This is a genomic window from Nocardioides szechwanensis (genome assembly GCF_900103935.1).
GTDB classification, from domain to species: Bacteria; Actinomycetota; Actinomycetes; order Propionibacteriales; family Nocardioidaceae; genus Nocardioides; species Nocardioides szechwanensis.
This window is the reverse complement of the sequence record NZ_FNIC01000011.1, coordinates 1-57,412: the sequence shown is the minus strand read 5'-3', so window position 1 is coordinate 57,412 and position 57,412 is coordinate 1. Positions and strand designations below refer to the sequence as shown.

The window sequence follows — 57,412 nt, the reverse complement described above, 5'->3', positions numbered from 1 at the left end:
AGCGGCGTCCATGGCGGCGTTGCCCCCGCCGTAGACCGCGACCCGGCGGCCCAGCATCGGTGCCTCACCCTCCTCGAGGCCGCGCAGCATCGTGACCGCGTCGAGCACGTGGGACACCGACCCGGCGGGCAGGTAGGCGCGCTTGCCGACCTGGGCGCCGACCGCCAGGAAGGTGGCGTCGTAGCCACCGTCCCGGATGGTCTCGTCGAGGTCGGTCACGGTGGCCCCGAGGTGGAAGTGCACGCCCAGGTCGCGGATCCGCTGCACTTCCGCGTCCAGCACGTCTCGCGGCAGGCGGTAGGCCGGGATCCCGAACCGCATCATGCCGCCGGTCAGCGGCGCCGAGTCCACCACTGTCACGTCGTGGCCCAGCATCGCCAGGTGGTACGCCGCCGAGAGGCCGGCCGGCCCGGCTCCGACGACCAGCACCCGCTTGCCGGTGGGAGGCGCCTCGACGCTGACCGTCCACCCCTGGCGGATCGCCTCGTCGCCCAGGAACCGCTCGACCGAGTTGATGCCCACCGCCTCGTCGACGATCTCGCGGTTGCAGGCGGTCTCGCACGGGTGGTAGCAGACCCGGCCCATGATCGCCGGGAACGGGTTGTCCGCCATGATCGTGCGCCACGCCCGCTCGTAGCCGCGACCGTCCGCGCCGGGGCCCTCCTCGGCGGCGTAGAGCCAGCCCTGGATGTTCTCTCCCGCGGGGCACGCCTGGTTGCAGGGTGGCTGCCGCTCGACGTAGACGGCACGCTCGGTGCGCCACGAGCCGGTCTTGTTGGCGCGGCTGGTGCCGACGTCGAGGGTGATGGCGAAGGGCTTGTCCATGTCAGGCTCCCTACTACTTCTCTGAGCTGTCGGCGAGCAGCCCGTAGCGGGCGATGGACCGGTCCGCCCCGGCCTGGATCCGGGCCACGACATCAGGGCGCGGGTGCGCGCCGAAGAGGTGGGAGTAGCGGCGCTGCGGGCGCAGGTAGTCCTCGACGGGGACCCGGCGCCGGATCGGCGTCACCGCGGTGACCTCACCGCCCTCGGACTCGAACACCGGGAAGATGCCCGAGCGCTGGGCCAGCCGGGCGAGCAGGATCGTGTCCTTCGATGCGCTCCCCCAACCCAGCGGGCACGGCACCAGGACGTGCAGGTAGCGGGCGCCGTGGAAGGTCATCGCCTTCTCCACCTTGCGCTCGAGGTCGTGCAGGTCGGCGACGGTGGCGGTGGCGACGTACGGGATCTCGTGGGCCATCGCGATCCGCGGCATGTTCTTGCCCTGCCCGAACGCGTTGCCCGGCTCGGGCCCGATCGCCTTGGTGTTGGCGGTGCGGGCGCCACCGGGGGTGGCCCCGGAGCGCTGCACCCCGGTGTTCATGTAGCCCTCGTTGTCGTAGCAGACGAACAGCACGTCGTCGTTGCGCTCGAACATCCCCGACAGCGCCCCGAAGCCGATGTCGACGGTGCCGCCGTCACCGGCCTGGCCGACCACCCGCGTGTGCCCTCGCCCCGTGGCGCGCAGCGCGGCCGCGACGCCGCTCGCGACCGCCGGCGCGTTGCCGAAGAGCGAGTGCAGCCACGGCAGCTGCCAGGACGACTCGGGGTACGGCGTCGAGAACACCTCGAGGCAGCCGGTGGCATTGACCGCGACCAGGTCGCCGCCGGTGGCACGCATGGCGGCGTCGAGCACGTAGCGCGCGCCCAGCACCTCCCCACAGCCCTGGCAGGCGCGGTGGCCCGACGTGATCGAGTTGGAGCGGTCCGGGTGGGCCTGCACGGTGCGGTCCTCCAACGGCAGCAGCCGGTTGCCGGCGGCGAAGGTGCCGACCTGGTAGAGCTTGAGATCGACGGTCGTCATCTCAGCTCTCCTCCCCGACGGGAGCTTCCGGCCCCGGGGGTACGGCGCCCACGCCGACCAGCGCGCGGAGCATGTGCTCGGCGTGCGGCCCGGTGCCGCCCAGCCGCGTCCGGGCCAGCTCGCGCTCGACCAGCTCGACGTCGAGGTCGAGGAAGTGCAGGGACCGGCTGTCCATCCGGTCCTCGAGCACGTCGCGGAACAGCCCCCGCAGCGACGCCCGGGTGATCGGGCGGCCCCCGAGGCCGGCCACGACGTCGTACACGGTGGCGGGGAGGCCCGACAGCGCCAGCCGGACGTTCTGCCCGACGATGCCGCCGGCGCCCACGGCGAACGCCTTCTCCACCACGATCACGCGGGAGGCGCCCGCCAGCGCGGCGCGCACCTCGTCGAGCGGCCACGGGCGGAAGCAGGTGATCCCGAGCGCGCCGATCCGCACGCCGTCCTCACGCAGCTCGTCGACGACCTCCTCGACCGACCCGAGGGCCGAGCCGAGGGTGACCACGACGGTCTCCGCGTCGTCGGTGCGGTAGGGCGCGACCAGGCCGCCGCCGGGGCGGCCGAACATCTCCTCGAAGTCCGCGGCCAGCCGCGGGATCTCGTCGAGAGCCTGCACCTGCTTGGCGTGCATGAGGTACTTCACCTCGGTGAACGCCTCGGGCCCGACCATCGCGCCGATCGACACCGGCTCCTTGGGGTCGAGCAGCTGCTGCGGCACGAACCGCGGCAGGAACGCGTCGACCTGCTCCTGCTCGGGCAGCTCGACCTCCTCCACGGCGTGCGTGAGCACGAAGCCGTCCATGCACACCATCACCGGCACCGAGAGCCGCTCCGCCAGCGCGAAGGCCTGCACGTGCAGGTCGACCGCGGCCTGGTTGGACTCGGCGTACAGCTGGATCCAGCCGGAGTCGCGCATCGACATCGAGTCGGAGTGGTCGTTCCAGATGTTGATCGGCGCCCCGATCGCCCGGTTGGCCACCGTCATCACGATCGGGAGCCCGAGGCCGGAGGCGTTGAAGAGCGCCTCGGCCATGAACAGCAGGCCCTGGCTGGACGTGGCCGTGTAGGTACGCACGCCCGCGGCGGACGCGCCGATGCAGGCCGACATCGCGCCGAACTCCGACTCGGCCATGAGGTACTCGCAGTCGATGAGCTCGCCTCCGCGCACGAGGTCTGAGAGCCCCTCGACGATGTGGGTCTGCGGCGAGATGGGGTAGGCGGCGATCACGCTCGGGCGGCACCGAGCCACGGCCTGCGCGACCGCGACGGACCCCTCGATCTGGCTAAGCCTCTGACCGGGCATCGACCTGCTCCTTCTGCTCCTGGACGCGCTGGTACGCCGCCCGCGCGGCCGCGACGTTGTCCTCGCCGATTCGCCCCTCGAAGCGCTGGCGGATGGCGTCGGCGACCGCGTCGATCGAGACCGCGCCGGTGAGCGCGGCGAACCCGCCCAGCAGGGCGGTGTTGGGCAGCGGCCGCCCGATCGTCTCCCGGGCGATCGCGGTGGCCGGCACCGTCAGCGCGTGGCCGGGGCGCAGGCCCGCGACCAGGTCGGTCATCCCGAGCTCGGCGAACGACCGCCCGGTGTTGACCAGGACGAAGGAGTCGGGTCCCAGACCCTCGAAGACCCGGACCTGGTGGAGCATGGTCGGGTCCTGCACGATCACCGCGTCGGGCTCGGCGATCGGCTCGTGGATGCGGATGGGGCGCCGGTCGAGACGGCAGAACGCCACCACCGGCGCACCGGTTCGCTCCGAGCCGAACGTCGGGAACGCCTGGGCGTGCCAGCCCTCGTCGAACGCGGCCACGGACAGCATCTCCGCGGCGGTCACGGTGCCCTGGCCACCGCGGCCGTGGATCCTGATCTCGAACACGACCTACGCCGACCCGGCGACGGCCCGGGCCTTGCTGGCCCGGCCGACCCGCTTCTGGGGCACGACCAGCCGCGCGAGCTCGGCCAGCTCGGCCTCGAACAGCCGCACCAGCCGCTCCGGCTCGGCGATCCGGTCGACATCGACCTTGAAGCCCACGTGCAGGTTGCCGTCGTAGGTGAACAGCGACGTCTCCAGCGTCTGGTTGCCCGAGCCCGGGGCCCAGCCGAGCAGCGCGCGGACCCGGCTGCCCGCGACGTAGACCGTCGAGCGCGGGCCGGGCACGTTGGTGGTCACGCCGGTCGCCTTGCCGGCGAAGAAGTTGACCAGGAACCGTTCGATCTCGGGACCGGTGCGGCCGATGCCCTGGATCATCCCGAACGTCAGCCACGCCTCGGGCGAGTGCTTGATCGCCTCCATCCGGCGGTGCGTCTCGGCGAGCCGGGCGAACGGTGTGGTGAGCTCCGACGGCAGCGACAGCAGGACCAGCGCGAACTGGTTGCCGAGCACCCGCGGCAGTGGCTGGTCGGGAGGCCTGACGTTGACCGGGACCATCGTGGGTACGTCGGTCGGGTCCCCGCCCTGCTCGGCCACGTAGCCCGCGAGCGCACCCGCGAGCGCCGCGACCAGGACGTCGTTGACGGTGGTGCCGGTCGCCTTGCCCACGGCGACGATGTCGGCCAGCGGCGTGGGCTCGCCCCAGAGGACCCGCTTGCGCACGCCGGGCACCCCGCTGAGGGGACCGTGCGGGCTCTTGGCGAGCATCAGCTTGGCGGCCACACCGGTCGCCTGGCGGGTGGCGGAGAACGCGTCGACCGCGTACGCCGGTGTGAGCAGGTGGGGCAGCTCGAGCAGGGCGTGGCCCAGCGTGTGTCCCAGCGCGGAGACCGCGCCGGCGGCGTCGACCGCCAGCGCGAACGCCCCGCGTTCCCGGTCGGCGTGCTCGGGGGGTTCGGCGAGGTCCGCGCCCGGGCTGTCGTCGACCAGGGACAGCAACACCTGGGTGAGCGCGATGCCGTCGGCCAGGGCGTGGTGCAGGCGCGTGTAGACCGCGGAGCCGCCCTCGTAGCCGTCGATCAGGTGCACCTGCCACAGCGGCCGGTCGCGGCGCAACGGGCGGCTGACGAACGAGCTGATGTAGTCCTGGAGCGCCACGTCGTCACCCGGGTTCTTCAGGGTGGCGTAGCGGACGTGACGACCCAGGTCGAAGTCCTCGTCGTCGTGCCAGCGCGGCGTCGCGAAGGGCATCCCGGACCACACCGGGCGCTGCCGGAACACCGGGAAGGGGTCGACGACCCGGCGCTCGAAGACGGCCAGGAACCGCTCCCAGTCGACGGGACCGTCGAAGGTCATCAGGCTCTCGATGACCATCAGGTTGTTGTCCCGGTCCATGTTGAGCCAGATGGTGTCGACCGGGTCGATGGTGCGGTGGCTCATCGGGTGCTCCTCAGGGACGTCGGGTAACTGCCGCCGTGCTGCCACCGTCGCCCCGTGCCGACGGCTGCGCACAGGGGCGGGGGTCCCGGAACGACGGGCCCAATGGCCGTAGGCGGTCCCCGGACGCACGACCAGACTCGGCAGCATCACCCCCGCTGTCCGGGAGGACCCGATGGCCCAGATGGAACGCCTGACCCCGCTGTCCGCTGCTTTCCTCGAGGCCGAGAACGTCGACCCCCTGGCCTCACTGGCGATCGGCTCGCTGGCGGTCTTCGAGGGCCCGGCCCCGGACTTCTACGACTTCGTCAAGACCATCGAGGGCCGGCTCCCGCTCATCCCGCGCTACCGCCAGCGGCTGCGCAACGTGCCCTTCGACCTGGCCCCGCCGGCGTGGGTCGACGACCCGGAGTTCGACGTCCGCAACCAGGTACGCCGGGTCGCGCTGCCGGCGCCCGGCGGGCGCGCCGAGATCGGCGAGCTGATGAGCCGCGAGATGGCCGTGCCCATGGACCGCAGCAACCCCCTGTGGGAGTACCTCTTCGTCGAAGGCCTCGAGGGCGGGCAGTGGGCGCTGCTCTCCAAGGTCCACCACAGCATGGTCGACGGGGTCTCGGGCACCGACATCTACCGCCTGGTCCTCGACGCCGGCCCGGAGCCGAGCCCGTCCGTGCCCGACACCTGGGTCCCCGAGGCACCGGTCTCGGAGGTCGAGTTCACGATGGCCGCCCTGCGCGACCTGGCCGCCTCCCCCGGGCACCTCGCCGGTGCGGCGGTGCGCGGCCTGCGCCGGCCCTGGGCCGCGGCGGCGGCGGGCCTGCGGTCCGCCCGCGGCGTCGTCGAGATCGCCGGGGCACTGCTTCCCACGACCCGCAGCACCCTGACCGGGCCCCTCGACGGCTCCCGGCGCTACTCCTGGACGACCGCCGACCTGACCCGGATCCTGGCGGCGCGCACGGCGCTCGGGGTCACCGTCAACGACCTCGCGCTGACCGCGGTGTCCGGGGGCTTCCGCCGGCTCCTCGAGTCGCGCGGTGAGGTGCCGCACGCCCACACCCTGCGCACGCTGGTGCCGGTCTCGACCCGCCGCCCGGGCACCGAGGCCGTGCCCGGCAACGAGGTGTCGCTGCTGCTGCCCTACCTCCCGGTCGACCTCGAGGACCCCCTCGAGCGGCTGGCCGCGGTCCGCGAGCGGGTGCAGACCCTGCGCGCCCACCACGAGGACGAGGCCGGCGGCCAGCTCACGCTGCTCTCCCAGCTGGCGCCGTTCCCGACCGTCTCAGCCGGGATCCGGCTCGGCATGCGCTTCCCACAGCGCCAGATCACCACCGTCGCGACCAACGTGCCCGGGCCCCGGCAGCCGCTGTGGTGCCTGGGCCGGCGCGCGGTCGAGATGCTCCCCTACGTCCCGATCGCCGACCGGGTCCGGATCGGGATCGTGATCTTCTCCTACTGCGACACCCTCACCTTCGGGCTGACCGGCGACTTCGAGACGGTCCCCGACCTGGACCTGCTGACCGACGGCATCGCCGCGTCACTCGAGGAGCTGCTGGTCGCCGCACGGTAGCGTCTGCCCCATGGCAGATCGTCCCGGGAACGGAGGTCCCGAGGACGGGACCAACTACGGCTGGCTCTACGGCGCCAAGGGTGGCCAGGAGCCGCCACCCGACGCGACCCGCGCCATCCCGAAGCAGTCCCGGCCGGATCAGCCCAGCCCCGACCAGCCCCGCCACGACGAGACCAGGGTCATGCCCACCCAGCAGCCACCCGCCGGCAGCGCACCCCGCGCCCCGGCCCCGGCACCGACACCTGCCCCGGGCGGTCCCCCCGCCCGCGCCTCGTCCGGCGGCTCGAGCCGCTTCCGCCGGCCGCGTTTCTGGTTCCGGATGGTGCTGCTCCTGCTCGTGCTGTGGCTCGTCTACACGATCGCGGTGCCGTTCTTCGCGTGGCAGAAGACCGACAAGGTCGAGTTCGCCCCCGACGGTGACCGACCGGGCGACCAGCCCGGCACGACGTACCTCCTGGTAGGCAGCGACTCCCGCAAGGGCCTCAGCGCCGAGGAGCGCAAGAAGTTCAACACCGGCAACCCCAGCAGCGAGCTCACCGACACGATCATGCTGCTGCACACCGGCGACGGGCCCGACGTGCTGCTCTCGATCCCGCGCGACTCGATCGTCGACATGCCCGGCCACGGCCAGAGCAAGATCAACTCGGCCTACGCCCGCGGCGGCGCCAAGCTGCTCGTGCGCACCATCGAGAACGAGACCGGCATCCGCATCGACGAGTACGTCGAGATCGGCCTGGGCGGCGTCGCCGGTGTCGTCGACTCCGTGGGCGGCATCGAGGTCTGCCCGAAGGAGGCGATCAAGGACAAGCTCGCCGGCCTGGACATCAAGAAGGGCTGCCAGGAGGTCGACGGCGAGGTCGCGCTGGCCTACTCCCGCTCGCGCAAGCAGTCGGCGCTGGGCGACCTCGACCGGGTGCAGCGCCAGCGTGAGGTCGTGGCCGCGATCGGCGACAAGGTGCTCTCGCCCTGGTCGGTGCTCAACCCGGTCCGCTGGTGGCGCCTCAACAACTCGGTGCCCGGCTTCTTCGGCTTCGGCGAGGAGACCAGCACCCTCGACGCCGGCCGCTGGGCCCTGGCGATGACCAAGGTCGGCGGCAAGGACGGGCTCACCTGCACGATGCCGGTCACCGACGGCTCCGCCGAGACGTGGGACCGCGACCGGGCCGAGCCGATCTTCAAGGCGTTCATCGAGGACCGCACCGACGACATCAAGCCGGCGCAGTGCACGCCCAGTGGTCTCCCCAACCAACGATGAGCGGCTACGAGACCCTGACCTGGGACGTCGACAGCGACGGGGTCGCCACCCTGACGCTCAACCGCCCCGACGCCCTCAACGCCTTCGACCTCACGATGGCGCGCGAGCTCGAGCAGGTGTTCCTCACCGACGCCCGCGACGACGCCGTCCGCGCCGTGGTGGTGACCGGTGCCGGCCGGGCGTTCTGCGCGGGCATGGACCTCTCGGCCGAGGGCAACGTGTTCGGCCTGGACGAGTCGGTGACCCCGACCCCGGAGGACCTGCGCGCCCACCTCACGGAGCCGCCGTACCACGACGGGATCCGCGACACCGGAGGCCGCGTCACGCTCGCGATCCACGCCCTGCCCAAGCCCGTGATCGCCGCGATCAACGGGCCAGCCGTGGGCATCGGCGCGACCATGACCCTGGCCATGGACCTGCGCCTGGCCTCGACGAAGGCCCGGATCGGGTTCGTGTTCGGCCGTCTCGGCGTCGTGCCGGAAGCCTGCTCGTCGTGGTTCCTGCCGCGCATCGTCGGCATCCAGCAGGCGCTCGAGTGGGTCTACTCCGCCGACATCCTCACCGCCGACCAGGCCCTCGCCGGCCGGCTGCTGCGCAGCGTCCACGAGCCCGACTACCTGGTGCCCGCGGCGCAGGAGCTCGCGCGCTCGTTCGTGGTCGACCGCTCCCCCGTGGCGCTGGCGCTGGCCAAGCAGCTGCTCTACCGCAACGGCGCCGCCGCCGACCCGCTCGAGGCGCACCTGTCGGACTCGCTGGCGATGTTCTACACCTCGATCGGCGACGGCGTGGAGGGCGTGGCGGCGTTCCGCGAGAAGCGCGCGCCACGTTTCGCCGGCCGCGCGAGCGACCTGCCGCGGATCTTCTAGCGGGGACGCGCCAGCGGACCCGCTGATGGTGGTCGAGCGAGCCGCGCGGGTGAGGCACGAACCCGCGACCGGCGTGTCGAGACCCGGCCCACGACGCGGCGGCAACCGGTCAAGCGGCCAGGCTGCGGCGCAGCTTGGCCAGGATGCCCGTGAGCAGCCGCGACACCTGCTCCTGGGTGACGCCGACCTCGGCCCCGATCTGGGCCTGGGTGCGGTTCTCGAAGAAGCGCAGCTCGATGATCCGGCGGTCACGCGGGCTCAGCGCGCCCATCAGCGGCTGGAGCGCCAGCCGCGCCTCGGCACTGGCGAAGGCGGGGTCGAGGTCGCCGAGCTTCTCGGCGGGTGCCTCCGGGTCGCCCTCGGGACGCGGGGCGTCCAGGGAGTCGGGGGCGAAGCAGCCGATGGCGTTGATCGAGTCGATGACCAGCGCCAGCGGGATGTCGAGGTGTACGGCGATCTCGGAGGGCCGCGGGGCGCGGCCGAGGCGCTGGTAGAGGTCGGCCTCGGCGTTGCTCACCCGGGTCTGGACCTCCTGCACCGACCGCGGCGGGCGCACCGTCCAGCCGGCGTCGCGGAAGTAGCGGCGGATCTCGCCGCGCAGGGTCGGGACGGCGTAGCTCAGGAAGTCGTCACCCAGCGTGGGGTCGAAGCCGCGCACGGCCTTGATCAGCCCGAGGTAGGCGACCTGGTCGATGTCCTCGTCGGCGATGCCGCGGCCGTGGTAGCGACGCGCCACGTCGAGGGCGACCTCCATGTTGATCCGGATGACGTCGTTCTCGTAGCGCGCCCGGGTGTCGCCCACGCTGGCGCGCGCACGCGACAGCAGGCGCGCGGTCTCGATCCGGCGGCGCGACTCGCTCAGCGCCGGGGCAGCACCATGGGCAGACGACTGGGCATACGAAACCGGGCTCGGCTCCATCCCCAACACCTCCCCCAGTGCATGACCCAGTGCGATGACCCTGTGACGGCCTCCCAGACCGTCACACCGATGGTCGCACGAGGGGGCGGGGGCCACCCACGAAACGCGGAGAAGTGGTCTGGACCTCTGCACCCGGAGCCGTGCTCCCGGAATGGGTCAAAATGCGATTGGTCGAGGCCGCCGAAGTGGGGGGATATCGGCGGCCTCGACCAAGTCACCCGTACCCGGGCACCCCGGGCGTATACGCGGCGGCCGAAACCTTTACCTTTCCGGGCCCGTCAGGACTCGGACTCGAGCGCCTCGGTGAGCAGGGCGACCAGGGCCTCCAGCTGGACGTCGGAGGACGACGAGATCTCCTCGTCGGAGCCGTCCAGCGCCCGGGCCGCGAGCCCGGCCTTGCTGTCGATGAGCTCGGCGATCTTGGTGTCGATCGTCTGGGCGGCGATGATCCGCCACGCCGTGACCGGCTCCTCCTGGCCGATCCGGTGCACCCGGTCGATCGCCTGCGTCTGCTCCGCGTCGGTCCACGAGAGCTCCGCGAGCACGACGTTGGAGGCGACCTGGAGGTTGAGCCCCACCCCGGCGGCCATCAGCGAGCACACCGCGATCGAGACCTCGGGGTCGTTGACGAACGCGTCGATGTTCTTCTGGCGCTTCGTCGACGTCTGGTCGCCGCGGATCGAGGCGTAGCCGATGCCGCGCTTGGCGAACGTCTCCTCCGCGAGGTCCATGACGTCGACGTGCTTGGCGAAGAACACCACCTTGCCGACGTTGCGCGCGAGCTGGGCGGCGTAGTCGGCGGCGAGGCCGGCCTTGGCCTGGCCGATCCGGCGCACCATCCCGAAGACGTTCTCGCCGGTCTTGGCGGAGTCGGAGTCGGCCAGCTCCCAGCCGGCCACCCGCCGTACGAGCTCGTGGTCGATGCCCTCGACGGTGACGCCGGAGGTACGGGTCTCGAGCGCTGTGCGGTAGCGGGTGACGAGCCGCTCGGCGAGCTCACGCTCGGCCTGGCGGATCGAGCTGCCGACCATGTCGTCGAGCTCGACCGGGAGGTCGGCGATCCGGCGGGCGGGGATGTCGGCCGCGACGTCGATCTTGCGGCGGCGCACGATGCCGAGCTCGATCACGCTGGCCCGGGCCGCGGGGTAGAAGCCGGGGTCGACCGGGGTCAGGCCGGTCTCCTCGAGCGCCTCCATCAGCAGCGGGCCGGGCAACTTGTCGTCGATCCAGCCGAGGAACTGCCAGATGGCGCGGAAGTCGTCGATGTCGTTGATCAGCGGGGTGCCGGTGAGCGCCATCAGCAGCGGCCGGACGGTGCGCGCGCGCAGCCGGTCGGCGAGCTGGAGGACGTGCTGGGAGCGCTGCGACTTCTTGTTCTTGATGAAGTGGGCCTCGTCGACGACCATGCCGCGGAAGCCCAGGTCGCCCAGCCAGCCGACGTGGCGGTCGAGGACCTCGTAGTTGACCACGACGATGTCGGCGAAGGCGTCGATCTCGTGCCCGTCACCGTGGATGACCGTCACCGGGCGCTGGGGGGTCCACAGGTGGGCCTCACGGGCCCAGTTGGTCTTGACGACGTTGGGTACGACGACCAGCAGCGGGAACGCGCCGGCCGCCTCGGCGGCGAGCAGTGCCTGGGCGGTCTTGCCGAGGCCGGGCTCGTCGGCGAGCAGGAAGGTGCGGTGGCCGTCCTCGGCCGCGGCCACGACCTGCGCCTGGTGGGGCATCAGCTCGAGCCCGGGCGGGAGCCCGAGCAGGGTGTCGGGCTCCGGGAGCGCCATGCAGGACGAGGCCCCGCCGTACTCGAAGGCACGGAAGAGCGGTTCCAGGAGCTCCCAGGTGGCGAGCCGGCGCGGGTGGGCCCGCGGCTGCGGGGCGGAGAAGTCGGGGGTGAGGAACGGGTTGGCGAGCTGGCGGGAGACGACCGACTGAGGGACGACCCGGCGCGTGGCCACCGGTGTGGCCGCGGCCTCGGCGGGAGCGGGCTCCTCTTCCTCCTCGACCTCGAGGCCGGCGGCCTCGGTGAGCTCGCGCTTGAGCATCTGGGCGGCGTCGGAGACGTCGGCGTCCTCGGCGAGCAGGGAGAGCAGGGAGGTGTCGCGCGCCGCGGACTTGGCCAGGATCGTGGCGACCCCGTCGAGCCGCTTCATCTGCTCGGCGCGGCGGGCCTCGGTGATCTCGGCGTCGGACCTGACCCGGGAGCGCTCCTCGCGCACGAGCAGCGCGATCACCTGGAACTTGGTGCGCCCGGGGCGGCTCACGGCTCCGCGCTGGACCTCGTGCTCGACCTCGCGCACCGCGCGGGCGAGCACCGGGATGATGCCCTCGTTGTCGAGCTTGCGGCCACGCCGCTGGTTGCGCGGGGCGGTGCGCGTGGCGCCGGCACGGCGCTGGCCTCGTCGGGCCACAGACTCCTCCTTCGGGTGCCGCTCGGTTCCGCCGGGGCGGACGGGCGACACCGCACACTGTCCCGGGGCCGGGGCCGCCGGGACGTCGAGCGGAACGGACCAGGTGTCCATCCCGCGACGCAGCACTCGGTCCCGCGTGTCTTGGTCGACGTGACCGGGACCGGACGCACCTGGCCGACAGCTGTCGAGGGCCGGTGCTGGGGCAAGCGTAGCGCGCCCGGCAGGAATGGCGGGAGGCGACGCCGGGTTATGTCGTCATGACCAGCTGGCAGGACCCCGAGGCCGTGCGCTTCATGCTCGACGACTGCGAGACCTGGGCGGTGGTCGGGCTGTCGGGCGACCCCAGCCGGACGGCGTACTCCATCGCCGAGCTGCTGCAGAGCCGCGGCAAGCGGATCGTGCCGATCCATCCCGCGGCGGCCGGGGAGGGCGGGCTCACCGTGCTCGGTGAGACCGGCTACGCGACCTTGGCCGACGTGCCGTTCCCGATCGACGTGGTCGACGTCTTCCGCCGCTCCGAGTCGGCCGGCGAGTTCGCCGACCAGGCCGTCGCGGTCGGCGCCAAGGCCGTGTGGCTCCAGCTCGGCGTGGTCGACGAGGCCGCCCTCGAGCGCACGACCGCGGCCGGCGTCCCGATGGTGATGGACACCTGCCCCGCGATCGAGTGGCGCAAGCGTCCGAGCGTCTGAGAGGCCTCCTACTCAGGGACCGGTGAGCGGCACTTGAGGCGGACGCGGCGGGGGTGGTCTGCTCCCTAGCGTCGTCAGCATGACGATCCTTCTCAGTGACCCGCGGGTGTCCGCGGTCCCCGTGCGCGACCTGGGCGAGCCCCTGGTGCGGCTCGACGCCGAGCTGTCCCCCAGCCGCCAGCTGGTCCGCAGCGGTCTCGCGGAGCGGCTGGTCGCGGCGGACGCCGCGCTGCCGCCCGGCATCGGCCTGCTGGTGGTCGAGGGTCACCGCCCGTTGGCCGTCCAGCGCGCCATCGTGGCGTCGTACACCGCCGTGGTGCGCGCCGCCCACCCCGGCGCCTCCGAGCCCGAGGTGCACCGCCTCACCAGCAGGTACGTCGCACCCGTCGCCGTCGCGCCGCACGTCGCGGGCGCGGCGGTCGACCTGACGCTGGTGGACGCCTGCGGTGACGAGCTCGACCTGGGCACCGCGATCGACGACACCCCCGAACAGAGCGACGGCCGCTGCTACTTCGCCGCCGACGGGATCGGCGCCGACGCCCGCGCCCACCGTCGGCTGCTCGCGACGGTGCTCGGCGAGGTCGGGCTGGTGAACTACCCGACCGAGTGGTGGCACTGGAGCTTCGGCGACCGCTACTGGGCGCTGGCCACCGGGGCGGCCCACGCGCTCTACGGTCCGGTCGACGTCGAGGTCGCGGCATGAATGCCCTGATGGCCGTGCACCCGGGGCCGGTGCGTCGCCGCGGGCCGAGCCTGACCGTGGACCTCGACGCGGTGGCGGCCAACACCAAGCTGTTCGCGGCCCGCACCGAGGGCGCCCTGATGGCGGTGGTGAAGGCCGACGGCTTCGGCCACGGTGCCGTCGGCGTCGCCCGCACGGCGCTGTCCAACGGGGCGTCGTGGCTCGGCGTGACCAGCATCGACGAGGCACTTCCGCTGCGCGACGCGGGGCTGCGGGCGCCGGTGCTCAGCTGGCTGAACCCGCTCGACGCCGACTTCGCGACCGCGATCGGCTCGCGGGTCGACCTCGCCGTGCCCAGCCGCGAGCACCTCGACGCGATCTGCCGGGCCGGCATCGGCGCGCGCATCCACCTCCAGCTCGACACCGGCATGGCCCGCGACGGCGCCGCGCCGTCCGCGTGGGCGGCACTGTGCCGCGCCGCCCGGCACGCCGAGCGCCTCGGAAGCGTCTCGGTGGTCGGCGTGATGGGCCACCTCGGCTGTGCCGACGAACCGGCGGACCCGGACAACGCGGCCGGGCGCACCCGGTTCGCGTGGGGCATCGAGGTCGCCCGCGCCAGCGGCCTGCGCCCGCCGCTGCGCCACCTCGCGGCCACCGCGGCCACGCTCACCGACCCGCTGAGCCACCACACGATGAGCCGGGTCGGGGCCGGTCTGGTCGGCATCGACCCCTCGCACACGACCGTCCTCTCCCCCGCGATGACCCTCACCGCGCCCGTGGTGGGCGTGCGCCGGGTGCGCGCGGGCACGCCGGTGGGCTACGGCCACGCCTGGAGCGCTCCCCGCGCGACCAACCTGGCGCTGCTGCCGCTGGGCTACGCCGACGGGCTGCCGCGGGCCAGCTACGGACGGGCCGAGGTGTCGCTGCGCGGCGTCCGGCACCAGGTCGTCGGCCGGATCTCGATGGACCAGGTCGTCGTCGACGTGGGCGAGGCGACCGTCGCCGTCGGCGAGACCGCCACCGTGTTCGGACCCGGCCACGCCGGCGAGCCGACGGTGGCCGAGTGGGCGTCGTGGGCCGACACGATCGAGCACGAGATCGTCACAGGCATCGGCAGCCGGGTGGCGCGATGATCCGGGTGGCCGTCATCGGCGGCGGCCAGAGCTGCGAGCACGAGGTGTCGCTGGCCTCGGCGGCCTCCGTGGCCGCGGCGCTCGACCGGACGTCGTACGACGTGGTGCGGCTGACCATCGACCCGCACGGCACCTGGCTCGACAGCGGCAACCGCCCGATCGGGCTGGCCGGCGCCGCGCACGTGCTGCGCAGCTGCGAGGTCGTGCTCCCGGTCGTGCACGGCCCGCGGGGCGAGGACGGCACGCTCGCCGCGCTGTGCGAGCTCGCCGGTCTGCCCTACGTCGGCTCCGGCGTCGGCGCGGGCGCGATCGCCATGGACAAGTGGGTGACCAAGCTGGTCGCCGAGGCCGTCGGCCTCGCGACCGCCCCGGGCGTCGTGCTGACGGCGGCGACGGCACCGACATACGCCTGGAGCCACCCGGTGGTGGTCAAGCCGGTCGCGGCGGGCTCCAGCCACGGCGTCACCCTGGTCGACCGGCCGGAGCTGCTGGACCAGGCGCTCGACGCGGCGCTCGCACTCGACCACCGGGTGCTCGTCGAGGACGTGATGACCGGGCGCGAGGTCGACATCGCCGTGCTGGCGCGACCCGACGGCTCGCGGCTGGTCTCGCCGGCGCTGGAGATCGTGGCCGAGGGGCTCTTCGACCACGACACCAAGTACGGCGGCCACGCCGACTTCCGGGTGCCCGCCTCGCTGACCGACGCGGAGGCGAAGGGGATCGAGGATGCCGCCGTGGCGGTGTTCGACGCCCTTGGCTGCCGGGGCGTCGCCCGGGTCGACTTCTTCCTGACCGCGGCCGGACCGGTGCTCAACGAGGTCAACACCATGCCGGGCTTCACTGCGGAGTCGCAGGTGCCCAAGATGTACGCCGCCGGCGGGCTGTCCTACCCCGACCTGCTGGACCTCCTGGTCCGCGACGCGCTGGCGGCGCCGGCACCGTGCGGATAGCCGGGCTCGACCTCCTGCGCGGCGTCGCGATCGGGCTGGTGATGCTGCGGCACGCGTTCCCCTCGCTGTTCGCGGGCGCCGGGGTGGTCGGGGTCGTGATGTTCTTCGCGCTGTCGGGGTTCCTGATCACCGGCGTGCTGCTCGGCGAGCTCGAGCGGGAGCACCGGGTCGACCTGGGCCGCTTCTACCGGCGGCGGGCCCGTCGCCTCGTGCCGGCGTTGCTGCTCCTCGTCGCCGGGGTCGTCGCCGTGACGCTGCTGCTCGACCCGCTGGGCGACCGCGACCAGCTGGGCAAGACCGTGCTCGTCGCCCTGACCTGGACCGGCAACCTGCCGTTCGGGCACGCCAGCGACGCGACGTTCCACCTGTGGACGCTGGCCACGGAGGAGCAGTTCTACCTGGTGTGGCCCGCGGTCCTGGCGCTCGCGTTCGCCCGTCGCCGGGTCGGCGTCGCGCTGGCGGTGACCGCCGCCGCGTGCCTGCTCGCCTGCGTGCTGACGCTGCTGTGGCTCGCTGAGTCGCCCGACCTCGCCTACGCGCTGCCGACCTCGTGGGCGGTGTGCTTCGTGATCGGCGCGGCCACGCGGGTCTACGCCGACCGGCTGGTGCTGCCCGGCTGGTCGGTACCCGTGGCGCTGGCCGGGCTGGCCCTGCTGAGCGTGGTTCCATTGCGGGGTCATGCGCTCACCTACCTGGCGGGAGGCCCGGCCATCGCTGTCCTGACCGCGGTCCTGCTCGTCTCCTGGCGCACCTGGACGACCGTGTCGGGCCCAGCCCTGACCGCGCTGGTGTGGCTCGGGACGGTCTCCTACGCGGCCTACCTCTGGAACTACCCACTCACGCTCTGGCTGCGCCCGCACCTCGACCTGGCCGGCCCGGTCGCCGCGGTGCTGACTCTCGCGATGGCGGCGGTCAGCTGGTACGCCGTCGAGCGGCCGTGGCAGGAGCGGCGCCTCCCGGCCGTGGTGGCGGCGACGTGACCGACGTACGACGCTGGCTGCCGGACGCCGCCCTGGGGCTGGTCGTCGGCGCCCTCGGGCTGTTCGAGATCAACGGCATGACCGTCTACAGCGACCTCGTGGCGATGGCCCTGTTCCTCGTCGTCGTCGGCACCGGCGCCGCCGTGGGGCTGAGCCGGGCGCAGCCCGGGCTCGCCCTCGGGCTGGTGTGGGTCATCTGCGCGACCCAGGTCCTGGCGGGCGCGCCGATCCTGCTGGTCCAGGTCACGATCGCGGTCGTCGCCTTCGGTACGGCGCGGTGGGGCAGCACCGCGACGGTGATCGCGAGCGCCCTCTCGATCCCCGCTGCGGCGCTGCTGACCGCGCTGCTGGTGGTCAGCGAGGACTACCTGTCCGGCATCGACGACGGCAGCCTGCGCGAGCTCATCCGCGCGGCCTACAACGTCAGCGACTCCTGGGAGGTCGGCGCGGTCGTGATCGGGGTGGCCGTGCTCGGCGCCCCGTGGCTGGCCGGGCTGGCGCTGCGCTTCATGGCCCGCGCCCAGGCCTCCGAGGAGTCCCAGGTCGCCGCCGAGCAGGAGGCGGCGAGGGCCATGCACGAGTCCGAGCAGGCCCGCGAGATCGCCCGGCTCCGCGAGGAGCAGGCCCGCCTCGCCCGCGACGTGCACGACGTCGTCGGGCACTCCCTCGCGGTGATCCTGGCCCAGGCCGAGTCGGCGCAGTACCTCACGGACGTCGACACCCAGAAGCTCAAGGTGACGATGGAGAACATCGCCACCTCCGCGCGCTCGTCGCTCCAGGACGTACGGCAGGTGCTCACCCCGGCCGCCTCCCCCGAGGCGCCGCGCAGCGCAGCGCTCGAGGACCTGATCGCCGGGGTCCGCGCCAGCGGGCACGAGGTCGTCTCCACCGAGGTCGGCACGCCGCAGCCGCTGCCGCCCGAGCTCGAGGTCGTGGCCTTCCGGGTGCTCCAGGAGATGCTGACCAACGCGATCAAGCACGGGCAGCGCGACGAACCGGTGTTCGTCGAGCGGCACTGGCCCGACGGCAGCTGGGTCGGCGAGCTGCGCATCGAGGTGCGCAACGTCGTGCGCACCGGCGTCGAGGACACCCCGCCGGGCCAGGGTCTCGACGGCATGCGACGCCGCCTCGAGGCGGTCGGCGGACGGCTCGACGTACGACGTCGGGAGGCGCCGGGCGGACCGACCTTCACCGTCACCGCGTGGGTGCCCGTGCGTACGGTGAGCCGGTGACGATCCGAGTCCTGCTGGTCGACGACCAGGACCTCTTCCGTGAGGGCGTCGGCGTGATCGTCGACGCCCAGGACGGCATGGAGGTGGTCGGCTCCGCCGGCGACGGCCTCGAGGCGGTACGGCTGGTCGAGGAGCTCGAGCCCGACGTCGTGCTCATGGACATCCGGATGCCCGAGATGGACGGCGTCGAGGCGACGCGGCAGATCTTCCTGCCCGAGCGGGTCGCCCGCCGGACTCGTCCGGTGCGCGTGGTCGTGCTGACCACCTTCAACCTCGACGACCGCGCCGCGACCGCGATCCGCTACGGCGCCAGCGGCTTCCTGCTCAAGGACACCACTCCCCTGCTGCTGCGCGACGCCATCCGCACCGTCCACGCCGGCAACGCCGTGCTCGCGCCCGGCGACCTGTCCGCGCTGCTCGAGGGACAGTTCCGGGCGCAGAGCCCCACGCCGCCGGCGTACCTCACCCTCACCGACAAGGAGCGCGAGGTCTTCTCGGCCGTCTCACGCGGCCTGTCCAACACCGAGATCGCGGCGCTCGTCTTCGCCGGCGAGTCGACCGTCAAGACCCACGTCGGCGCCATCCTGCGCAAGCTCGGCCTGCGCGACCGCGTGCAGATCGTGGTGTTCGCGCACGAGCACGGCCTCACTGGCTGACCCCTCGCGTCGTTGCACGGGTCGTGTGCCCCGGGGTGCGGCGTGGCGCTCGCTGAGACACACGACCCACCCAGCGAGCGCGAGTGAGTCGGACCTAGAAGCCCATCTTGCGGGCGCCGCCGCCGCGCACGACTTCGCCCTTGGCCTGGGCGGCGGTCTTGAGCTCGGCCTGGAAGTCGACCATCTTGCGCTGCAGGTCGGCGTCGCCGGTGGCGAGGATGCGTACGGCGAGGAGCGCGGCGTTGCGGGCGTTGCCGATGGCGACGGCAGCCACGGGCACACCGGCGGGCATCTGGACGATCGAGAGCAGGGAATCCATGCCGTCGAGGTACTTCAGCGGGACCGGTACGCCGATCACCGGCAGCGGGGTGACCGAGGCGAGCATCCCGGGCAGGTGGGCGGCTCCGCCCGCGCCGGCGATGATCACCGACAGACCGCGGCCGGCGGCCTCCTTGCCGTAGGCCAGCATCTCTTCGGGCATCCGGTGCGCGGAGACGACGTCGGCCTCGTAGGCCACTCCGAACTCCGCGAGGGCGTCCGCGGCCTCCTTCATCACCGGCCAGTCGGAGTCCGACCCCATCACGATGCCGACGCGCACGTGCTCAGTCATGTCACTCACTCGCTACTCGCTCTCATTGCCGAGATCCCCCCGGAACCACGCAGCAGCATGCCGCGCGCGCTCCAGGCAGTCCTCGAGGTCGTCGCCGTAGGCGTTGACGTGGCCGACCTTGCGGCCGGGGCGCAGCTCCTTGCCGTACAGGTGCACCCGCAGTGCGGGGTCCCGGGCGAGCGCGTGCGGGAAGCCGTCGTACAGCCGGCCCACCTGGTCGTCGGGGCCACCGAGGATGTTGACCATCACGGTCCACCGCGCCCGCGGCGCCGGGGAGCCCAGCGGCAGGTCCATAACCGCGCGCAGGTGGTTCTCGAACTGCGAGGTCACGGCACCGTCCTGGGTCCAGTGGCCGGTGTTGTGCGGGCGCATCGCGAGCTCGTTGACGAGCACCCGCCCGTCGGAGGTCTCGAAAAGCTCGACGGCGAGGATGCCGACCACGCCCAGCTCGCCGGCCACACGCAGTGCGATCTGCTGGGCCTCGCCGGCCAGCTCCGGGGACAGGTCGGGCGCCGGGGCGACCACCTCGGCGCAGATCCCGTCGACCTGGGTCGAGGCGACCACGGCGTACGCCGCAGCCTGGCCGCTCGGCGAGCGCGCGACGAGGGCCGAGAGCTCGCGCCGGAAGTCGACCCGTTCCTCGGCCAGCAGGCCGACCCCGCTCGCGGCCGCCGCGGCGAACGGCTCCGCGCAGTCGTCGGGCGTGCCGACGAACCACACGCCCTTGCCGTCATAACCGCCGCGGGTGGTCTTCAGGACGCACGGGAGCCCGAACGCCTCGACGTCCGCCACCGAGCCGACCAGGGCGTTGCGCGGGCACGGGACGCCGAGCTCGGCCAGCCGCGCCCGCATCACTCCCTTGTCCTGGGCGTGCACCAGCGCCTCCGGCCCGGGGCGTACGGCGATGCCGGCGTCCTCGAGCGCGTGGAGGTGGTCGGTCGGCACGTGCTCGTGGTCGAAGGTGACCGCGGCACAGCCGTCGGTGACCTTCAGCAGGGTGTCGAGGTCGGTGTAGTCGCCGACGACGTGGTCGGGGATCACCTGGGCCGCGGACACGCCGTCGGCCTCGGCCAGCAGGCGGAGCGGCAGCCCCAGCGCGATCGCTGGTTGCGCCATCATCCGGGCGAGCTGGCCGCCACCGATGACCGCGAGAGTCGGAGCCATTGCCACGCGGCAACCCTAGTGCCTGCTAGCTGACGCCCTCACCGACGGGAGTGTGGGTCTCGAAACGCAGGCCCTTGCCGCGGATCGTGGTGATCAGGCTCGGGTGCCGGGTGTCGTCGCCGAGCTTGCGGCGGACCCAGCCCAGGTGCACGTCGATGGTCTTGGAGGAGGTCCAGAAGGTGGTGTGCCACACGTCGCGCATCAGCTCGTCACGCGTGACGATGTCCCCGGCCCGTGCGATCAGCGCATGGACCAGGTCGAACTCCTTGCGCGACAGGACGACCTCGTCGCCCCCCCGCCACGTGCGCCGGCTCACGGGGTCCAGCCGCACGTCCTGCACCTCGAACACTCCTACAAGGTAGGTACGAACCGCTCCCCGAGTGAGGGAAACCCGGACAAAGCCTCCGCACCGGGCTAGTCCGGGGCGTCAGTTGCGTCGTACGGCGACCGGCTCGACGAGGCCGAAGCCCCGCACCGGCCGTGCAGGCAGGCGCCGCGTCTCGAACTGGTCCACGGGCAGCAGCGCCGCGGTCGCCGCGTCGATGATGATCCGGTTGCGCCGGGCCACGGCGGTGAGCCGGGCCGCCAGGTTGACCGGCGGGCCGAAGACGTCGCCGAGCCGCATGACCACCGAGCCGCTGGCCAGGCCGAGCCGGACATCGGGCATCCGGGCGTCGCGGCCGACCACGTTGATGATGCCCTCGGCGGTGTCGTAGGCGCTGATCGCGTCGGGGCTCACGAACAGCACCGAGTCGCCGAGGCTCTTGATGACCCGGCCGCGGTGGGTGGCGATGACGTCGGCGCAGCGGGACTCGAAGAGCTCGACGAGGTCGCCGACCTTGTCCCGCGAGATCTCGTTGGACAGCGCCGTGAAACCGACGATGTCGGCGAAGCCGACGGTGACCTCGGTGGTGTGCAGGTCCTCCTCGTTGGCACCCAACGTCTCCATCCGGACCACAGCCGCGGCGAGGTGCCGGCGCCATACATAGAGGAGCAGCGCCTCGAACGGGTCCATCAGGTCCTCGATCAGGCGCAGCGCCGAGCCGACGCGGGTGCCCGTGGCTTCCTCACTGGCCTCGAGCTCCTCGACCCGGTGGACCAGGGCACCGACCTCCCAGTCGGCGAGTCGGGCCATGGTCTGCCCGACCGCCCGGGTCAGGTTGACGGCGGTGTCGAAGTCGAACAAACCGGCGTCGACCGTGCCGACGAGCCGCGCGACCGCGTCGATGTCGGAGCGGGTGAACGCCCGCTCCACGCCGTGCTCGGGGAACCCCAGGGCGCGCCAGAGCCGGCGGGTCTCGTCGATCGTGACCCCGGCCTCCGCCGCCACCTCGGCAGCGTTGAACGCGAGCTCCTCACCGAGGATCGCCCGCGCGAGGGAGTCGTCGTCAGCTTCCGTCATGAGTGTCCGACTTCTGTCCGACCGGTCGTGCTCGAGGGGTCGGGACGAGCGTCAGTGGCCCTCTTCGAGGCTGGCGGCACCGCCGTGGAGCTCGTGCAGCAGCTCGTTGAGCTTGCGCTGGGTCTCCTCGACGCGCGGGATGTCGGGCAGCAGGACCTGGCCGTTGGTGCTGGCGTCGCTGATCACGAGCGTGCCGCAGCCGAGCATCCGGTCGATCAGGCCCAGCTCGTAGGCGACGTCGCTGATCCGCGAGAGCGGGATGTCGTGGCCCTTGCGCGTGATGATGCCGTGCCGGGTGATCAGGCGTCGGTTGGTGATCGTGTAGGACGCCATCAGCCAGTCGAGCGCCGGCCACACCGTCAGCCACAGGATGCCGATGGCCATGAGGGCCCACACGACGAGCTGGGCGGTGGAGTTGTCGACGAGCACCTGGAAGGCGACACCGATCGCGAGCAGCACGACCAGCGCGAACAGGGGCACGAGCAGTGCCTTGGGATGGGTACGGGTGCTGACGACGATCTTCTCGCCGGGGTTCAACAGCTTCTGCGAGATGGCCACGTGCGGATCATGTCACTGTTCGGCGGCTCTGACATGGATCACGTCACCAGCGGCGACGTACGTCGTGCCGCCGGGGCCCTCGACCACGAGCCGTCCGCTGGGGTCGATCCCGGTCGCGCGGCCGGTGAGGGCCGAGCCGTCCGGCAGGTCGACGCGCACGTCCTGCCCCACGGTCACGCAGGCCGCGGCGTAGGACTCCGCCAGCCGCAGCCCGGTCGCGTCACCGCCGGCCTGCCAGGCGTCGTAGGCCTCGCGCAGGGTGCTGAGCACCGCGACGAGGACGACGTTGCGGTCGGGTTCGGTGCCCGAGGCGACGGCCAGCGAGGTCGCGGTCGGCACCGGAAGCTCGTCCTCGCGCATCCCCACGTTGAGGCCGACCCCGACGACCGCGGCCGGGCCTTCGCTGGTCTCGATCCGCTCGATCAGGATGCCGGCGACCTTCCTGTCGCCGATCAGCACGTCGTTGGGCCACTTCACCCCGGCGTCGTACCCCAGTGCCTTGAGCGCCTTGTCGACGGCGTACCCGGTCAACAGCGGCAGCCACGGCCACGACCGGGTGGGCACGGACGGGCGCAGCACCATCGAGAACGTGAGCGCCGTCCCGCGTGGCGTCTCCCAGGTCCGGTCGAGCCGGCCGCGGCCCTGGCTCTGGTGCTCGGCCACGACCACGAAGCCGTCGGCCGCCCCCGCGTGGGCGCGCTCGACCGCGAGCGCGTTGGTCGAGGGGACCTCGTCGACGACCAGGATGTGCACGTCGGGCACGACGTCCGGGGCGAGTCCGGCGAGGCGGGTCTTGTCGAGGGGTGGGCGCGCAGCGGGGTCCGAGGTCACGGGCACTACCCTGTCGCAGCAGACGCACTGAGGCTAGTAGCCGAGCCGTTACCAGGAGAGATACGCGTGAGCGCACAGCCCGGACCAGGCACTGAGGTGCCACAGGACCTCGACATCCACACGACCGCCGGCAAGCTGGCCGACCTCGAGCGACGCCTCGACGAGGCCGTCCACGCCGGGTCGGCGAAGGCCGTCGAGAAGCAGCACGCGAAGGGACGCTGGACCGCGCGCGAGCGCATCGAGCACCTCTTCGACGAGGGCTCGTTCGTCGAGCTCGACGAGCTGGCGCGGCACCGTTCCGTGGCGTTCGGGCTGGAGAAGAACCGCCCCTACGGCGACGGTGTCATCACCGGCTTCGGCACGATCGACGGCCGCCAGGTGTGCGTGTTCTCGCAGGACTTCACGATCTTCGGCGGCTCGCTCGGTGAGGTCTACGGCGAGAAGATCACCAAGGTCATGGACCTGGCGATGAAGACCGGCTGCCCGATCATCGGGATCAACGAGGGCGCCGGCGCCCGCATCCAGGAGGGCGTCGTCTCGCTCGGCCTGTACGGCGAGATCTTCCGGCGCAACGTGCACGCCTCGGGCGTCATCCCGCAGATCAGCCTGATCATGGGCAACTGCGCCGGCGGGCACGTCTACTCCCCCGCCGTCACCGACTTCACGATCATGGTCGACCAGACCTCCGCGATGTTCATCACCGGTCCCGACGTGATCAAGACCGTCACCGGCGAGGACGTCACGATGGAGGAGCTCGGCGGCGCGCGCACCCACAACACCAAGTCGGGCAACGCCCACTACATGGGTGCCGACGAGGAGGACGCGCTGGAGTACACCAAGGCGCTCCTGTCCTACCTCCCACAGAACAACCTGGACCACCCGCCGATCTACGACGAGGAGGCCGACATGTCGTTCACCGACCTCGACCGGTCCCTCGACACGCTGATCCCCGACTCGCCCAACCAGCCCTACGACATGCACGACGTGATCACCGCGACGCTCGACGACGAGGAGTTCCTCGAGGTCATGCCGCTGTTCGCGCCCAACCTGATCATCGGCTACGGCCGGGTCGAGGGCCGCTCGGTCGGCGTCGTCGCTAACCAGCCGATGCAGTTCGCCGGCACGCTCGACATCGACGCCTCCGAGAAGGCCGCCCGCTTCGTGCGCACCTGCGACGCGTTCAACATCCCGGTGCTCACGTTCGTCGACGTGCCCGGCTTCCTGCCCGGCACCGACCAGGAGTGGAACGGCATCATCCGCCGCGGCGCCAAGCTGATCTACGCCTACTCCGAGGCCACGGTCCCGCTGGTCACGATCATCACTCGCAAGGCCTACGGCGGCGCCTACGACGTCATGGGCTCCAAGCACCTCGGCGCCGACATCAACGTCGCCTGGCCCACCGCCCAGATCGCGGTCATGGGCGCTCAGGGCGCGGCCAACATCGTGCACCGCAAGGAGCTGGCCCAGATCAAGGCCGACGGCGGCTCCGACGAAGAGGTCGAGGCCCGCCGCGCGGAGCTGATCGACGAGTACGACACCACGCTGGCCAATCCCTACATCGCGGCCGAGCGCGGCTACATCGACGCCGTCATCAGCCCCCACGAGACCCGGATCGAGATCGTCCGCGCGCTCCGGCTGCTCCGCTCCAAGCGGGCCACGCTGCCGACCAAGAAGCACGGGAACATCCCCCTGTGAGCGCCCGGTGGGTCCCCGAACCGGGGGATGTCGCTGACCCGTCGATAACTTCTCGGGGGAGCGCAGCGGAGGAGGGAAGCTAGCGACGTGTCAGCGCCCACAGACAACCCGTCGGCCGAGAGTCCAGCCGAGCCGACGACGCCTGAAGACCAGGCCGCCGAGGCCCCCGCGGCCCCGCTGCTGCGCGTGGTCAACGCCGACGCGACCCCGGAGGAGATCGCCGCACTGGTGGCGGTCTTCGCCGCGCTGGGCGCAGGCGCGACGCCGGCCCCCCGCCGTACCCCCGAGTGGGAGTCGCACCACCGCAAGCTGCGCCCCACCCCACCGCACGGCCCCGACGGCTGGCGCACCAGCAGCCTGCCCCGCTGACGGTCCCGGCAGCCACCGTTTACCCAAGGTATGTAGCGGCTACTTCCGCACCCGCCCCGGCGCGAACAGCGCGGCCACGACCGCGATGGCCACGGCGCCGGCACCGGTGAGCAGCGCGGGCGCGATCGCGCCGTCGTAGCCGGTCGGGGTCAGCTGGCCGCCGTTGCCGAGGAAGACCGCGGTGAGCACGGCGATCCCGAGGGCGACGCCGAACTCGCGGATCGTGGAGTTGGCTGAGCTGGCGATCGCGAAGTCGTCCTCGGGCAGCCCCTCCAGGACCGCGGTGGCGCTCGGCGCGAAGGTCAGGCCCATGCCGACGCCAGCCATCACGAGCGGCACCACGAACGACGAGTAGCCGGACCCGGCCTCGGTGAGCCCGGCGAACCACACCAGCGACGCCGCCTGGAGCACCAGGCCGGAGAGCAGGAGCGTGCGCAGCCCGAGCCGTCCGGCGAGGGCGCCCGCGATCGGCGCGACGACCATCGGGGCCGCGGTCCAGGGCAGGGTCCGCAGGCCGGCCTCGAGGGGGGTGTAGCCCTGGACGATCTGGAGGTACTGCGCGAGCAGGAAGACCGTCCCGAACATCCCGAGCGTGAAGAACAGCCCGATCGCATTGGCCACCGAGAACCCCCGCGACGAGAAGAGGCGCAGCGGCAGCACGGCGTGCGCGCGGCTCCGCGCCCAGGCGACGTACGCCGGCAGCAGCAGGGCGGCGGCCGCCAGCGGACCGAGCACCCCGAGCGAGCCCCACCCGTCGTCGTTGCCGTGCACGATGCCCCAGATCCCGAGGAACACGGCGCCGCCGAGCAGCGCCACGCCCACGGGGTCGAGCCGCAGCCACGCACCGCGCGACTCGCGGACGGCGACGAGCAGGAGCGGGCCGGCGACCAGGGCGACCGGCACGTTGAGCCAGAAGATCGCCTGCCAGCTCACGCCCTCCACCACCGCGCCGCCCACGACCGGGCCGAGCGCGACGCCGAGGCCGGACACGCCGCCCCAGACGCCGATCGCGACGGCACGACGGGCGGGCGGTACGGCGGCGGCCAGCAGGGTCAGCGAGAGCGGCATGATCGCGGCGGCGCCGAGCCCCTGGACCGCACGCGCCGCGATCAGGGCCTCCGAGGTGGTGCTCAGGGCCGACGCGATCGAGGCGACCGTGAAGAGCACCAGCCCGGCCAGCATCATCCGGCGGCGCCCGAGGCGGTCACCCAGCGTCGCGGCGGGCAGCATGAAGGTGGCGAAGGTCAGCGTGTAGGCGTTCATGAACCACGACAGCTGGCTCACGCTCGAGCCCAGGTCGGCCTGGACGACCGGCAGGGCGCTGGTCATCACCAGGTTGTCCAGCGTCGCCATGAACATCGGCAACGAGGCGGCCAGGATCGCGAGCCAGACGGGCACCCGCCGGCCGGGGGCGGGCGCGGCAGGCGCCTCGCCGGAGCGGGGGTCACGGGGTGGGGCGAGCACGGACATCTCGGTCTCCAGACGTTCTCGGTCAAGAAGGCATTGAATGATTACTTAGATCAGGACCATAAGTAATCAAGTGATAACCTGTCAACCATGACCGCCCCTCCCGTCCCCCGGATGAACGCCGACGACCGCCGTGAGCTCGTGCTGCGCGCCGCGACCCGGGCCTTCGCCCGCGGCGGTTTCCACGGGACCAGCACCGACGCGGTCGCCAAGGAGGCCGGCGTCTCCCAGCCCTACGTCGTCCGCATCTTCGGCACCAAGCTCGAGCTGTTCCTCGAGGTCTTCGCCCGCTCCTCCGACCAGATCCGCAGCGTCTTCGAGGACGTGCTGGCGCAGGCCAGGGCCGAGGGCACAGCGCCCACCGACGACGAGGTCTGGCTGCGCCTCGGCCTGGCCTACGCCGAGATGCTCGCCGACCGCGACTTCCTCCAGGTGCTGATGCACGGCTTCTCCGCGGGCTCCGTCCCCGAGATCGGTGCCCAGGCCCGCGCCGGGATGGGCCAGATCTACGCCACGCTGATGGGCACCGGGTGCGAGCCGGAGCGGGCCAAGGACTTCATCGCGCAGGGCATGCTGCTCAACGTCATGGTGTCGATGCAGGCCCCGGAGCACTCGGAGGCGGGTGACGACCTCGCGGGCCTCACCGTCTGCGCCTTCGGAGACGCCCTCGCGGAAATGTAGGTCGCCCGAGGTCGGCGACGCCGTCTAGGGTCGCGCTCGTGACCAGCGACCCCACCCGGACCGTCGACTCCGCCTCCGACGACTTCGTCACCCGCTACTGCGCCCTCGACCCGATCACCGCGACCTACCTCGGGGTGACCGGCCACGAGGCCGAGCTGCCCGACCTCTCCCCCGACGGCTACGCCGCCCGCGAGCAGCTCACCCGGTCGGCCTACGCCGCGGTGGAGGCTGCGACGCCGGTCGACGAGCGCGAGGTCGTGGCCCGCGACGCCTTCCTCGAGCGGCTCGGCCTCGAGATCGAGACGATGGACGCCGGGCTGTCCCGCTCCCTGGTGAGCGTGATCACCAGCGGCCTCCACGAGGTCCGCCAGGTCTTCGACCTGATGGACACCGACACCGACGAGGGCTGGCACGACGTCGCCTCCCGGATGGCGGCCGTCCCGGGCGTGCTCGACGGCTACCGCGCGACCCTGGCCGACGAGGCCGACGCCGGCCGGGTCGGCGCCCGTCGGCAGTACGTCGAGGTCGCCACCCAGGTGCGCAACTGGACCGGGCAGGAGGGCGACGCCGGCGACTTCTTTCGCCACCTTGGCCGGGCGTGCCCCGGCCTCCCTCCAGGGCGAGCTCGCCGGCCACGCGGCCGGTGCCTCGTCCGCCTTCGCCGACTTCGGGCGCTTCCTCGAGCAGGAGCTGGCCCCACGGGGCCGCGAGCGCGAGGCGGTGGGGCGCGACCACTACGCGCTGGAGTCCCGGCGCTTCCTGGGCGCCAGCGTCGATCTCGAGCAGACCTACGCCTGGGGCTGGGAGGAGCTCAAGCGGCTCGCCGACGACATGGCCGCCACCTCCGACCGGATCCTGCCGGGCTCCTCCGTGGCCGGGGCCGTGGCGCATCTCGACGCCGACCCGGCCCGCCGGATCGAGGGCAAGGAGGCCTTCCGCGGCTGGATGCAGGACCTCGCCGACCGCACCCTCGAGGAGATGGCCGGCACCCACTTCGACATTCCCGACCAGATCCGGCGGATAGAGTGCTGCCTGGCCCCCACCAACGACGGCGGCATCTACTACACCGGCCCCTCCGAGGACTTCACCCGTCCCGGGCGCATGTGGTGGTCGGTGCCCGACGGCATCACGTCGTTCAGCCCGTGGCGCGAGGTCACGACGGTCTACCACGAGGGTGTGCCCGGCCATCACCTCCAGGTCGGCCAGACCGCCGTCCGCCAGGACCTCCTCAACCGCTGGCAGCGGCTCATGTGCTGGGTCAGCGGCCACGGCGAGGGCTGGGCGCTCTACGCCGAGCGGCTGATGGACGACCTCGGCTACCTCGCCGACCCCGCCGACCGGCTCGGCATGCTCGACGGGCAGTCGTTCCGCGCGGCCCGGGTCATCGTCGACATCGGGATGCACCTCGAGCTCACGATCCCAGCCGACAACCCGTTCGGCTTCCACCCGGGCGAGACCTGGACCCCCGCGCTCGGCCGGGAGTTCATGGGCGAGCACTGCCAGATGGACCCCGCGTTCATCGACTTCGAGGTCAAGCGCTACCTCGGGTGGCCCGGGCAGGCGCCGTCCTACAAGGTCGGCGAGCGGATCTGGCTCGAGGCCCGCGACGAGGCGCGCGCCCGTCAGGGCTCAGCCTTCGACCTCAAGGCGTTCCACCGCTCGGCGCTCGACCTCGGCTCGCTCGGCCTCGACCCGCTCAAGGCGGCGCTCGCGCGCCTCTGAACGTGCGCAGTCACCTCGACTTCGACACCCGCTCGAGGTTCAGCTGCGCCCGACGGTGCAGGAGTGCACGCTCGCTCTCGTTCCTGGTGCGTGCGGCCGCCTCGGCGAACGCCTGGCTCGCCGGCCCGTGCCGCCCCGCCCGCTCGAGCAGGTCTCCGCGCACACTGGGGACGAGCGGCGAGTCGCCCAGGGCACCGTCGCCCAGTGCCTCGAGCACGGCCAGCCCCGCGTCCGCGCCATAGGCCCGTCCGTGCGCGACGGCCCGGTTCACCTCGACCACCGGCCCCGGCGCGGCGTCGGCCAGCACGTCGTACAGAGCAGCGATCCGGCGCCAGTTCGTGTCGTCGGCACGCTCCGCGCGGGCATGCTGCACGGCGATCGAGGCCTGGAGGAAGTACTTGCCGACCGGCTTCCCGCGCGAGGCGAGCAGCTCGGCCCGTTGCAGGGCCGCCATCCCGCGCCGGATCAACGACCGGTCCCAGCGCCTCCGGTCCTGCGCCTCCAGCAGGACCGGCGCGCCGGACTCGTCGAGCCGGGCGCCCATCCGTGAGGCCTGGAGCTCCAGCAACGCCTGCAGCCCCAGCACCTCGGGCTCGTCGGGAGCGAGCTCGGCCAGCATCCGCGCCAGCCGGATCGCCTCGTTCGACAGGTCCTGGCGCATCCAGTCCTTGCCGGTCGTGGCGGTGTAGCCCTCGTTGAAGATCAGGTAGATGACGGCCATGACGTCGTCGAGACGCCGGGTCCGCTCCGGCCCTGAGGGCAGCTCGAACTCGGCGCACGCCTCTGCCAGTGTCTTCTTGGCTCGCGAGATCCGCTGCCCCATCGCGGACTCGGCGACCAGGAACCCGCGGGCGATCTCGGCGGTGGTGAGCCCACCGACCAGTCGAAGCGTCAGTGCCGCGCGGGACTCGCTGGTCAGGCTGGGGTGGCAGGCCAGGAAGACGAGTCGCAGGACGTCGTCCTCGATGTGGTCGAGCTGGGCGTCGAGATCGGGCATCCCCTCCTCCTCTCCCCCGCCGGCATGCCCGATTTCCGCGACCTTGCGGCGCAGGACGTCGGCGCGTCGGAAGTGGTCGATGCCGCGTCGCTTGGCGGTGGTCATCAGCCACGCGCTCGGGTTCTCCGGTACGCCGGCCGCGGGCCACTGCTCGAGCGCGGCGACCAGTGCGTCCTGCGCCAGGTCCTCGGCGAGCTCCACGTCACGCGTCATCCGGGTGAGAGCACCGACGAGGCGGGCCGACTCGGCCCGCCACGCGGCGATGATGGCCTCGCTCGGGTCATCCGTACGGGTCTCTGCCGACACGACGCCAGCGTAGTGAGTCCCCGTCGTCGAGCAGGACAGCTCAGCGTGGGCCAGGCTCAGGCGCCCGGCTCCTCCGGGCCCGTCGAGATCTGGCGCAGGGTCGAGATCACGGTGACCTCGGGCCAGTGCTTCGCGTGCAGCTCAGCGAACTCCTGCTGCTCCGCCACGGCTTCCTCGAGCGTGTCGTACTGCAGGATCGCCCAGCCGCCCACGACCTCCTTCGCCTCGGCGTAGGGACCGTCGACCCGACTGACCTCCCCCTGGCGGACCACGAAGTTCACGGCGTCCTCGGTGCCGTACAGACCGCCTCCGTCGAGGAACACCCCCTTGGCGGCCTGCTGGCCGATGTAGGTGTCCATCGCGTCGAACAGCGCCTGCGGCGGCGTGCCGACGCCCTCTTCCATCCTCACGAATCCCATGAAACGCGGCATCTTGATCACTCCTCCTGGTTGGCTGCTTCTCGTAGACACGTCGAACGGCTGACAGGTTCTTCGACATCGATCCTCAATATTCCTCACCTACCCTCTCCCCGTGACCACCCTCGTCCTCGCTTCCGCCTCCCCCGCCCGCCTCGCGACCCTGCGCCAGGCCGGCGTCGAGCCGGTCGTGATCGTGTCCGGGGTCGACGAGTCCCAGCTCGACGGCCTGCCCCCGGCCGAGCTGGCGCTCCAGCTCGCCGAGCTCAAGTGCGCGGCCGTCGCCCAGCGCGACGAGGTGCCCGCCGGCGCGCTCGTGCTCGGCTGCGACTCGGTGCTCGAGCTCGACGGCGAGGCCTACGGCAAGCCCGACGACGCCGCTGACGCCGTACGCCGCTGGCGCGCGATGCGGGGCCGCACCGGGGTGCTGCACACCGGACACTGCGTGCGGGCCACGGCCGGCGACCGGGTCGCGGCAGCCACTGCGTCGACGACCGTCCACTTCGCCGACCTGAGCGACGAGGAGATCGACGCCTACGTGGCCACCGGTGAGCCCCTCCAGGTGGCGGGGGCCTTCACCGTCGACGGCCTCGGCGGGGCCTTCGTCACCGGCATCGAGGGCGACCACCACAACGTGGTCGGGGTCAGCCTGCCCCTGGTCCGCGAGCTCTTGTCCGAGCTCGGCGAGTCGTGGACCGAGCTCTGGACGCGCAACGTGGCACTCTAGAGGGCACGGGCAGGATCTAGAGCGAATCTTGAGGAACTCTGGGGGGACTCCCCGGGGGCTCTTGCGGGTCGATCCACACACTGGGGCAGACAGCACGAGACCAAGGGGAAACCAACGTGAACGCCTACATCGAGGGCCAGGGCACGCCGCAGCAGCCCATCGCGGGCGCAGTGCCCGCGGCGGACGACGGCTACGTCCGCGTGCCCGACCCCAACCTCGCCGCCTACGCGCCCAACTTCCTCGACGCGGTCGAGGAGCTGCCGACCTACCGGCCGACGGTGGGCTGCGTCATCCCCGCCTACAACGAGGGCGAGACGATCTCCGGCGTCCTGGACTCCCTGCTCCAGCAGACCCGGCTCCCCGACACGGTCCACGTCATCATCAACAACACCACCGACGACTCCGTCGAGGTGGCCAGTCACTACGCCGGCCCGCACACGCGGATGACCCCGAGCGGCGAGCAGAGCACCGTCATCTACGTCCACGACATCGGCAAGAACCCCGACAAGAAGGTCGGTGCGCTCAACTACGGCTACTCCCTGGTCGAGCACATGGACTTCCTGCTCGGCGTCGACGGCGACACCACGCCGGAGCCCGACGCCATCCAGAACCTCATCGACGAGGCGGCGAGCGACGACCGCATCGGTGGCATCTCCGCGATCTACTCCATCGACGACAGCGCCCTCGACGGGCCGATGGCGAAGTTCCTGATCGCCGGCCAGCGCGCACAGTTCTCGGCGTTCAACATGCAGAACCTCCTCAAGGGCCGCAACATGGCGGTCCTCGGCGGCCAGTTCTCGATCTTCTCCACCCAGGCCCTGCGCGACGTCATGCGTGACAGCCACCAGCGCACGCCGTGGGTCAAGGACTCCGAGGTCGAGGACTCCCTGCTGTCGCTGCAGATCAAGAGCGCCGGCTACCTCACCAAGATCAGCGCCCGGGCCCGCGCCCACGTCGGTGGGATGAACACCCTGCGCTCGCTGGACGCCCAGCAGGTCAAGTGGAACTTCGGCGCCATCGACCTGATGTGGCCCGGCCAGCGCGGCGACACCAAGGGCCAGCCGTTCCACCCCAACCTGCGGCTGCGCTGGTTCGAGCACATGTCGATGGTCGTCAACATCGTCACCCGCTTCATGTTCGCCCTGCTGCTGGCCGGATCGCTCTCGATCAGTGCCTTCGAGTTCAGCCCCTGGTGGCTGATCCCGCCCGCCTCCGCGATCCTGCTCAACTTCCGCGTGGCCCGCTCCATGGAGTTCGCCAACAGGCGCGACTACCTCTTCGCGATGCTGCTCTTCCCGGCCGAGCTCTACATGTGGGTCCGGATGGGCCACTTCGTGCGCGCCTGGCTGAAGTTCTTCAGCAAGCAGCAGACCGACAACTGGGCCGCCCAGGCGAAGGCCGAGCGCGGCAAGGGCACCGCGTGGCTCTACCCGTTCGTCGCGGTCGCCGTGATCTTCGTGGTCGCGGGCGTCGCGTGGGTGCAGGTCCCGATCGCCACGCAGTCCGACCTGCTCGCTGTGGGGTGGCCGATCCTCGGCGTCATCACCGTGCTGCAGACTGCGTGGATGATCATCAAGGGCAGCAAGCGCTACCGCGGGTTCAAGGCATGACCCGCCGACCTCGACGTGGCACGCTGCCCGTTCTGCCAGCGGCGCTCGCGCTGCTCCTGACCGTCGTACTCTCCGGCTGCTCGCTGCTCGAGGGCGACGCCGATCCCGGGGCCGAGCCCAGCACCACCCCGACGGCGGAGGTGACCGAGGAGCCCTACGACTCGCAGTTCACCCGCGACGGCACCTTCCAGTCCCACATCGACGTCAACGGGGTCGACTTCGTCTACACGCTCTACCCCACCAAGTCGACGCCGCGCACCAACGAGTGGTACCCCCGCGGCAACAAGTTCTTCACCGTCACCTTCCAGGCCTACGACCTCGACCGGGCCCTGCGCGACCCGTTCAGGACCAAGCGCCTGGTCTACCTCGACCACATCCAGGCCACGTCGGTGACCAAGACCAGCGACGGCCGCGGCAACCAACGGCCCTACAGCCTCGACGCCGAGGCCAGGCGGGTCACTTTCGACCCGGAGCCTCTGAGCACCAAGTACGGCATGCTCATCACCTCGCCGAAGGGCTCGCTCGAGCTGCGCAACCAACGGATCAAGCCGATGTCGCTCGACACCCGCGGCGTTGACCTGTCGTTCACGGCCACCGTGTGGATCCAGGAGTCCCCCGGCAGCAAGCGCTTCTACAAGCGCCAGATCCGCCAGACCGTGCCGATCGCGATCTTCGAGTCCGACGAGCCGACCGTGGTGGCGTCGATCCCGATCAACGCCAACTAGCGGCTGGGGCTCAGCCCTCCGCGAGCCGGTAGCCCACGCCGCGCACCGTCTCGACGAACCTCGGGGTGGCCGCGTCGTCGCCGAGCTTGCGGCGCAGGTTGGTGATGTTGGCCTCGACCGAGCGCTTGTCGGCCTCGTTGACGAAATACGACGTGACGTACTGCTGGCCACGCATCGCCAGCACCAGGTCGGCCTTGCTGCGCACCCGCCGACCGGTGCTCAGTAGCGAGGCGAGCAGGTCGAACTCCGCCCGGCTGAGGTCGACGGTTCCGCCCCCCAGAGTGACCATCCGGGTCTCGTGGTTGAGGGCCAGCCCCTTGAACCGCACCCACGCGCCGTCGACGGCAGGGGCGGAGGTCGCGGCGGCCTCGTAGACGGGCGCGGACTGCGGGACCGGCGGCACGGGTGCGGGCGGCACGGGTGCCGGCGGCACGGGAGCCGGCTGCAGAGGCTGAACCGGCGGCACGGGAGCCGGCGGCACGGGAGCCGGCTGCGGTACGGGGGCAGGTGTCGGAGCCGGGGCGGGAGCCGGGCTCGCGTGCTGTTTGAGCTCGCGGGCCGCCTTGGCCGCCCAGGTCTCCTCCACCGGAGCCACCGGGGCCGCGGGTGCAGCCGAGGGGCCGGCCTCGGGGCCGGCCGGGGAGTCCTGACGGACTCGCGGGCGGCGCAGCATGGAGTCGGCGCGCGCGCGCAGCTCACGCGGGCGGAACGGCTTGACGAGGTAGTCGTCGGCGCCGGCCTCGAAGCCCTGGACGACGTCGATCTCGTCGCCGAGCGAGGTGATGAAGATCAGGTAGGTGCTGCTGAACTCGCGCAGCCGCTTGGCCACCGCGAACCCGTCCATCCCCGGCATGTTGACGTCGAGCGTGGTGATCAGCGGGTTGTGGGCGTGCACCGCCTCGACCCCGCTCGGCCCGTCCTCAGCCACCACGGTCGTGAAGCCCGACTGGGTCAGCACGATGTCGATCAGCTCACGGACGTCGGCGTCATCCTCGATGATCACCGCGGTCCAGTCGTTGGCCGGCATGCGGCGAGCCTATCGTCCCCAGACGCCGTCTCTGCACCGGCCACGCCTCACCAACCGGAGGCTGCACCCATCTCCAGTGCCCGCTCTGGCCAGAACTCCCCCGCGGCCGGGCCGCCCTGGCACTCTCCGTCGCTCTCACCCGGCGGCTTGACCCACAGGTAGGCGTCGAGCGCGGAGCCGTCGTCGACCACCTCGGGCGTGCGACCGTAGGCGCGCCCCGCGGGATTGCACCACTCGTCGGAGGACCCGCGGCCGTTACGGCCGCTGTCGATGACGTAGTGGGCCCCGCCCAGGAGCCCGCTCAGCTGATCGGCGTAGCCGCGCTCGTCCTCGTCGGTCTGGTAGTTGGAGACGTTGGTCGCGAAGCCCCGGGCCTGCTCGACCCCGGCCTCGCGCATCAGGGACGCGAGCTGCTCCGGGTCGACCCAGTGGGAGTGTCCGCCGTCGACGTACGTCGCGGCGCCGGCCTCGGCCAGCACCCGGACGGCGTCCCCGATCAGGCTGACCCGCTCGTCGATGCGGTCGCACTCGAGCGCGGAGGCCAGCGCGTCCGGCTCGACCACGACGACCGCCCCGATGGCCTCGGCGGCGATCTCCTGCACCCACGGTCCGTACTGGTCCGCGGTCAGCCCGCCACCGGAGAACCCGCCGGTGCAGTCCCGGTCGGGGATCCCGTAGACGACGAGCACCGGGACCTGCTCCTGGGCTGCGGCGGCCGCCGCGACCCGCGCGACCTCCGCGCCGACCTCGCCGGGCGGGTACTGCTCGGGGGTCAGCCAGATCCCGGCGGAGGTCTCGGCCAGCCGGTCGAAGACCCGGGCGGCTTCGGTGTCGCCCCGCTGCTCGGCCGCGGCCGCGGCCCGCGCCGCGTGGGAGTCGGGATCCGCGTAGGGCTCGCGGTCCAGGAACGGGTTGCCGGTCACCGCGACCAGGGAGGGCGTCGACCCGGCGCCCGGGTCGGGCGGTGCGTCGTCGCCGCAGCCGGACAGGGCCAGCACGGCGACCAGCACGCCGGCGAGGGCTCTCATAGGGCCAACAGAAGCACACCGGCGACGAGGACGATGGTGGCGCAGACCAGGAACAGCTGCACCCAGTACAGCCCGCGGTGTACCGCGGCCGGCGTGGGGGTGCCGGCGGCGTGCTCGCCGACCGGCCGGTCGTGCCCGACCCCCACCGCTACCCGGCGCTCGGTGCGCACCTGGAGCCAGAGCCCTGCGGCCAGGGCCAGCAGCGGAGCGGCTGTCGGCCAGTAGCGCCCCGAGGCCAGGTGCACGAAGGGCTGGGTGAACAGCGCTCCGAGGCCTAGCTTGAGCACGATGCTGAGGACCTGGGAGTCGAACGAACGCCTGGTCGCGAGCAACAGCACCCACGCCGCGACCAGGAGGGCGGCGTACCACATCACCGACGTGCCGATGGTGGCGAACCAGTAGGTGAAGGTGTCCTCGTCGTCGGGGAGCATCAGCTGGTCGTTGTACCCGGCGGGCTCGAGTGCATAGGCGCGGAAGTTCTGCAGCACGTCGCGGGTGTAGCTGTGCGGCGTCACGTCCGCCCGCGCGTAGTGGGACATCTCGACCTGGACGGCGACCTCGGAGCTGTCGGTGGCGCGCGCCACCTCTCGCGCGTAGCGCAACGGCGAGAACCAGATGGTGCTTTCAGGGTCGCACTCCCCGAAGCAGATCCGGTCGTAGTCACCGAAGGTGTTGGCCAGCACCGTGGGCACCGAGGTGGTGGTGACCACCCGCCCGCCCAGGCTCTGGCTCGCGGCGATCGACCACGGCGCCAGCAGCGCGAAGAAGACAGAGCCCGCCACGGCCAGCGCGGCGACCGCCTGCCACCGCTCGCGCCGGCGCAGCAGCACCACGGCGGAGGCGAGAAGGACCACGAACATGCCGCCGACCAGGAGCGTGGCGCTCGAGCGCAGGTAGACGACCGCGATCCCGACCAGGCCGAGCCACGCACCCTCCCGCAGCGAGAACGCCGCACCGCTGCGGACCTGCCGGAAGATCGTGACCAGGTGAGCGACCAGCATCGCGATCAGCAGGCCGGCCACCAGGTCGCCCCACGCGCCGTACGAGAAGAGCAGCCACATCGGCAGCAGGCCGGGGAAGACCAGCAGCAGCGCGGCGTAGAGGTCGCCGAACGTGCGGCGCACCGAGCGCATGGCGAGCAGCAGCAGCACCGTCGTGAGGACCCCGATGTAGCACCGGATCACGAACACGGAGGCGTCCGGGTCGACCACGAACAGCGGCGTCAGCAGGGCCGACATGCCCGGCATGAACCACCCGCTGCCGATCACGTTGCGCTCGAGCTCGGCGGAGTCCACCGGGCCGAAGCTGACCAGGTCGCGGACCAGGTTGGACAGGGCACGGCCGCCGTCGACGTACGACGCCTCGTCACCGACCAGAGGCGTGTGGCCGACCTTGGGCAGCAGGGCCAGCTTGACCACGACGTGGACGGCCACCAGGACCGCCAGGATCGTCCGGCCCCGGGGCAGGCGTCGGTAGGTGCGTTCGAGCTCGTCGATCATTCAGCGGGCTCGTAGGACTCGGGGAACCTCTTGGTCGCGTAGGGGTCGTCGCAGATCGGGTCGTCGGACGCGAGGGGGACCGACGGCAGGTCGAACACGACAGTGCCACGCACGATGGAGTCCTCCGGGACGTCCTCCAGCGGCGTGACTGTGGCCGTGACGGCGCCGGCGTCGGACCGCTCGAATGTCAGCACGTCGCCGGTGGCGGTGACGGTGGTGAACCCGGCATCCAGGAACGACGCGGTCAGGCTCTCGACCACCTCGTCGGCGCCCACGACGTCGTACTGCACCCGGAGCTCGCGGCGCTGCTCCCCGTCGACGGTGACGTCACCGTCGGTGCGCACCTGGTAGGGGAAGTCGAGGATGAGGCCCTCGGGCAGCGGGTAGCAGCCGGTGTCCAGCGCGTCGGGGGCCAGGTCCGGTCGGTAATTGCCCGTGGGCTCGGCGCGGCCGAACGACGGGCTGAGCGCCACCACGAGGAGCACGACGACGACGGCGAGCCCGATCACTGTCCGTCGTACGACGACAGACGAGTCCGAGATCCCAAGCACGCGCGAATGCTAATCCAGGGTGTTTGGATTCCACGAACCCCGCGCGCCAACCAGGGGGCTACTCCACGGGCAGGCCGAGACCCCGGGCGATCAGCATCCGCTGGACCTCCGAGGTGCCCTCGCCGATCTCGAGCACCTTCGCGTCGCGGTAGAACCGGGTGACGGGGTACTCCTCCATGAAGCCGTAGCCGCCGAAGACCTGCGTGGCGATGCGGGTGGCGGTGACCGCCGACTCCGTGGCGTAGAGCTTGGCCACCGAGGCCGCCTGCCGGAAGTCCTTCATCGGCGCCCCGGAGTCCTTGAGCCAGGCGGCGCGGTAGGTGAGCAGCCGGCTGGCGTGGAGCATGGTCTCGAGGTCGGCGATCTGGAACGCGACGCCCTGCTTGCGGCCGATCGGGCCCCCGAAGGTCTGCCGCTCCCCCGCGTAGGCCACGGACATGTCGAGGCAGGCCTGGATGCAGCCGACCGAGAGCGCGGAGATGGCGACGCGGCCGTCGTCGAGCGTGGCCAGGAACTGCGCGTAGCCGCGGCCCTGGGCGCCGAGCAGGTGGTCGGCCGGGACGCGGGCGTCCTCGAAGCTGAGGGGGTGGGTGTCGGAGGCGTGCCAGCCGAGCTTGTCGTAGGCCTTCTCGACCGTGAAGCCGGGCGTGCCCGCCGGCAGCATGATCGCGGAGATCTCGGGTTTGCCGTCCTCGCGGGTGCCGGTGCGCGCGGTCACCGTCACCAGGCTGGTGATCTCGGAGCCGGAGTTGGTGATGAACTGCTTGGCGCCGTTGACGACCCACTCGCCGTCGTCGAGCTCGGCCTTGGTGCGGGTGGCGCCTGCGTCGGAGCCGGCGCCTGGCTCGGTCAGGCCGAAGCCGGCCAGCTTGTCGCCCGCGACCAGCTCGGGGAGCCAGCGCTCCTTCTGCGCGTCGGTCCCGTAGGTGAGGATCGGGTTGATGCCGAGGCCGACACCGGCCTGGAGGGTGATCCCGAGCGACTGGTCGACCCGGCCGATCTCCTCGATCGCCACGCACAGGCTGGTGAAGTCGCCGTCCTCGCCCGCGCCGCCGTACTCCTCGGGCGTGGTCAGGCCGAACAGCCCGAGCTTGCCCATCTTCTGCACGACGTCGACCGGGAAGTGGTGGTCGCGGTCCCACTGCGCCGCGTGCGGCGCGATCTCGGCCTGCGCGAACTCGCGCACGCTCCGGCGGAACTCCTCGTGCTCTCGGGACAGGTCGTAGGTCATGTCGCCATGCTAGCCGCGAGGTTAGCGATTGTTAACCTGCAATCCGTTCGAGCTGGACCCAGAACCGCTCGCGGAGCAGGCGCCGGGTCTCCTCCTCCACGTAGTAGACGTTGATCCGGCCCGACAGGTCGGTCAGCAACGCCCGGTCGAGCTCGCCGGGGATCAGCGGCCGCGCGCCGCGCAGCGCGGCGATCTGGTCCCGGCTGGCGCCGTTGAGCCAGGTGCTCAGGACGCTCGCGCAGACCTCGTCGACGAGGTCGGTGGTCACCGTCGGCTCGGGGCCGTCGGCGGCGCTGCTCTGGCCGGTCGCCGACGAGTAGACGAGGTGCGCGGAGGGCGCGCGGGCCGACGGCACTGGCTCGACCGGACGCGGCGTGGGCCGGCGCTGGGCGAGCAGCGTGGGCGACGGCCGGGCGGTCCCACCGGTCGCGACGGCCACCTCCTCGGCGACGGGGGCGGCCTCGGCGACGGGCGCCACCGGCTCCGGCTTGGCCCGGACGGCGATCACGGAGGTGTCGATCGCCTCGGGGTTGAGCGTCTCGATCCCGTCGGCCTCGCGCTGGAGGTGGCGGCTCACGGCGTGCGGTCGACCGTCGGCGTTGGGTACGGCGAGCAGGATCACCGGGATGCCGTGCCCCTGCACCTCCTCGACGGCCTCGGTGAGGTCGTCGTCCCCGGACACGAGGTACATGACGTCGACGGCCTGGTTGCGCGCGTGCATGATCAGGTCGAGGCCGATGCGCAGGTCGACGCCCTTCTGCTCACCGGAGTGGCTGAGCCGCCCCAGCCGCAGCTTGACCCGCGGCAGCAGGCCGATCTGCTCCTGGATCGGGTCGGCGGTGCCGCCGGGGCGACCACCGCTGTCGTACCAGTTGATCCGCAGCAGCGGAAGCCCGCTGCTCTCCTCGGCCTGTTCGGTGATCGCGGTGATCAGGCGCTCGTGGAGCACGTGGACGCCGCTGCGCAGCGACGTGCCGGTGACCCGCGTGGCCGCGGACGCCAGGAGGTAGCCGGCGTCGACGTAGACGGCACAACGGGATCGCATGACCCCAACCTAGTGCTGCCACCCAGGAGGTTCCGGGTCTTTCGCCGCGCTTCCGGGGGGTAGCAACTCCCCGGAACGACGGGGATCTCAGCATCTGCTGAAATCCGCCGACCCCTCAGTCGCAGTTGTCGCAGAGGCCGGTGGCGGGCACCGCCATGAAGCAGCGGTCGCAGACGGTCACCGGGCGGTCGCTGGCCGCGATCCGGGGCTTGGTGGGTGGCGCGGGTGGCTTGGGGACGCGCGGCGTCCGCGGGGCCGCGGTCGCGCCGGGGGCACGGGCCGCCCGAGGCCGTCTGCCGGAGGGCTCCGGCACCGGCGCGGGCTCGCCGCCGCCCGCGGGGGCCGACCCGGCCCAGCGGTAGCACTCGAGCCGGGCCTGGGCCGCGTGGGTCTCGCGCTTGATGGGGTCGGTGATCGGCAGCCGTTCGGCGACGCGCAGGACGTCGTCGTAGGCCTCTCCCACCCAGCCGCTGTGCGGGTCCACGGCCAGCGCCGGGAGCGGAGGCTCGCCGTTGCGCGAGCATAGGTGCGCGACCGGCAGCAGCACCTTGCCCAGCCACTGGGCCGGCGGCCGGCTGGTGCGGATGTCGCTGGCTGCCTGCACCCGTTCGCCGAGGTCGGTGGTCGTGATCACCGCGTGGTACGCCGTGGCGACCTCGCTCAGCACGTCGTACGCCTCGCGCACCCACGCCTCGAGGGCGATCGCCTCCGAGGTCGGCGTGCCGGACGGTTCTCGCCAGAAGCCCTGTCGTTGCGCCACGCGCCCGAGCATAAGCACCGGACCGGAGTCCACGACCAGAGCCTCGCGCCCGCTCCTCGTCTTCGGGCGATACCCTGCCGGGCGAGTCCGCCACCACAGCTCAGGAGCGTCACGTGCCCAAGTCGGCAGAGATCAAGCCGCTGCAGAAGGTCCTCATCGCCAACCGCGGAGAGATCGCGGTCCGGGTCATCCGGGCGTGCAAGGACGCCGGGATCGGCAGCGTTGCCGTCTACGCAGATCCCGACCGGGACGCGCTCTTCGTGCGGCTCGCCGACGAGGCGCACTCGCTGGGCGGGGCCACGCCGGCCGACTCCTACCTCGACATCTCGAAGATCATCGCGGTCGCGCAGAAGTCCGGCGCCGACTCCGTGCACCCGGGCTACGGCTTCCTCGCCGAGAACGCCGGCTTCGCCCAGGCCGTGATCGACGCCGGTCTGGTGTGGATCGGTCCGCCGCCGGCCGCGATCGAGGCCCTTGGCGACAAGGCCAAGGCCAAGCAGATCGCGCTGGCCGCCGGCGCCCCCCTCGCCCCGGGTCTCAAGGACGCGGTCAAGGACGCCGACGAGATCGTGGCGTTCGCCGAGGAGAATGGTCTGCCGGTCGCGATCAAGGCCGTCTTCGGCGGCGGTGGTCGCGGCCTCAAGGTCGCCCGCACCCTCGAGGAGATCCCCGAGCTCTACGAGTCGGCAGTCCGCGAGGCGGTCAGCGCCTTCGGTCGCGGCGAGTGCCTGGTGGAGAAGTTCCTCGACCAGCCGCGCCACGTCGAGACCCAGTGCCTGGCCGACCAGCACGGCAACGTCGTGGTCGTCTCGACCCGCGACTGCTCGCTCCAGCGCCGCCACCAGAAGCTGGTCGAGGAGGCGCCCGCGCCGTTCCTCACCGAGGAGCAGGTCACCCGGCTCTACGAGTCGTCCAAGGCGATCCTGCGCGAGGCCAGCTACGTCGGTGCCGGCACCTGTGAGTTCCTCGTCGCCAAGGACGGCACGATCTCGTTCCTCGAGGTCAACACCCGCCTCCAGGTCGAGCACTGTGTCTCCGAGGAGGTCACCGGCATCGATCTGGTGCGCGAGATGTTCCGGATCGCGGCCGGCGAGGAGCTCGGCTACGACGACCCAGAGATCCGCGGCCACTCCATCGAGTTCCGGATCAACGCCGAGGACGGCGGGGCCAACTTCATGCCCGCCCCCGGCACCCTGTCGGCCTGGTCGCCCCCGAGCGGCCCCGGCGTCCGCCTCGACGGCGGCTACGAGAACGGCGAGACCATCCCCGGCTCGTTCGACTCGCTGATCGCCAAGCTGATCGTCACCGGCCGCGACCGCACCCAGGCCCTCGAGCGCTCGCGCCGAGCCCTCGACGAGTTCGTCGTCGACGGCATGCCGACCGTGATCCCGTTCCACCGCACGATCGTCAGCGACCCGGCGTACGTCGGCGCCTCGACGCCCTCGGGCGAGGGCGAGTTCACCGTCTACACCACCTGGATCGAGACCGACTTCGACAACCAGATCACCCCCTACGGCGGCGACTCTGCCGAGGCCGAGGAGCAGGGCGAGCGGCAGAAGGTCGTCGTCGAGGTCGGCGGCAAGCGCCTCGAGGTCGTGCTGCCGGCCGGGCTCGGCGGGCTCACCACCGGTGGAGGCGCGGGCGCGAAGAAGCCCAAGCGCGCCGCAGGCAAGAAGGCCGGCGCGGCCGCCAGCGGCGACTCCGTGGCGTCCCCGATGCAGGGCACCATCGTCAAGATCGCCGTCGAGGAGGGCCAGGAGGTCGCCGAGGGCGACGTCATCGTGGTCCTCGAGGCGATGAAGATGGAGCAGCCGCTCAAGGCACACAAGGCCGGCACCGTCACGGGTCTGCAGGCCGAGGTCGGCGCCACCGTCACCAACGGCGCCGTCATCTGTGAGCTCAAGGACTGAGGGCGTGCCTCTCGATTGCTGGTCGTAGCGAGCGGCGTCCAGGGCGTGCGATTCCAAGGCGGCGGAGCGAAGGCGTACCGGGTTGTTCCGTCGAGTCTCCGGCAACGAAGGAAGCGTGCGTCCTGGGCGTCGCGTAGCCGGCCATGAATCGGGAGTCACGCCCTAGCACCAGCACCCACGCGATAGTCGCGGGGGTCGTGACGGCGGTCGTCGGCTTCACGTCGTCGTTCGCCGTCGTCCTCACCGGTCTCGATGCGGTCGGCGCCTCCGCCGACGAGGCGGCCTCCGCCCTGTTCGTCCTCTCCGTGACGATGGGCGTGGGCACCATCGCCTTCTCGTGGCGGCTGCGCCGGCCGGTCACGATGGCCTGGTCGACCCCAGGCGCCGCGCTCCTGGCGGGGGCGGTGGCGCCCGAAGGCGGCTACGCGACCGCCGTGGGCGCGTTCGTCGTGGCCGGCGTCCTCTACGCCCTCACCGGCCTCTTCACACCACTCGCGCGCCTGGTGCGCGCGATCCCGCTCGCCCTGGCCAACGCGATGCTCGCCGGTGTGCTGCTGGGGCTCTGCGTCCAGCCGTTCCGGGCGCTGGTCGACGAACCGGCCGCGGTGGCGCCGGTGCTGCTGACCTGGCTGCTCCTGCTGCGGGTCGCCCGCCGCTGGGCGGTCCCCGGCGCCTTCGCCGCGGCCGTGGTGGTCATCGTCGTGACCGGCTCGCTCGCCGCGGTCGACTCGGCCGACATCGCGCCTCGGCTGACCTGGACCGCTCCGGGCTTCGACCTGGCCACGATGCTGGCGATCGGGCTCCCGCTCTACCTGGTCACCATGACCAGCCAGAACATCCCCGGCGCGGCGGTGCTCGCCTCGTTCGGGTACGACGCACCCATGCGGCCGGCGCTGTTCTACGCGGGCGGGGCGACCGTGGCCACGGCCGGGCTGGGCGGCTACTCGATCAACCTCGCCGCGATCTCCGCCGCCCTGGCCGCCGGTCCCGAGGCGCATCCCGACCCGGCCCGCCGGTGGGTGGCCGGCGTCAGTGCCGGCACGACGTACCTCGCGTTCGGGCCGCTGGCGGCTGCCGTCGCCGCCGTCACCGTGGCGGCACCGACCGGCCTGGTGGCCGCGGTCGCCGGGGTCGCGCTGATCGGCACGTTCGCGTCGGCGGCCACCTCGGCGCTGGGCGACCCCGGGCACCGGGACGCGGCCGCGATCACGTTCGTCGTGGCCGCCTCGGGCGTGGTGGCGTTCGGCGTCGGTGCCGCGTTCTGGTCGCTGCTCGCCGGCGGGCTCTACCTGCTGGTGATGCGGCGCCCGGTCCAGGCCTGACGGGGGTGGCTAGATTCGAGGACGTGGACCCGACCCCGACCCCGACCCTGCGCGAGCCCGGTCAGCGGGTCAGCCCCCGCGCCCGGCTGATGTGGCAGATCTCCAACCTCGTCGAGGGAGTCGTCAGCGTCGCGATCCTGGGTGCGGCCGCCGCCGTGTGGGACGCGGTCGACCTGACCTGGTGGATGGCCACGATCGGCCTGCTCGCCGTCGCGGTGTACGTCGGGGTCGTGCCGCAGTGGCGCTACCTCGTGCACCGCTGGGAGGTGACCGAGACCGCGGTCTACACGCAGACCGGTTGGTGGGCCCGGGAGCGCCGGATCGCGCCGATGTCGCGGATCCAGACCGTCGACTACGCCGAGAGCCCGGTCGCGCGGCTGTTCGGGCTGGCCACGGTCACGGTGACCACGGCCTCGGCCGCCGGGGCGCTGCAGATCGCGGGGCTCGACCGGCTGCGGGCGCGGGAGCTGGTCGACGAGCTCACCCTCAGGGCCGACGCGGTCGAGGGCGACGCGACGTGAGCGAACCCGCTCCGCAGATCGACGACCTGACCGAGTGGCAGCGCCTCGACCCCCGGATGCTCCTGGTCCACCCGGTGAAGGAGATCACCCGCTTCCTGGTGCCGCTGGTCGCGGTGTTCGTCGCCGGCCAGGCCTCCGGTGGCGGCGCGCCCTGGGAGCTGCTGGGCGTGCTGTTCCCGGTCGCGCTCGGCCTGATGCGCTACCTGACGACCAGCTTCCGGATCGCGGGCGGCCGGGTCGAGCTGCGCCGCGGGCTGCTGGACCGGCACGTGCTGTCCACGCCCCTCGACCGGGTCCGCACCGTCGACCTCACTGCCTCCCCCATCCACCGCCTGCTGGGCCTGACCACGCTGCGCATCGGCACCGGCACCATCGCCACCGGGGAGGACGACGAGCTCGACCTAGACGGCCTGCCAACCGAGCGGGCACGGGCGCTGCGCGCCGACCTGCTCCATGCCGCCCCGGCCACTGAGGTCGACCCGGACGCCGACCTCACACCCCAGCCCCCGGTGCTCACCCTCGACCTGGCCTGGCTGCGCTACGCGCCCCTGACCAGCAGCGGCGCGGTCGTGACCGCCGGCCTGCTCGGGGCGGCCGGGCAGGTGTTCGGCGCCACCGGAGGCATCGAGGTCGACAGCCGGACGTGGGACCTCGGGATGCCGGGCTGGACCGTGGTCGCGCTCGGCGTCGTCGCGATCGTGGTCCTGGTCAGCGCCGTGTCGGTGCTCGGCTACCTGGTCACCAACTGGGAGTTCTCGCTCACCCGCGGTCCGGGTGCGTGGCACCTGCGCCGCGGCCTGTTCACCACCCGCGAGACCAGCCTCGACGAGAGCCGCGTCGCCGGGGTCACGGTCGCCGAGCCACTCGGCCTCCGCCTTGCCGGCGGTGGGCGGCTGAGCGCCATCGTCACCGGTCTCGGCGCCGGTCAGGCGGGCAGCTCGGTCCTGGTGCCACCCGCCCCGCGCGAGGTGCTCGTGCGGGTGGCGGGGGTGGTGCTCGGCACCGACTCCCCCGCGCACGCCCCGCTCACCGGGCACGGGCCGGCCGCCCGGCGCCGCCGGTGGACGCGCGCCGTCGGCACCGCCGGGGTGCTCGGGGCCGCGCTCGCCGTCGCCGTGCTGCTCGCCGGCGGTGGGTGGTGGGCGGTGCTGGGGCTCGGCCTGCCGCTGCTGGCCGTGCCCGTGGCCGCCGACCGGGCCCGCTCCCTCGGCCATGCCCTGTCCGACGGCTACGTCGTGGCCCGCTCCGGCAGCCTCGCCCGCCGACGCGACCACCTCGACGTCGACGACGTCATCGGCTGGAACCTGCGCGCCACCTGGTTCCAGCGCCGGGTGGGGCTGACCTCGCTGGTCGCCACCACGGCCGGCGGTCGGCAGTCGGTGACGATCCTCGACGTACCGGAGCCGCAGGCCGTCGCCCTGGCCGACGCGACCCTGCCGCACGTCGTACGCCAGTTCCTGGCCTAGGCCGTCAGTCGCAGACGCCGACCTCGATGCTGACGCAGGTGTCGGTACCGCCGGCGGGGTGGGCCTCGTCGGTGCCGGCGCCGCCGTCGAGCAGGTCGTCGAAGGCGGAGCCCCACAGCTCGTCGTTGCCGCCGAGGGTGAACATCTGGATCGGCCCGCCGGCGGACAGCGCGACCACCAGGTCGGGCAGGTCGGCTCCGCGGTAGGTCCACGCCGAACCGCCGGTGAGGTCGTAGGACGTGAAGCGTCGTACGACGGCCTCCAGCGTCTCGGCCGTGAGCGTCCCCTGCCGCCGGTCGAGGGTGAGCTGGTGGTCGACGTCGGTGGCGTCGAGCACGACCGTGTTGTTGCCGGTCCCGCCATCGAGGACGAGCCCGTCGACCTGGTGGACGATCGCGTTGATCTGGTCGCCGCCGTTGCCGCCCTGCACGGTCACCGGGTCGCCGCTCGCGGTGAGGGCGAAGTCGGGCCCGTCACCGAGCAGGAGCGTGTCGGATCCGGTGTACGACGACACCGTGTCCGAGCCGTCGTTGGTCCAGACCTGGTCGGTGTCACCGACGGCGTGGTCGACGCTCTCACCCTCGGTGAACACCTCGTCGTCACCGGCACCCGTGCGGATCCGGTCGCTGCCGGCGGCCCCGACGACCTTGACGTCGCCCTGGACGCGGCTCGCGTCGAGCCGGTCGGCGAACGCAGACCCGACGAGCGTGAGCCGGCCCGTGGGCACGATCCGGTCGCGACCCTCGCCCGTGGCCACCCAGGTGTCGCCGCCCAGCAGCACCTCGACCTTCGTCCTCGCCTCGTCGTAGGCGATCGTGTTGGGGAAGTTGCCGGTGTCCCCCTTGGCGTAGAAGCCCGCGTCGAGGACGTCGTCGCCCGGTCCGCCACGCAGCGTGTCGCCGGCGATGCCCGGGCCGCCCTGGTCGGCGAAGACCCGGTCGCCCTGGCCGTAGAGCCGGTCGTTGCCGGGTCCGCCCCACAACAGGTCGGCTCCCTTGCCGGCGCAGACGAGGTCGTTGCCTCCGCCGGCGCGGATCCGGTCGTTGCCGCCGCGCGCGACGATCACGTCGCGACCGGGCGTGCCGGCGAGGTACTCGGACGCGTTGGTGCCCACGATCGTGGCCGCGTGGCCGTGGCACCGGGGCGGCGCCGCAGCGGTCGCGGTGGGCGCGCCCGCGACCGTCAACGAGGCGGCGGCGAGGGCGAGCAGGAGGGGCACGGTGCGGCGGGCGCGGTTCGTCTTCATGTCCAGTACGACGCTCGGCACGGCGAGTTGGTTCGCGGCCTTATAGCGTTGGGCCATGTTCTCCAAGGTACTGGTGGCCAACCGTGGCGAGATCGCCATCCGAGCGTTCCGCGCCGCCTACGAGGTCGGGGCCCGAACGGTCGCCGTCTTCCCGCACGAGGACCGCTGGTCCGAGCACCGGCTGAAGGCCGACGAGGCCTACGAGATCGGCGAGCGCGGACACCCGGTCCGGGCCTACCTCGACCCCGACGCGATCGTCGCGGTGGCCGTCAAGGCCGGCGCCGACGCGGTCTACCCGGGCTACGGCTTCCTCTCGGAGAACCCCGCCCTGGCCGAGGCCTGTGCCAACGCCGGGATCACCTTCATCGGCCCGACCTCCGACGTGCTGACCCTGACCGGCAACAAGGCCCGCGCGATCGCCGCGGCCAAGGCGGCCGGCGTACCGACCCTGGCAAGCGTCGAGCCGTCGACGGACGTCGACGCGCTGGTCGAGAGCGCGAAGGAGCTGCCCTACCCGCTGTTCGTCAAGGCCGTCGCCGGTGGCGGTGGCCGCGGCATGCGCAGGGTCGACGACCCCTTGGACCTGCGCGAGGCGGTCGAGACCTGCATGCGTGAGGCCGAGGGAGCCTTCGGCGACAGAGAAGTCTTCATCGAGCAGGCCGTGGTCGAGCCGCGGCACATCGAGGTCCAGATCCTCGCCGACGCCGAGGGCAACGTGATCCACCTCTTCGAGCGCGACTGCTCGGTGCAGCGACGCCACCAGAAGGTCATCGAGATCGCGCCCGCGCCCAACCTCGACCCGGAGCTGCGGGAGCGGATGTGTGCCGACGCGGTGCGCTTCGCGACCGAGATCGGCTACCGCAACGCCGGCACCGTGGAGTTCCTCCTCGACCCGCACGGCAACTACGTCTTCATCGAGATGAACCCCCGCATCCAGGTCGAGCACACCGTGACCGAGGAGGTCACCGACGTCGACCTCGTGCAGTCGCAGCTGCGGATCGCCGCCGGCGAGACCCTGGCCGACCTCGGTCTCTCCCAGGACTCCATCAAGCTGCGCGGCGCCGCCCTCCAGTGCCGGATCACCACCGAGGACCCCGCCAACAACTTCCGCCCCGACACCGGTGTGATCACGACCTACCGCTCCCCCGGTGGCGGTGGCGTCCGCCTCGACGGCGGCACGACCTACACCGGCGCCGAGGTCTCGGCGCACTTCGACTCGATGCTGGCCAAGCTCACGTGCCGCGGCCGCACCTTCGACATGGCGGTGCAGAAGGCACGCCGTGCGGTGGCGGAGTTCCGCATCCGCGGCGTCTCCACCAACATCGCGTTCCTCCAGGCCGTGCTGGCCGACCCCGACTTCGCGAGCGGCCACATCACCACCTCGTTCATCGAGACCCACCCGCAGCTGCTCCAGGCCCGGGCCAGCGGCGACCGCGGCACCAAGCTGCTCACCTACCTCGCCGACGTCACCGTCAACCAGCCGCACGGCGAGGCGCCGGTCACCCTCGACCCGGCCACCAAGCTGCCCGACGTCAACCTCGACGTGCCCGCCCCCGACGGCACCCGCCAGCAGCTGCTGACGCTCGGGCCGGAGGCGTTCGCCCGGGCACTGCGCGAGCAGAACACGGTCGCGGTCACCGACACGACCTTCCGCGACGCCCACCAGTCCCTGCTCGCCACCCGCGTGCGCACCAAGGACCTGCTCGCGGTCGCCGGCCACGTGGCGCGCACGACGCCCGAGCTGTGGTCCGTCGAGGCGTGGGGCGGAGCGACGTACGACGTGGCGCTGCGGTTCCTGTCCGAGGACCCCTGGGAGCGGCTGTCGTCGGTCCGGCAGGCGATCCCCAACATCTGCCTCCAGATGCTGCTGCGCGGGCGCAACACCGTCGGCTACACGCCCTACCCCACCGAGGTCACCAACGCCTTCGTCGAGGAGGCGGCGGCCACGGGGATCGACGTGTTCCGGATCTTCGACGCCCTCAACGACGTCGAGCAGATGCGGCCGGCCATCGACGCCGTCCGGGCCACCGGCACGACGATCGCCGAGGTCGCGCTCTGCTACACCGGCGACCTGTCCGACCCGGGCGAGCGGCTCTACACGCTCGACTACTACCTCAAGCTGGCCGAGCGGATCGTCGAGGCCGGCGCCCACGTGATCGCGATCAAGGACATGGCCGGGCTGCTGCGCGCACCCGCCGCGCGGACCCTGGTCACCGCCCTGCGCCGCGAGTTCGACCTGCCGGTGCACCTGCACACGCACGACACCCCGGGCGGCCAGCTCGGCACCCTGCTCGCCGCGATCGATGCCGGGGTCGACGCCGTCGACGCCGCGACCGCGTCGATGGCCGGCACGACGTCGCAGCCGCCGCTCTCGGCGCTGGTGTCCGCGACCGACCACTCCGACCGCGAGACCGGCCTGTCGCTGGCCGCGGTCAACGCGCTCGAGCCCTACTGGGAGGCCACCCGGCGGGTCTACGCGCCGTTCGAGTCGGGACTGCCCGGACCGACCGGTCGCGTCTACCGCCACGAGATCCCCGGCGGCCAGCTCTCCAACCTGCGTCAGCAGGCGATCGCGCTCGGCCTCGGCGAGAAGTTCGAGCAGGTCGAGGACATGTACGCCGCGGCCAACGACATCCTCGGCCGCATCCCCAAGGTCACGCCGTCCTCCAAGGTCGTCGGCGACCTCGCGCTGTCGCTGGTGGGGATCGGCGCCGACCCCGCCGAGTTCGCGGAGGACCCGGGCCGCTTCGACATCCCCGACTCGGTGATCGGGTTCCTCAACGGCGAGCTCGGCGACCCGCCCGGAGGCTGGCCCGAGCCGTTCCGCACCAAGGCGCTCGAGGGCCGCACCTGGAAGCCGCCCGCCTCGGAGCTCACCGACGCGCAGGCGGAGGGGCTGGCCGGCGCGCAGCCGACCCGTCGCCAGACGCTCAACGAGCTCCTCTTCCCCGGGCCGACCAAGGACTTCGCCGAGGCCCGCCAGACCTACGGCGACGTCTCCGTCCTGCCGACCCTCGACTACCTCTACGGGCTGCGCCAGGGCGAGGAGCACGAGGTCCAGCTCGGCGAGGGCAAGACGCTGCTGTTCGGGCTCCAGGCGATCGGCGAGCCCGACGAGCGCGGCTACCGCAGCGTGATGGCCACCATCAACGGCCAGATGCGCCCGATCAGCATCCGCGACAAGTCGGTGGCCTCCGCGGTCGCCGCGGCCGAGAAGGCCGACCCGGGCAAGGCCGGCCACGTCGCCGCGCCGTTCCAGGGCGCGGTCACGATCGTGGTCTCCGAGGGTGACAGCGTGTCGGCGGGCGACACGGTCGCCACGATCGAGGCGATGAAGATGGAGGCCTCGATCACCGCACCCATGGACGGCACCGTCGAGCGGCTCGCGCTGTCCGGCACCCAGTCCGTCGAGGGCGGCGACCTGGTGCTGGTGCTGGGTTAAGCCTGGATCCACCGATGGGCGGCGTCGCGAGCGTCACCAGGCGGGTGTGATGGCAAGGCGCCGGTGCGACGGCGTACTGGTTGTCCATCGAGCGTCGGTAACGCAGCCAGCACGCCCGGATGGTGGCGCGTAGCAGGCGCAGATCGGTGGAACCAGGCTAAGAGCGCAGGCCCACGGGCTCGCCGAGGTAGCGCTCCAGGCTCCGTCGTACGACGTCGGAGTGCTGCCAGGACGACTGGGTGTTGTGGTCCCACAGGACCAGCGCGGTCTCGGCGACGAGCGCCGGCGCGTGCCCGGGGGCGACCCGGACCTCGGTGGCCACGCTGAACGACGAGCCGCCGATCCGGCTCACCCAGATCCGCACCAGGAACGGCTGGAACGGCGCGAACCGCATCTCCGCGTGGTAGTCGACCCGCTGCGACCCCACCAGCTCCACGACGCCGCTCGGGAGGTCGGCGAGCAGCCCCGGCGCGGCGTCCGCGGACAGCGGCGAGAACCGCAGGAACTGGATCCGCGCCTCGTCGATCAGCCGGATCGCCTCGACGTTGTCGACGTGCCCGCCGAGGTTGACGTCCCGGTAGCGCGCCTGGATCTCGCAGTCGAACATCTCACCCATGCGCTCATCGTCCCAGTCGGCCCGAGCGGCGCGTGCTCCGGCCCGGGCGCGGCACTCAGCGCTTCGTGACGCGGAACGTGAGCCACGTGGAGCGCAGCCCGAGCACGGAGCGGAACGTGTCACCGGAGACGACCACGCTGCCCGTGGTGCCGGTGATGGTGAGCGAGGCGACGCGCCCGCCCCAGTCGCCGTTGCCGTCGCGGCGGGTGACGGTCAGGCGGGTCAGGTCGCCGACCTTGGGCCAGGCCCGTTCGATGGCGGTGTCCGCGAGCCGGGTCGTCCAGTCGTGGACGGGGTTGCCGGCCCAGTCGTCGTACGGGTCCTCGATCGCGGCGAGGTAGGGCACGGAGCCGGCCGAGGTCCAGCCGCCGCTGCTCGACGCGAACTGCGTGAACGCCGGGGCGCCACCGTGGGTCAGGATCTTGCGCGCGGTCGCGTCGACCGCGGCGTTGGATGCGGGGTGCTCGGCGCCGTAGCCGCCGTAGACCTGGCACGAGGTGGTGTCGCACAGGCGGCCGTCGGCACGGTTGATGCGTTCGAACGACGCGTAGGTGCGGGCCGCGACCGCCTGGGCGCGTACGGCCTCGGTGCTCCACGACGCCGGGATCTCGAGCGGCACCACGCCCTTGAGGTAGCTGTCCATCGCGAGGTCGTTGACCGTGTCCCGCGCGGTGGACCCGGGTGCCACCGCGACGGCGCGCAGCCGCCCGCGGTAGGCCCGGTCGCCACTCGGCGTGACCAGCGTGATCGGGTCGCCGCCGGCGTAGAACTCGCCCTCGCCGCGCAGGTCGCGCCAGCGCCGCCAGTGGTCGGTCTTGAACGAGACCCGGTTGAGCCCGTTGGGCGCCACGGCCACCCTCCAGCGGCTGGCGCCCTTGGCGGGCAGGGTGACCGGGTCGCCGCCGGCGGTGTCGCGGATGCTGAGGCCGGGCCGGGCGACGACCTCGAGGTCGTCGCTGGTGTCGGCGCTGATCAGGACCGTGACCCGGCCCGACGCGCGTCCCCACTCGGTGCCGGGGTAGTAGAAGTCCAGGATCTGGCGGTGCGTGAGCCCGCTGCGCGCGGCCCCCTCGGCGCCGTACTGCGACATCCCGTGCCCGTGCCCGTAGCCGTGCCCGGAGATCGTCACCCAGGCGCTGGCGGGCACCGTCCAGGTGTCGCCCGCGGCCTCGGCGGGTCCGGGCAGGCCCACGAGGGCGAGCACGGAGAGAGCGGTGACGAGCCGCGAGTGGAGGCGCATGGGGACTCTCTGAGGGACGGATGTGGCGGGAGATCACAGGTGTGACCCCACATGGCAACACGCGCCACAGCGCCCCGCAATCGGTCCGGGCGAACTACAGATCTGTAGTTCAGGAGACCCGGAGCGTGAACCAGGTCGAGTAGAGCCCCAGCAGGAACCGGAAGTCGTCGCCGGACACCTCGACCGTGCCCCCGGAGCCGCGCAGGACCACCGTCCCGACCCGCCCGCCCCACTCGCCGTTGCCGTCCCGGTCACGGGTCTCGATCGACGTCAGGTCACCGACCGCGGGCCAGGTCTGCTCGATCTTCGCGTCCGTCGTCGGCACCGTCCACGAGTGGTAGTCGTTGCCCGGGAAGTCGTCATACTTGTCGGGTTTGGCGGGCAGGTAGGAGAACGCCCCTGCCGAGGTCCAGCCACCGCTGCTCGCCGAGAACTGCGCGAAGATCGGCCCGCCGTTCTTGGTCAGCACCTGCCCGCGGGTGGCGTCGATGGCCTGGTTGGTGCGCGACTGCTCGTCGGTGAAGCCGCCGTAGACCTGACACTGGTCGGTGTCGCAGATCTGGAAGTGCCGCCGGGTCGAGTGCTTGCGCTCGTACGCCGCGTAGCTGCGCGCCGCGATCGCCTGCGACCGCAGCGCCTGCGGGTGCCAGTAGGCCGGGACCTCGCGCGGCACGACGCCCTTGAGGTAGGCGTCGAGGCTCAGCACGTTGACGGTGTCGCGGTCGAGCGAGCTCCCGGGCGACGCCGAGCGCAGCACCCCGCGGTAGGAGCGGCTGCCACCGGGCACGAACAGCCGGATCGGGGCGCCCCCGGCGCTGAACTCCGCGTCGCCCTTGACGAGCCGGAGCCGGTGCCACCCGTCGGTCTTGTAGTGGATCGCGCTGCGGTCGCCGACCACCGGCGTGATCCGCCACAGCGTGGCCTTCGGCCGCACCCGGGTCAGCGCGATCGGGCTGCCACCGACGGGGCGCGCGGTGAGGCCCGAGCGCGCCCCCACCACCACGTCGCGGGTCGTGTCCGCGGTCAGCAGCACCGCGACCGGGCCGGCCGACCGGCCCCACGAGGTGCCCGGGTAGTAGAACCGGACGATCTTCCGGTAGCCCAGCCCCTGGGTCGCCGCGCGCTGCGCGCCGTACTGCGAGAGGCCGTGGCCGTGCCCGAAGCCGTGCCCGACGAGCTTGACGGTCGCCCCGTCCGGCACCTGCCAGGTCGTGGCCGAGGCCGGGCCGCCTCCCGCCCCGACCAGCGAGGTGGCGAGGACCAGCACGAGAGTGGACAGGGTCACCCGAGAGGTCGGCATCCCCTCAGGCTACAAACCCTGCGGTCGCGGGGCTCAGCCGTTGTAGGACGGCTGCGACTGCGCGTTGAACCGAGACATCCGCACCTTCTTGGCGCTGGCGACGCGCTTGTCGTCCATCGCGAACACCTCGAGGCCACGCGTGATGTCGCTGGAGTAGATGTAGCCGTTGTACCAGTACGACGACCACGAGCCGCCGAGCACGAGCTCGGTGTCGGAGACGGCGCCGCGGTCGAAGTGGGCGATCTCCACGGGGTTGGCCGAGTCGGTGAAGTCCCAGACCGACGTACCGCCCTGGTACCAGGCCTGGACCATGATGTCCTTGCCCTGCACCGGGATCAGCGAGCCGTTGTGGGCCACGCAGTTCTCGGTGAGGCTCTGGGTGCGCGGCATCTTGTAGTAGCTGCGGAAGACCAGCTGCCGGTCGACGATGTCGTAGATCCCGTCGGCGCCGCGGGCCGCGCCGACCACCGGGTTGCAGGTCGGCATCGCGCCGCCGCCAAGCTCGTCGGTGAAGACCACCTTGGTACCGGCGTTGTTGAACGTCGCCGAGTGCCAGAAGGAGAAGTTGACCTCGTCGGTGACCCGGTGGATCACCCGCGGGTGCGCCCGGTCGGAGATGTCCATGAGGATGCCGTCGCCCATGCACGCACCGGCGGCGAGGTCCTTGGCCGGGTAGGCCGTGATGTCGTGGCAGCCGCTGGTGTCGCTGGAGTAGACGCCGCCCGGGTTGCCGCCGTCGGGGAAGAGCACGGGCTCACCGACCAGCTTGGCCCGCTCGCCGTGGGCGATCGGCACCCGCACGACGCTGATGAAGTCGTGCGGCGGCTGGCAGTCGGGCTGGTCCTCGCTCGGCGAGTACGACGACGCGTAGACGAACAGGTCGCGCCCGTTCTTGCTCGGGGCCAGCGTATGCGTGTGCGAGCCGCACGCGGTCTCGACCGACCTGAGGAAGCGCGGCTGCCACGGCTTGCTGATGTCGAAGACGCGGATGCCCTCCCAGGAGGACTTCTCGCTGGCCGACTGGCTCTCGTTGCGGCAGGTCGGGTTGCTGCGGCTGGAGTCGACCGAGAGGACCAGCAGGTCGCGGTAGACCGAGATGTCGTTCTGGGAGCCCGGGCAGACCACCTGCGCGACCCGCTTGGGCTTCCACGGCTTCTCGATGTTGTAGACCGTGAAGCCCTCGTAGTTTCCGGCGAAGGCGTAGTCGCCCTTGAACGCGAGGTCGGTGCCGTAGGCCCCCTCGCCCTTGAACGCCCCCGTCAGCGGGAGGTTGGCCACGAGCCTCAGGTTGTTGCTGCGGTCGACCTGCCCGGGGTCGAGGGCGACGTCGAAGCCCTCGATACCGGCGAGCTCCTGGCCGGGCAGGAAGCAGACGTCGGCGAAGTTGTCACCGGCCGCGCGCAGCTCGGCGACCTCGGCCGCCGTGCACTGTCCGGGCTTCGGGTCCTCGCCGCTGCCGAGCGCGGGTACGCTGCCGAACGCGAGGGCGCCGACGGCGCCGGCGAGCGTGGCCGCCAGGGTGCCAGCGGGCAGCAGCTTCACGTGCGGTCCTTCCGGAGGGGGTGCTGGACCAACGACTGGGCCAACCGCGGCCACCGGGGAAAGTTACGGTTGACCCGTGATCCCGACGCGCCGCGTGGCGGCATTCTGTCTTGCCCTGCTGGTCTTTGCGAGCACTTCGGCCTGCAGCGACGACGAACCCCGGCCCGAGGCCGACCCCGGCCACAGCTCCAGCCACGACCCCAGCCCCGAGACGAGCGCCTCCCCGCAGGAGGGCTGGAACGACGCCGACGCGGCGTTCCTGGAGGGCATGATCCCCCACCACGAGCAGGCCCTCCAGATGGCCGTGCTGGCCCAGACCCGCGCGCAGTCGCCCGAGGTCCGGGCCCTGGCCGCACGGATCGCTGCGGCGCAGGCGCCGGAGATCCTGGTCATGTCCGACTGGCTGGTCGACCAAGGCCTCGAGGTCCCCGACCACGCGCACCGAGACATGGACGGGGACCTGCACGGGATGCTCAGCGACGACCAGATGGCCGCGCTCGCCGACGCCGACGGCGCCGCCTTCGACGAGCTGTTCCTCACCGGCATGGTCCAGCACCACGAGGGTGCCGTGGCGATGGCGCTCACGGTCCTCTCCGAAGGCGAGGACCAGCGCGTCAACGAGCTCGCGGGCGACGTCAACGCCACGCAGACCGCCGAGATCGCCCGCATGGAGTCCCTGCTCGCGGGCCTGTGACCGGCACCGCCGGCCGCGCCCGGTAGTTTTGTCGCCGTGGACGTGAGCGGAGCAGACGCGGGTCAGCGCGACCCTCAGGTCCTGGTGCTGGTCACCGGCTCCGCGCGCAGCGGCACGAGCGCCCTCGCCGGCAGCCTCAACCACCTCGGGTTCCACGTGCCGCAGCCGATGGTCCCGGCGTCGGAGCGCAACGCCAAGGGCCACTTCGAGCCGTGGTTCTGCATCGACTTCCACAAGAAGCACCTCAAGCGGGCCGGGGTCCGCGCCGGCGATGCCAGCCCCGAGACCCAGCAGCGACTGGCCGACGTACTGGCCGACCCCGACGTCCGGGCCGAGCTACGCGACTGGCTCGCCCTCCAGACCGAGCCCCGCCTGGTGGTCAAGGACCCCCACGCGATGCGGTTCCTCGACGTGTGGCGCGGTGCCTGCGACGACCTGGGCATCGACCTGCGCTACCTGACCACCGTGCGCCACCCCGCCGAGGTGGTCGGCTCACGCGACCTCGTCTGGGGCCAGGAGCGCGACGACGTCGAGCGGGCTGCCAAGGAGATCACCAACGTCGCAGCGTGGGTCGAGATCGCCCTGGTCACCGAGCGCGACACCCGCGGCAGGACCCGCTCGTTCATCCGGTACGACGACCTCGTCGGCGACTGGCGCACCGCGCTCGGGCGGGTCTCCGACCAGCTCGACCTCGGCATCGACACGTCCTCCGAGCCCGGCACCCACGAGCTCGACACCTGGCTCGACCCGGGCATGCAGCGCTCGACCCTCACGTGGAACGACCTGCGCGTGACCCCCGAGGTCCAGGCCCTGGCCGAGGCCACCTGGGAGCAGCTCGACCAGCTGTGCGGCGACCCGCGCGACGGCGCGGCCTGCGAGCGGCTCGACGAGGTGACCCGGTCCTACGCGCGGCTCTTCGCCGAGGCGCGCGCGCTCGTCCAGGACGAGCTCCGCTACGAGACCCACGAGGCGCAGGCCCTCGTCACCGACCTCCAGAACAAGAACCGCCGGCTCCGCCGGTTGCTGCGCGAGCAGCGCGAGGCCACCGAGGCTCCGGCCGAGGCCGCGCCTCTTCCGCGCCGCCTGAAGTCGGCGCTGGGCCGGCGCCTGCGCGGCTAGGGCGTGTCTCCAATGTTGAGCGGGCTTCGGGCTTGATGCTGAGCGCATGACGCGGATGGCGGTGCTCAGCGATGCGATGTGGGACCAGATC

At 72.1% G+C, this 57,412-nt stretch carries 51 protein-coding genes and 1 pseudogene (1 of these 52 cut by a window edge); 24 read left to right on the top strand and 28 right to left on the bottom strand.

All coding sequences use genetic code 11. The features are described 5' to 3' along the window. The 5 genes in view from BLR90_RS19475 to BLR90_RS19455 are tightly spaced (at most 13 nt apart) and all read right to left on the bottom strand, a layout consistent with a single transcriptional unit that may run on beyond the window. On the bottom strand, window positions 1–825 hold the 5' portion of the coding sequence (locus BLR90_RS19475; RefSeq protein ID WP_091026895.1) for an NAD(P)-binding protein. Its footprint begins 819 nt before the window's first position; only the first 825 of its 1,644 coding nucleotides appear in the window; the start codon lies at window positions 823–825; its stop codon lies beyond the left edge, outside the window. 13 nt (window positions 826–838) lie between these two features. Continuing rightward, window positions 839–1,843, bottom strand: a complete 1,005-nt coding sequence (locus BLR90_RS19470) for a thiamine pyrophosphate-dependent enzyme (protein ID WP_091026894.1) — start codon at window positions 1,841–1,843, stop codon at window positions 839–841. Window position 1,844: 1 nt separating this feature from the next. Further along, window positions 1,845–3,143: a transketolase C-terminal domain-containing protein gene (locus tag BLR90_RS19465; RefSeq protein ID WP_091026893.1), complete on the bottom strand. Its 1,299-nt coding sequence runs from the start codon at window positions 3,141–3,143 to the stop codon at window positions 1,845–1,847. Further along, window positions 3,124–3,714, bottom strand: a complete 591-nt coding sequence (locus BLR90_RS19460; RefSeq protein ID WP_091026892.1) for a 2-oxoacid:acceptor oxidoreductase family protein — start codon at window positions 3,712–3,714, stop codon at window positions 3,124–3,126. The genes BLR90_RS19465 and BLR90_RS19460 overlap by 20 nt, the downstream gene beginning before the upstream one ends. A gap of 3 nt (window positions 3,715–3,717) precedes the next feature. Next, on the bottom strand, window positions 3,718–5,148 hold the full coding sequence (locus BLR90_RS19455) for a wax ester/triacylglycerol synthase family O-acyltransferase (RefSeq protein ID WP_218029467.1): 1,431 nt from the start codon (window positions 5,146–5,148) through the stop codon (window positions 3,718–3,720). Window positions 5,149–5,320: 172 nt separating this feature from the next. On the opposite strand from BLR90_RS19455, the gene BLR90_RS19450 reads away from it, so the two are divergent. The 3 genes from BLR90_RS19450 to BLR90_RS19440 are packed head-to-tail and all read left to right on the top strand — an operon-like array spanning window position 5,321 to window position 8,833. Then, on the top strand, window positions 5,321–6,712 hold the full coding sequence (locus tag BLR90_RS19450; RefSeq protein WP_091026891.1) for a WS/DGAT/MGAT family O-acyltransferase: 1,392 nt from the start codon (window positions 5,321–5,323) through the stop codon (window positions 6,710–6,712). 10 nt (window positions 6,713–6,722) lie between these two features. Beyond that, on the top strand, window positions 6,723–7,967 hold the full coding sequence (locus BLR90_RS19445) for an LCP family protein (protein WP_091026890.1): 1,245 nt from the start codon (window positions 6,723–6,725) through the stop codon (window positions 7,965–7,967). Continuing rightward, window positions 7,964–8,833: a crotonase/enoyl-CoA hydratase family protein gene (locus tag BLR90_RS19440; protein WP_091026889.1), complete on the top strand. Its 870-nt coding sequence runs from the start codon at window positions 7,964–7,966 to the stop codon at window positions 8,831–8,833. The genes BLR90_RS19445 and BLR90_RS19440 overlap by 4 nt, the downstream gene beginning before the upstream one ends. A 109-nt stretch (window positions 8,834–8,942) precedes the next feature. Here BLR90_RS19440 and BLR90_RS19435 read toward each other — a convergent pair whose 3' ends face one another. Both BLR90_RS19435 and BLR90_RS19430 read right to left on the bottom strand, forming a co-directional pair. Continuing rightward, window positions 8,943–9,752, bottom strand: coding sequence for a sigma-70 family RNA polymerase sigma factor (locus tag BLR90_RS19435; RefSeq protein ID WP_091026888.1), 810 nt, complete (start codon window positions 9,750–9,752; stop codon window positions 8,943–8,945). 278 nt (window positions 9,753–10,030) lie between these two features. Next, a complete protein-coding gene (locus BLR90_RS19430; RefSeq protein WP_091026887.1) occupies window positions 10,031–12,160 on the bottom strand; it encodes a DEAD/DEAH box helicase in 2,130 nt (709 codons plus the stop codon). Between the two features lie 257 nt (window positions 12,161–12,417). Between BLR90_RS19430 and BLR90_RS19425 the strand changes: the two genes are divergently transcribed. From BLR90_RS19425 to BLR90_RS19395, 7 genes are all read left to right on the top strand, one after another. Beyond that, window positions 12,418–12,849 carry a CoA-binding protein gene (locus BLR90_RS19425; RefSeq protein ID WP_091026886.1) on the top strand — a complete coding sequence of 144 codons (432 nt, stop codon included), beginning with the start codon at window positions 12,418–12,420 and terminating at the stop codon, window positions 12,847–12,849. 79 nt (window positions 12,850–12,928) lie between these two features. Beyond that, the gene (locus tag BLR90_RS19420) at window positions 12,929–13,552 is read left to right on the top strand and encodes a M15 family metallopeptidase (RefSeq protein ID WP_091026885.1); all 624 of its coding nucleotides are present in this window, start codon (window positions 12,929–12,931) and stop codon (window positions 13,550–13,552) included. Then, on the top strand, window positions 13,549–14,664 hold the full coding sequence (gene alr / locus BLR90_RS19415; protein ID WP_245715418.1) for an alanine racemase: 1,116 nt from the start codon (window positions 13,549–13,551) through the stop codon (window positions 14,662–14,664). Before BLR90_RS19420 ends, alr begins: the two co-directional genes overlap by 4 nt. Beyond that, window positions 14,661–15,614, top strand: a complete 954-nt coding sequence (locus tag BLR90_RS19410; protein WP_091026883.1) for a D-alanine--D-alanine ligase family protein — start codon at window positions 14,661–14,663, stop codon at window positions 15,612–15,614. The genes alr and BLR90_RS19410 overlap by 4 nt, the downstream gene beginning before the upstream one ends. Beyond that, complete coding sequence (locus tag BLR90_RS19405) at window positions 15,605–16,594, top strand: acyltransferase family protein (protein WP_218029466.1); 990 nt, start codon at window positions 15,605–15,607, stop codon at window positions 16,592–16,594. Before BLR90_RS19410 ends, BLR90_RS19405 begins: the two co-directional genes overlap by 10 nt. Beyond that, window positions 16,591–17,826 carry a sensor histidine kinase gene (locus BLR90_RS19400; protein WP_091026882.1) on the top strand — a complete coding sequence of 412 codons (1,236 nt, stop codon included), beginning with the start codon at window positions 16,591–16,593 and terminating at the stop codon, window positions 17,824–17,826. Before BLR90_RS19405 ends, BLR90_RS19400 begins: the two co-directional genes overlap by 4 nt. Beyond that, the gene (locus BLR90_RS19395) at window positions 17,823–18,482 is read left to right on the top strand and encodes a response regulator (protein WP_091026933.1); all 660 of its coding nucleotides are present in this window, start codon (window positions 17,823–17,825) and stop codon (window positions 18,480–18,482) included. Before BLR90_RS19400 ends, BLR90_RS19395 begins: the two co-directional genes overlap by 4 nt. A 94-nt stretch (window positions 18,483–18,576) precedes the next feature. Here the strand turns inward: BLR90_RS19395 and purE are convergent, their stop codons facing one another. The 6 genes from purE to BLR90_RS19365 form a co-directional block, all read right to left on the bottom strand. Further along, entirely contained in the window at window positions 18,577–19,092 is a 516-nt protein-coding gene (purE, locus tag BLR90_RS19390) for a 5-(carboxyamino)imidazole ribonucleotide mutase (protein ID WP_091026881.1), read from the bottom strand. 12 nt (window positions 19,093–19,104) lie between these two features. Then, window positions 19,105–20,256, bottom strand: a complete 1,152-nt coding sequence (locus tag BLR90_RS19385) for a 5-(carboxyamino)imidazole ribonucleotide synthase (RefSeq protein ID WP_091026880.1) — start codon at window positions 20,254–20,256, stop codon at window positions 19,105–19,107. A gap of 25 nt (window positions 20,257–20,281) precedes the next feature. Beyond that, a complete protein-coding gene (locus BLR90_RS19380; protein WP_091026879.1) occupies window positions 20,282–20,605 on the bottom strand; it encodes a winged helix-turn-helix domain-containing protein in 324 nt (107 codons plus the stop codon). Window positions 20,606–20,683: 78 nt separating this feature from the next. Further along, window positions 20,684–21,658 (bottom strand): adenylate/guanylate cyclase domain-containing protein, encoded by a 975-nt coding sequence (locus BLR90_RS19375; protein WP_091026878.1) that lies wholly within the window; start codon window positions 21,656–21,658, stop codon window positions 20,684–20,686. A gap of 51 nt (window positions 21,659–21,709) precedes the next feature. After that, window positions 21,710–22,216, bottom strand: coding sequence for a PH domain-containing protein (locus BLR90_RS19370; protein WP_091026877.1), 507 nt, complete (start codon window positions 22,214–22,216; stop codon window positions 21,710–21,712). Between the two features lie 12 nt (window positions 22,217–22,228). Next, entirely contained in the window at window positions 22,229–23,047 is an 819-nt protein-coding gene (locus BLR90_RS19365; protein WP_174812389.1) for a biotin--[acetyl-CoA-carboxylase] ligase, read from the bottom strand. Window positions 23,048–23,143: 96 nt separating this feature from the next. Between BLR90_RS19365 and BLR90_RS19360 the strand changes: the two genes are divergently transcribed. Beyond that, window positions 23,144–24,742, top strand: a complete 1,599-nt coding sequence (locus tag BLR90_RS19360; RefSeq protein ID WP_174812390.1) for an acyl-CoA carboxylase subunit beta — start codon at window positions 23,144–23,146, stop codon at window positions 24,740–24,742. An 87-nt stretch (window positions 24,743–24,829) separates the two neighbouring features. Then, entirely contained in the window at window positions 24,830–25,111 is a 282-nt protein-coding gene (locus BLR90_RS19355; RefSeq protein WP_143016276.1) for an acyl-CoA carboxylase epsilon subunit, read from the top strand. 39 nt (window positions 25,112–25,150) lie between these two features. On the opposite strand, the gene BLR90_RS19350 is transcribed toward BLR90_RS19355, so the two are convergent. Further along, window positions 25,151–26,581 carry an MFS transporter gene (locus BLR90_RS19350; protein ID WP_091026874.1) on the bottom strand — a complete coding sequence of 477 codons (1,431 nt, stop codon included), beginning with the start codon at window positions 26,579–26,581 and terminating at the stop codon, window positions 25,151–25,153. An 87-nt stretch (window positions 26,582–26,668) separates the two neighbouring features. Between BLR90_RS19350 and BLR90_RS19345 the strand changes: the two genes are divergently transcribed. Beyond that, window positions 26,669–27,259 carry a TetR/AcrR family transcriptional regulator gene (locus tag BLR90_RS19345; protein ID WP_245715417.1) on the top strand — a complete coding sequence of 197 codons (591 nt, stop codon included), beginning with the start codon at window positions 26,669–26,671 and terminating at the stop codon, window positions 27,257–27,259. A 38-nt stretch (window positions 27,260–27,297) separates the two neighbouring features. Continuing rightward, a pseudogene (locus BLR90_RS19340) lies at window positions 27,298–28,981 on the top strand (DUF885 domain-containing protein). 10 nt (window positions 28,982–28,991) lie between these two features. On the opposite strand, the gene BLR90_RS19335 reads toward BLR90_RS19340, so the two are convergent. Beyond that, window positions 28,992–30,284, bottom strand: coding sequence for an RNA polymerase sigma factor (locus BLR90_RS19335; protein WP_091026872.1), 1,293 nt, complete (start codon window positions 30,282–30,284; stop codon window positions 28,992–28,994). Window positions 30,285–30,340: 56 nt separating this feature from the next. Then, the gene (locus BLR90_RS19330; RefSeq protein ID WP_245715424.1) at window positions 30,341–30,688 is read right to left on the bottom strand and encodes a YciI family protein; all 348 of its coding nucleotides are present in this window, start codon (window positions 30,686–30,688) and stop codon (window positions 30,341–30,343) included. 127 nt (window positions 30,689–30,815) lie between these two features. Between BLR90_RS19330 and BLR90_RS19325 the strand changes: the two genes are divergently transcribed. The 3 genes from BLR90_RS19325 to BLR90_RS19315 all read left to right on the top strand — a co-directional run bounded on the left by BLR90_RS19325 (window position 30,816) and on the right by BLR90_RS19315 (window position 33,762). Then, the gene (locus BLR90_RS19325) at window positions 30,816–31,427 is read left to right on the top strand and encodes a Maf family protein (RefSeq protein WP_091026871.1); all 612 of its coding nucleotides are present in this window, start codon (window positions 30,816–30,818) and stop codon (window positions 31,425–31,427) included. Between the two features lie 116 nt (window positions 31,428–31,543). Further along, window positions 31,544–33,037, top strand: coding sequence for a glycosyltransferase family 2 protein (locus BLR90_RS19320; protein WP_245715416.1), 1,494 nt, complete (start codon window positions 31,544–31,546; stop codon window positions 33,035–33,037). Then, window positions 33,034–33,762, top strand: a complete 729-nt coding sequence (locus BLR90_RS19315; RefSeq protein WP_091026870.1) for a hypothetical protein — start codon at window positions 33,034–33,036, stop codon at window positions 33,760–33,762. The genes BLR90_RS19320 and BLR90_RS19315 overlap by 4 nt, the downstream gene beginning before the upstream one ends. 10 nt (window positions 33,763–33,772) lie before the next feature. On the opposite strand, the gene BLR90_RS21710 is transcribed toward BLR90_RS19315, so the two are convergent. From BLR90_RS21710 to BLR90_RS19280, 7 genes are all read right to left on the bottom strand, one after another. Continuing rightward, on the bottom strand, window positions 33,773–34,789 hold the full coding sequence (locus BLR90_RS21710; protein ID WP_091026869.1) for a response regulator transcription factor: 1,017 nt from the start codon (window positions 34,787–34,789) through the stop codon (window positions 33,773–33,775). Between the two features lie 47 nt (window positions 34,790–34,836). Further along, window positions 34,837–35,817: a glycoside hydrolase family 6 protein gene (locus BLR90_RS19305; RefSeq protein WP_091026868.1), complete on the bottom strand. Its 981-nt coding sequence runs from the start codon at window positions 35,815–35,817 to the stop codon at window positions 34,837–34,839. After that, a complete protein-coding gene (locus BLR90_RS19300; protein ID WP_091026867.1) occupies window positions 35,814–37,316 on the bottom strand; it encodes a hypothetical protein in 1,503 nt (500 codons plus the stop codon). Before BLR90_RS19300 ends, BLR90_RS19305 begins: the two co-directional genes overlap by 4 nt. Then, window positions 37,313–37,867, bottom strand: a complete 555-nt coding sequence (locus tag BLR90_RS19295) for a hypothetical protein (RefSeq protein ID WP_143016275.1) — start codon at window positions 37,865–37,867, stop codon at window positions 37,313–37,315. Before BLR90_RS19295 ends, BLR90_RS19300 begins: the two co-directional genes overlap by 4 nt. Window positions 37,868–37,925: 58 nt before the next feature. Beyond that, window positions 37,926–39,098, bottom strand: a complete 1,173-nt coding sequence (locus tag BLR90_RS19290; protein ID WP_091026865.1) for an acyl-CoA dehydrogenase family protein — start codon at window positions 39,096–39,098, stop codon at window positions 37,926–37,928. Between the two features lie 31 nt (window positions 39,099–39,129). Continuing rightward, on the bottom strand, window positions 39,130–40,143 hold the full coding sequence (locus BLR90_RS19285; protein WP_091026864.1) for an NYN domain-containing protein: 1,014 nt from the start codon (window positions 40,141–40,143) through the stop codon (window positions 39,130–39,132). A 115-nt stretch (window positions 40,144–40,258) separates the two neighbouring features. Further along, a complete protein-coding gene (locus tag BLR90_RS19280; RefSeq protein ID WP_143016274.1) occupies window positions 40,259–40,903 on the bottom strand; it encodes a hypothetical protein in 645 nt (214 codons plus the stop codon). 113 nt (window positions 40,904–41,016) lie between these two features. Between BLR90_RS19280 and BLR90_RS19275 the strand changes: the two genes are divergently transcribed. The 4 genes from BLR90_RS19275 (at window position 41,017) to BLR90_RS19260 (ending at window position 46,122) form a co-directional block, all read left to right on the top strand. Further along, entirely contained in the window at window positions 41,017–42,813 is a 1,797-nt protein-coding gene (locus tag BLR90_RS19275; protein WP_245715415.1) for an acetyl/propionyl/methylcrotonyl-CoA carboxylase subunit alpha, read from the top strand. A gap of 143 nt (window positions 42,814–42,956) precedes the next feature. Next, entirely contained in the window at window positions 42,957–44,135 is a 1,179-nt protein-coding gene (locus BLR90_RS19270; RefSeq protein ID WP_091026862.1) for a benzoate/H(+) symporter BenE family transporter, read from the top strand. Between the two features lie 23 nt (window positions 44,136–44,158). After that, window positions 44,159–44,656, top strand: a complete 498-nt coding sequence (locus tag BLR90_RS19265; RefSeq protein WP_245715413.1) for a PH domain-containing protein — start codon at window positions 44,159–44,161, stop codon at window positions 44,654–44,656. Next, on the top strand, window positions 44,653–46,122 hold the full coding sequence (locus BLR90_RS19260) for a PH domain-containing protein (protein ID WP_091026861.1): 1,470 nt from the start codon (window positions 44,653–44,655) through the stop codon (window positions 46,120–46,122). The genes BLR90_RS19265 and BLR90_RS19260 overlap by 4 nt, the downstream gene beginning before the upstream one ends. A gap of 4 nt (window positions 46,123–46,126) precedes the next feature. Here the strand turns inward: BLR90_RS19260 and BLR90_RS19255 are convergent, their stop codons facing one another. Next, complete coding sequence (locus BLR90_RS19255; RefSeq protein ID WP_170254384.1) at window positions 46,127–47,425, bottom strand: calcium-binding protein; 1,299 nt, start codon at window positions 47,423–47,425, stop codon at window positions 46,127–46,129. Here BLR90_RS19255 and BLR90_RS19250 point away from each other — a divergent pair. Next, the gene (locus BLR90_RS19250) at window positions 47,424–50,810 is read left to right on the top strand and encodes a pyruvate carboxylase (RefSeq protein WP_091026859.1); all 3,387 of its coding nucleotides are present in this window, start codon (window positions 47,424–47,426) and stop codon (window positions 50,808–50,810) included. The two genes, BLR90_RS19255 and BLR90_RS19250, sit on opposite strands and share 2 nt — an antisense overlap. A 157-nt stretch (window positions 50,811–50,967) precedes the next feature. Here the strand turns inward: BLR90_RS19250 and BLR90_RS19245 are convergent, their stop codons facing one another. The 4 genes from BLR90_RS19245 to BLR90_RS19230 form a co-directional block, all read right to left on the bottom strand. Continuing rightward, entirely contained in the window at window positions 50,968–51,426 is a 459-nt protein-coding gene (locus BLR90_RS19245; protein ID WP_091026858.1) for an acyl-CoA thioesterase, read from the bottom strand. Window positions 51,427–51,481: 55 nt separating this feature from the next. Next, the gene (locus tag BLR90_RS19240; RefSeq protein WP_091026857.1) at window positions 51,482–52,666 is read right to left on the bottom strand and encodes a SpoIID/LytB domain-containing protein; all 1,185 of its coding nucleotides are present in this window, start codon (window positions 52,664–52,666) and stop codon (window positions 51,482–51,484) included. A 109-nt stretch (window positions 52,667–52,775) separates the two neighbouring features. After that, window positions 52,776–53,966: a SpoIID/LytB domain-containing protein gene (locus tag BLR90_RS19235; protein WP_091026856.1), complete on the bottom strand. Its 1,191-nt coding sequence runs from the start codon at window positions 53,964–53,966 to the stop codon at window positions 52,776–52,778. 33 nt (window positions 53,967–53,999) lie between these two features. Further along, window positions 54,000–55,508, bottom strand: a complete 1,509-nt coding sequence (locus BLR90_RS19230; protein ID WP_218029465.1) for an LVIVD repeat-containing protein — start codon at window positions 55,506–55,508, stop codon at window positions 54,000–54,002. 76 nt (window positions 55,509–55,584) lie between these two features. Here BLR90_RS19230 and BLR90_RS19225 point away from each other — a divergent pair, with 76 nt between their 5' ends. Together BLR90_RS19225 and BLR90_RS19220 are read left to right on the top strand one after the other, a co-directional pair. Beyond that, window positions 55,585–56,202, top strand: a complete 618-nt coding sequence (locus BLR90_RS19225; RefSeq protein ID WP_091026855.1) for a DUF305 domain-containing protein — start codon at window positions 55,585–55,587, stop codon at window positions 56,200–56,202. A gap of 36 nt (window positions 56,203–56,238) precedes the next feature. Further along, the gene (locus BLR90_RS19220) at window positions 56,239–57,321 is read left to right on the top strand and encodes a sulfotransferase family protein (protein ID WP_091026854.1); all 1,083 of its coding nucleotides are present in this window, start codon (window positions 56,239–56,241) and stop codon (window positions 57,319–57,321) included. Window positions 57,322–57,412: the final 91 nt, after the last annotated feature.

Bases quoted from the DNA above. Each gene is read 5' to 3' on its own strand.
- BLR90_RS19255 (WP_170254384.1), bottom strand. From the start codon at position 47,425: ATGGCCCAACGCTATAAGGCCGCGAACCAACTCGCCGTGCCGAGCGTC.
- BLR90_RS19290 (WP_091026865.1), bottom strand. From the start codon at position 39,098: ATGACCTACGACCTGTCCCGAGAGCACGAGGAGTTCCGCCGGAGCGTG.
- BLR90_RS19345 (WP_245715417.1), top strand. From the start codon at position 26,669: ATGACCGCCCCTCCCGTCCCCCGGATGAACGCCGACGACCGCCGTGAG.
- BLR90_RS19445 (WP_091026890.1), top strand. From the start codon at position 6,723: ATGGCAGATCGTCCCGGGAACGGAGGTCCCGAGGACGGGACCAACTAC.
- alr (WP_245715418.1), top strand. From the start codon at position 13,549: ATGAATGCCCTGATGGCCGTGCACCCGGGGCCGGTGCGTCGCCGCGGG.
- BLR90_RS19270 (WP_091026862.1), top strand. From the start codon at position 42,957: ATGAATCGGGAGTCACGCCCTAGCACCAGCACCCACGCGATAGTCGCG.
- BLR90_RS19240 (WP_091026857.1), bottom strand. From the start codon at position 52,666: ATGCGCCTCCACTCGCGGCTCGTCACCGCTCTCTCCGTGCTCGCCCTC.
- BLR90_RS19235 (WP_091026856.1), bottom strand. From the start codon at position 53,966: ATGCCGACCTCTCGGGTGACCCTGTCCACTCTCGTGCTGGTCCTCGCC.
- BLR90_RS19435 (WP_091026888.1), bottom strand. From the start codon at position 9,752: ATGGAGCCGAGCCCGGTTTCGTATGCCCAGTCGTCTGCCCATGGTGCT.
- BLR90_RS19375 (WP_091026878.1), bottom strand. From the start codon at position 21,658: ATGACGGAAGCTGACGACGACTCCCTCGCGCGGGCGATCCTCGGTGAG.
- BLR90_RS19410 (WP_091026883.1), top strand. From the start codon at position 14,661: ATGATCCGGGTGGCCGTCATCGGCGGCGGCCAGAGCTGCGAGCACGAG.
- BLR90_RS19455 (WP_218029467.1), bottom strand. From the start codon at position 5,148: ATGAGCCACCGCACCATCGACCCGGTCGACACCATCTGGCTCAACATG.
- BLR90_RS19250 (WP_091026859.1), top strand. From the start codon at position 47,424: ATGTTCTCCAAGGTACTGGTGGCCAACCGTGGCGAGATCGCCATCCGA.
- BLR90_RS19315 (WP_091026870.1), top strand. From the start codon at position 33,034: ATGACCCGCCGACCTCGACGTGGCACGCTGCCCGTTCTGCCAGCGGCG.
- BLR90_RS21710 (WP_091026869.1), bottom strand. From the start codon at position 34,789: ATGCCGGCCAACGACTGGACCGCGGTGATCATCGAGGATGACGCCGAC.
- BLR90_RS19450 (WP_091026891.1), top strand. From the start codon at position 5,321: ATGGCCCAGATGGAACGCCTGACCCCGCTGTCCGCTGCTTTCCTCGAG.
- BLR90_RS19350 (WP_091026874.1), bottom strand. From the start codon at position 26,581: ATGTCCGTGCTCGCCCCACCCCGTGACCCCCGCTCCGGCGAGGCGCCT.
- BLR90_RS19245 (WP_091026858.1), bottom strand. From the start codon at position 51,426: ATGGGTGAGATGTTCGACTGCGAGATCCAGGCGCGCTACCGGGACGTC.
- BLR90_RS19420 (WP_091026885.1), top strand. From the start codon at position 12,929: ATGACGATCCTTCTCAGTGACCCGCGGGTGTCCGCGGTCCCCGTGCGC.
- purE (WP_091026881.1), bottom strand. From the start codon at position 19,092: ATGACTGAGCACGTGCGCGTCGGCATCGTGATGGGGTCGGACTCCGAC.
- BLR90_RS19330 (WP_245715424.1), bottom strand. From the start codon at position 30,688: ATGGAAGAGGGCGTCGGCACGCCGCCGCAGGCGCTGTTCGACGCGATG.
- BLR90_RS19285 (WP_091026864.1), bottom strand. From the start codon at position 40,143: ATGCGATCCCGTTGTGCCGTCTACGTCGACGCCGGCTACCTCCTGGCG.
- BLR90_RS19465 (WP_091026893.1), bottom strand. From the start codon at position 3,143: ATGCCCGGTCAGAGGCTTAGCCAGATCGAGGGGTCCGTCGCGGTCGCG.
- BLR90_RS19440 (WP_091026889.1), top strand. From the start codon at position 7,964: ATGAGCGGCTACGAGACCCTGACCTGGGACGTCGACAGCGACGGGGTC.
- BLR90_RS19425 (WP_091026886.1), top strand. From the start codon at position 12,418: ATGACCAGCTGGCAGGACCCCGAGGCCGTGCGCTTCATGCTCGACGAC.
- BLR90_RS19470 (WP_091026894.1), bottom strand. From the start codon at position 1,843: ATGACGACCGTCGATCTCAAGCTCTACCAGGTCGGCACCTTCGCCGCC.
- BLR90_RS19385 (WP_091026880.1), bottom strand. From the start codon at position 20,256: ATGGCTCCGACTCTCGCGGTCATCGGTGGCGGCCAGCTCGCCCGGATG.
- BLR90_RS19305 (WP_091026868.1), bottom strand. From the start codon at position 35,817: ATGAGAGCCCTCGCCGGCGTGCTGGTCGCCGTGCTGGCCCTGTCCGGC.
- BLR90_RS19300 (WP_091026867.1), bottom strand. From the start codon at position 37,316: ATGATCGACGAGCTCGAACGCACCTACCGACGCCTGCCCCGGGGCCGG.